This window comes from Streptomyces sp. NPDC045956 (assembly GCF_056430705.1).
Genome location: NZ_JBWKKZ010000002.1, coordinates 661903 through 719573, shown reverse-complemented (window position 1 = coordinate 719573; position 57671 = coordinate 661903). Strand labels below are relative to the sequence as shown.

Below are 57671 nucleotides of genomic sequence, written 5' to 3'. Positions count from 1 at the left end.
TCGAGCACCAGCGGGCGGGTCCTCGACGTGATGAGCAGCCAGGTGTCCCCCGTCTTGTGGCCCGCGACCAGCAGCAGGCCCAGTCCGGCGCCCTTGAGGAGCAGCGCCCGTTCCCGGCCGACCCGGCGGGTGACGGCGACGACCGCGCAGCCCAGGACCACCCAGAGCGCGCCGTTGCCGAAGTTCGTCTCGGCGCCGACGGCCCACCGCACCAGCCAGAACGCGAGGTCGATGCCGATCGCGGCGCCGGCCGCGACGGCCCGTTGCCGCCAGGTGAGCACCACCATCGTCAACGCCAGACCGGCGTACAGCAGCGGCCCCGAGTGCGGGGCGAGGATCACCTCGCGCGCCTGAGCGGTGAGCGGCCCCGGGTGCCCGAGGTGTCGGGCGGCGCATTCCAGCGCCAGGAGGGACGCGAGGACCGCGACCCCTGCCGCCGCCAACAGCCTCGTCCGCGGCTCACGCGGGACGGCGCGGGGGAGGCCGCGGCGCGGCGCGGGGATGCGCGTGGGTGTCTTCTTCACTTGTCTGGGCCATTTGCTCGTTACCGGACACAAGATCACACGTCACGGGGGCGGACATGCGATTTCGAACATGCTAACGGTGCGGTGGGACCGGTCCCGCCCCTGGTCGGAGCCATGGACAGCCGCCGACCCGCTGTGATGTGATCCGTCCGGCGGAACGGCCCCCTCCGTCCTCCCGTCCCCCCACGCCCGAAAGTCCCGTTCACATGCAGAAGACCAAGGCCGCCCTCTGGGAATTCCTCCAGGGGCTCGGCAAGACGTTCATGCTCCCCGTGGCCCTGCTCGCGTTCTGCGGCATCATGCTGGGCATCGGCTCCTCCCTGTCCAGCGAGGCCGTCACTGACAACGTTGCCTTCCTCAGGGGCGAGGGCTGGCACCTCGTCTTCACCTGGATGGCCAACACCGGTCTGGTCGCCTTCACGTTCCTGCCCGTGCTCTTCGCGATGGCGATTCCGCTCGGTCTGGCCCGCGAGGACAAGGGGGTCGCCGCCTTCTCCGGTTTCGTCGGCTTCGCCGCCATGAACCTCGCGGTGAACTTCTACCTCACCGCCGAGGGCGTCGACTTCGAGGACGAGAAGGCGATCGAGCACTACGGCATCGCCGACGTGCTGGGCGTGCAGTCCATCGACACGGGTCTGCTGGGCGCCGTGGCCGTTGGCATCGTTGTCAGCCTGCTGCACCGGCGGTTCCGCACGCAGCGGATGCCGGACGCCCTGGCCTTCTTCGGCGGGCTGCGCTTCGTCCCGATCGTGTCGGCGCTGGTCCTGAGCGTGCTCGGCCTGCTGATCCCGCTGGTCTGGCCGACCTTCAACGGCTGGATCACCGCCGTCGGACGAGGCATCGGCCACACCGGGGTGTTCGGTCCGTTCTTCTTCGGCATGGGCGAGGTGCTGCTGCGGCCGATCGGCCTGCACCACATCCTCGTCGCCATGTTCCGCTTCACGGACGTCGGCGGTTCGGGAGCCGTGTGCGGGGACCATGTCTCCGGCGCGCTGAACATGTTCTACGCCCACCTGGACTGCTCGGCCGCGCCGAACGCCGCCGTCACCGACGCGACGCACTTCCTCTCCCAGGGCAAGATGGCCGCCTATCTGGGCGGCCTACCGGGCGCGGCACTGGCGATGTACCACTGCGCGAACCGGCGGATGCGCCCGGAGATCAAGGCCCTGCTGGTGTCCGGTGTGGTGGCCTGCGTGGTGGGCGGCATCACGGAGCCGCTGGAGTTCCTCTTCCTCTTCGTCGCGCCGTGGCTGTACGCCCTCCACGCGGTCCTCGTGGGCCTCGGCTTCCTCACCGCGGCCGTGCTCGGCGTGTTCATCGGGAACACCGACGGCAACGTCATCGACTGGCTCGTCTTCGGTGTCCTCCAGGGCTCCTCGACCAAGTGGTACCTGATCCCCGTGATCGCGGCGGTGTGGTTCGCCGTGTACTACTTCCTCTTCCGCTGGGCCATCACCCGCTTCGACCTGAAGACCCCGGGCCGCGACGAGGCGCCGGCCGAGGACGGCCGGGAGCAGGACGGGGAGGGCGGCGGGCCCGCCGGCGCGGTCGGTCCCGCGGGTGACCCCGGCGCGGCCGGGGGCGCCGCGGCGGAACCGGAACGCGTCCTGGTCGCGGGGAAGTACGACGCCGTCGCCATCCTCGACGCGATCGGAGGCGCCGACAACATCCGCTCCCTGGACAACTGCATCACGCGTCTGCGGATGACGGTCGGGGACGCCGGTCTGGTGGACGAGGCGCGGCTGAAGCGCCTGGGTGCGGTGGGGGTCGTCAAGCTCGACGACCACAACGTCCAGGTCGTCATCGGCCCCCAGGTCCAGTCGGTGAAGGACGCCATCGCCTCGATGATCCCGGTGGGATGACCATGGCCCCCTCCCCCGTCCCCTCCGCCGGACCTGCCCGCGACGCCTCGCCGGCGTCCTACGACTTCGACACCCCGGTCGACCGGCACGGCACCTGGTGCACCCAGTGGGACTACGTCCAGGACCGCTTCGGCGTGCCGGACCTGCTGCCGTTCACGATCTCCGACATGGACTTCGAGACCGCCCCGGAGATCCTGGCGGCGCTCCGCGGCCGTCTGGACCACGGGGTCCTGGGCTACTCGCGGTGGCGCCAGGACGACTTCCTCTCCGCCGTCGTGCACTGGTACGCGACACGGCACGCCACGGAGGTCGACCCCGAGTCGATCGTCTACGCGCCCTCCGTCGTCTACCAGGTCGCGCGACTCCTGCGGCTGTGGTCGCGGCCCGGTGACGGCGTGGTCGTCCACACCCCCATGTACGACGCGTTCCCCAAGACGGTTGCGGCGGCGGGACGGCGGCTCCGGGAGTGTCCGCTCGACGACTGGGCGGAGTTGGAGCGGCTCCTGGCGCTCCCCGACACGGCCGTGCTGCTGCTGTGCTCACCGCACAACCCGACGGGCAGGGTCTGGTCCGCCGACGAGCTGGACCGGATGGCCCGGTGGTGCGCACGGTACGACGTGGCGGTCATCAGCGACGAGATCCACTCCGACCTGGCGTACGCCCCGCACGTCCACCGTCCCTGGGTACGGCACGGCGGCGAGGGGCGGTGGGCCGTGCTCACCTCGGCCTCGAAGTCGTTCAACGTGCCCGCGCTGACCGGGAGCTACGGCATCATCGGCGATCCCGCGTCGCGCGACGCCTTCCTCCGGCAGCTCAAGGAGGCGGACGGCCTGTCCTCCCCCGCCGTGCTCTCGCTGGTCGGGCACATCGCCGCGTACCGGGAGGGTGCGGCCTGGCTGGACGCCCTGCGCGCGTACCTCGCGGGCAACCTCGCGATGGTCGCCGCCCGGCTGCGCGAGGAGTTCGGGCAGCTCGGCTGGGAGCCGCCGCAGGCCGGTTACCTGGCCTGGATCGACCTGCGGCCCCTCGGCGTCGACGACGACGCGTTGCAGCGTGACCTCGTGGAGGTGGAGAAGGTGGCCGTCATGCCCGGCGCCGCCTACGGCGCTCCGGGACGGGTGCGGCTCAACGTCGGCTGCCCCCGGTCCAAGGCACGGACGGGCGTCGAGGCCCTGGTGCGCGCGCTGCGCCGGCTCACGGCGGCGGGGCCGCACGCCGCCCCCGCCGCGGACCGGCGTCCGGTCATGCCGCCTGGATGAGTTCGGCCCGGCCGAAGAGGATGCCGTAGCCGGACGGGAGCTGGGCGATGACGCGGTCGAGCAGGTCGGGACCGGCGAGGCGGGCGACCACGCCGAGGACGGAGCCGACGTCCCAGCGCGTCGTGGCGAGGGAACCGCCGGTACGGTCGGCGAGGTCCCTGACGAAACCCCAGCCGGTCATCGGTTCGGCCACGGGTGCCTGCGCCGCGAAGATCCGCGCGGCCTCCCGGGGCAGCCGGGCCGCCAGCTCGACGCGCTCCTCGCCGGTGACCCGGCGGCCGAGGGCGGCCAGTACGGCGGACACGACCTCCTCGGCCCGCTCGCGCGTGGCGTAGGCGCCGTGGTAGCGGACCTGCTCCAGCATCCGGACGTACGGCGTGTCCGGTTCGGCCGTGACCGTGGCCGCCGCCGGGACCCGGGCCGTCAGGGACTGCATCGGTGAGGGATCCTTCCTCGTTCGTGGTGGAGGCTTCATGTCGTGGGAGCCGGGGCGCCGGACGGCCCGCGGCGGTGGGCGACGGAGCCGGGGCGGCGCCGGGGCGCAGGCTGCCGCGGGCGCGGCGGAGGACGGGGGAACGCGGGGCGTGCGGTCCTCCGCCGCTGCCGGTGCGGCTGCCGCTCAGCCGGAGATCTCCTTGCGGTCCGACGCGCCGGTGATGGAGATCTTGCGGGGCTTGGCCCGCTCGGCGATCGGAACACGCAGGGTGAGCACGCCCGCCTCGTAGTCGGCGGTGATGTGCTCGGTGTCGAGGGTGTCCGCCAGCATCACCTGTCGGGAGAAGACGCCCAGCGGTCGTTCCGACAGCTCCATCTGCACGCCTTCGGCCGCGGGGGCGGGGCGGCGTTCGGCCCGGACGGTCAGCATGTTGCGTTCGACGTCGATGTCGATCGCTTCGGGGTCGACGCCGGGCAGATCGAGGGCGATCACGTACGAGTCGCCCTCCCGGTAGGCGTCCATGGGCATCGCCGAGGGACGGGACCAGGTGCCGGACGGACCGCCGAGCAACTGCTGGGCGACGCGGTCGAACTCACGGAAGGGGTCGGTGCGCATCAGCATCGGAACACCTCCTACGTCGAGCGGATTCGCTCATGCGCTGTTTCTGCATCCGTTGTAACATGTCATCGAAACGATGACAACTCGCTACGTCATCCAACGGGTGACATCAACGGAGGTGGCCATGACCGCTGACCCACGGGAGGCCGGTGCACGGCCCGCGTCCTTCCTCGCCGCCCAGGCGGCACTGGCTGCGATCGAGGAAGCCGTACAGACCGCGCAGCGACCGCGTCGTCCCGACAGCGGCACCGAGGTCGGGTCCGACCAGGCACTCGCCGCGCTGCTGCTGCTGCGCGAGGTGCGCGACCAGCTCGCGGGCTGGGAGACGGGACTGATCGAGACCGCCCGGGACGCGGGCGCGAGCTGGGCCGACCTCGCCCGTCCCCTCGGTGTCGCCAGCCGGCAGGCCGCCGAACGCCGGTACCTCCGGCTGCGGCCCGGAGCCCCCGGCACTACCGGCGAGGAGCGCGTGCGGGCCACCCGGGACAGCCGGGCCGCCGACCGCGCCGTCACCGCCTGGGCGCGGGGCAACGCGGCCGGCCTCCGCCAGCTCGCCGGCCAGGTCGCCGCCCTCGCCGAGCTGCCCGCCGAGGCCCGCACACCCCTCGTACGGGCTCTCGGGCACGACGACGCCGCCGGTCTCCTCGGCCCGCTGACCGGCGCCCGTGAGCGCCTTCCGGACGGTCACGCGGAGCTGGCGGCACGCCTGGACACCGTGGCCCGCAGCGCGGACCGGCTCCGCGGCGCGGGGACGGACGAGCGGGGCGCTCCGGAAGGAGGCGCGGCCCTCTGAGCGGCGCGGCCGTGGCCGCATTGCGGGCCCGGGGGGCGCGGCGGAAACTGGCCGGGAGACGACCGCGGGCGGAGAGGGCCTGGAGCGATGGGCGACTACGCCGACCTTCCTGGTGTCAGGACCTGGTACGAGACCGAGGGGACCGGTGATCCCCTGGTCCTGCTGCACGGCGGCTTCTGCACCAACGACACGTGGGGTGCGCTGCGCCCGGACCTGGCCGCCGCCCACCGCCTCTTCCTGCCCGAGCGGCGGGCGCACGGACACACCCCCGACGTCGAGGGGCCGCTGTCGTACGGGGCGATGGCCGACGACACGGTGGACTTCGTGGAGACGGTCGTCGGGGAGCCGGCGCACCTGGTCGGCTGGAGCGACGGCGGTGTCGTCGCGCTGCTCGTGGCGCTCGCGCGTCCCGACCTCGTGCGGAAGGCCGTGGTGATCGGGGCCAACTTCCGCCCCGCCACCGAGTGCTTCGCCGAGCCCGCGATGCTCGACGCGATGACGCCGGACGGCGAGGACCTCGCCTTCTTCCGGGAGCTGTACGAGGCCGTGACGCCGGACGGCACGGACCACTGGCCGGTGGTGGCGGCCAAGGTCGTCGACATGTGGCGCACCCAGCCGACGCTCTCCCCCGAGGACCTGGCCCGGATCGAGGCGCCGACCCTCGTCGTGGTCGGGGACGACGACCTGGTCACGCTGGAGCACACGGTCGCGCTCTACCGGGCGGTTCCGGGCTCCCAGCTGGCCGTGGTCCCCGGAGCGTCCCACGTGGTGCCGCTGGAGAAGCCGGACGCGGTGAAGCGGCTGGTCCTCGACCACCTGGCGCAGGACGCGGTCGAGACCCTGATGCCGGTCCGCCGCGCCTCGGCGCCCACCCGGACGGCCTGACCGGGCGGCCTGACCGGACGGCCTGAGCGGGCGGTGCCAGGAGCCCCGGGCGGGACGCGTCACGGCATGGCCGTCACCGCGGGGCGCGCCCGGATCACCGGGCGGCGGCGACCGGGTCGAGGGCCAGCGCGGCGAACGTGGCCAGCCAGTGGTCGGTGGTGAAATCGCCGCGCTCCACCGCCGGCAGGCCCGCCGCGAGGTGCTCCTCGGCCGCTGTGTCCAGGCGGCCGCGCACCGCACCGTCCGGCAGGGCGTCCGCGAGGGCGCGGAGAGCGGCGGCCCTGCTGAGCGTCAGCCCGAGCAGATGGCCGATCTGCGGGTCCGCGTGGTCGGAGACGACCGGCACGTCCAGCGGTGGGCAGGGGGCGCCGGCGCCCAGCGCGGGCAGGAAGCGGTCGAGCCAGGCCGGGAAGTCCCCCTCGGGGAGCACCCTGCGCATCGTGTCGGCCTCGGTCAGCGCCGGGGAGAGGAAGTCCTGTCCCGACGGCTCCCAGTGCGCGGGTGCGTCGTGGTCGTCGGCGAACCACGCCAGCAGGCGTTCCCGTACGGCCCGGTCGGTCGTGGCCGACAGCTCGCCCGAGTCGAGCGCGAGGCCGAGCGCGAAGGCGCTGTTGGGGTGGTTGCCGTGGCGCACCGGATAGGTGGCCTTGGGCAGCCACTCGGCCAGCAGGTCGTCCACGGCGGCGACGGCCGGCCGGAGCGCCCCGGCCCAGCCGGTGCCCGCCTCGCCGGGGAGGGCGCGGCACTCGGCGGCGAGGGCGAGCAGCCAGGCCCAGCCGTAGGGCCGCTCGAAGGAGGGGCGGGCCCGGAGGTACGCGGCCTCGACGGCGAGGTTCTCGGAGGTGAGGTGCCGGTCGAGTACGTCGGCGGCCGGCCCGGTGTCGGGCAGGGCGGGGGTACCGCCGTGCCGGCGCAGCAGCCGGACCAGCAGCCAGTGCATGTGCACCGAGGAGTGCCAGTCGTAGGCCCCGTAGAAGGCGGGGTGCAGGGACCGGGGCTCCAGGCGTTCGTCGGGTGCGGTGATCAGATGGGCGGGGAAGTGGGGGTACTCGCGGGTGATGTTGGCGAGGGCGATCCCGGCGAACCGGGAGGCGTGGGCGCTGAGCGGCATCAGTGGGTGGCTCCTTCGGTGACCTTCAGGTCCTGTCCCGCCGGCGTACGGGCGGCGGCGGCCAGCAGGGCGCGCAGGCCGTGGGCGACGGTGGCGGGCGGCAGGGACGGAGCGGTCCCGTCGGGGACCTGTTCCGGCGCCCAGGGCACGTGCGCGAAACCGCCTCGTATCCGGGGGAACTCGGTGGCGATGAGGTGGCCGAGGCCGTAGGCGACGTGGTTGCAGACGAAGGTGCCGGCCGTGTGGGAGACGGCGGCCGGGACCCCGGCCTCGCGCAGCGCGGCGACGCAGGCCTTGACGGGCAGTGTGGAGAAGTAGGCGGCGGGGCCGCCCGGCACCACCGGTTCGTCGACGGGCTGCCGGCCGGCGTTGTCCGGGATGCGTGCGTCGTCGACGTTGATGCCGACGCGTTCGACGGTGACGCCGGGCCGCCCGCCCGCCTGGCCCAGGCAGAGCACCAGGTCGGGGTTCTCGGTGCGGACGGCGTCGCGCAGGGCGTCGAGGGACGTGCCGAACGCGCAGGGCAGTTCGACGGCGCGCACGGTGAGGCCGGCGGGGGGCTCGGCGGCCAGCAGGGACGCCGCCTGCCAGGACGGGTTCACGCTCTCGCCGCCGAAAGGGGCGAAGCCGGTGACGAGGACACGGGGCATGGGCGATCCTTGCGGGGTCGGGCGGGCGGCGGTGGGGGGCGGCCGTGCGGGGTCGCGGGGGCCGGTCGGGGTCGTCCCTCAGAAGGCGAAGAGCGCCATGATGACGGTGCAGCACCCCAGGAGCGCGACGCCCGTGGGCAGCTGCGCCTTGATCGGCCCGTACTGGTCCTTCAGTTCGAGCAGGGTGGCCGGGACGATGTTGAAGTTGGCGGCCATCGGCGTGCAGAGAGTGCCGGCGAAACCGGCGAGCATGCCGATCGAGAGGACGGCGGGCTCGTTGCCGTGCATCTGCTGGATGAGGACGGGCCAGCCGATCGCCGCGGTCATGACGGGGAACGCGGCGAAGGCGTTGCCCATGATGACGGTGAACAGGAACATGCCCACGCAGTAGGCGATGACGGCCAGGTACCGGGAGTCGTCGGGCAGGACCCTGTTCATGATGTCCCCCACCTGGGTGCCGACCCCGGCGGCGGCGAAGATCGACCCGAGGACGGCCAGCAGCTGGGGCAGCAGCAGGGCGGAGCCCATCGCCTCCAGCATGGAGCGGCCGGACCGGATCGGTACGGACACCTTCCTCTCGCCGGTGACCAGCATGCCGACGACCAGCGCGGCGATGCAGCCCAGGCCGAGGCCGAGCAGGGTGGCCTTGCCCGTCTCGAACAGTCCGGACTCGTCCAGGACGGAGGCGCAGACGATCGCGACGAGGGGGATGGTCAGCGCGGGGATGAAGATCTTGCTGCCGAGCCGGGCGGCGGACGCCTCGCGCTGCTCGTCGGTGGTGGTCACCGGGACGCCCTTGCCGAGGAAGTTGAACCCGGCGAGCACGATCAGGGCGAGGACCGCGACGCCGAGCGGTTCGGCGGGCAGGGTCCAGCCCCCGTTGCCGGCGGTGGCGTTGGCCACGCCGGTCCCGTAGGGGAAGGTGAGGCCGAGCAGTCCCCAGAACGCGGCGGAGGTCCAGCGCTTGGGGTTGCTGCGGTCGGCGGCCATCTGGACGGCCATGACGACGAAGACCAGGCCTATCAGCCAGTACAGCCATTCGACTTTGATCACTTGTCGGCCCCCTCGGGAAGCGGCAGGTCGTGCTCGGCGGCGGCGAGGGCCATCTCGCGCTCCAGCTGCCGGTCCATGACCAGCAGCCGGGCGCCGTGGATGACGAAGGCGCAGACCGCGAGCGGGATCGCCCACAGGGCCAGCTGGGTCGGTTCGATCTCCTGGTGGTAGGTGGAGTTCACGAAGCCGGTGATCAGCAGGATGGAGCCGATGGCGATGAAGCAGTCCTCGCCGAAGAAGACGCCCACGGTGTCGGCGGACGCGGAGTAGGACCGCACCTTCTCGCGCAGCCGGTCGGGCAGCTTCGCCCCCGTGGAGCGTTCCGCGGCGGCCTCCGCCATGGGGGCGACCAGGGGCCGGACCGTCTGTGCGGGGCCGCCGATGCTGTTGAGGCCGAAGGCCGCGGTGACCTGGCGGACCAGCAGGTAGACCGTGAGGAACCGGCCCGCGCTGAGCTTGCCCAGGCGGCCGATGAGGGTGCGCGCCTGCTCGCGCAGGCCGTAGCGCTCCAGCAGGCCGATCACCGGGAGCACGATGGCGTAGACGGTGACCGAGCGGCTGTCGGCGAAGGACCGGCCGAAGGCCGCGAGGACCTCCAGCGGGTCCATCCTGCCGAGCAGTCCGGTGACGACACCGGCGACGCCCACCACGAGGACGGGATTGCGGCGCGTGACGAATCCGAGGATCACCACGACCACACCGAGAAGAACGATCATTCGGTGGCCTTCTTCAGGCATGAGGGGGCAGAGCACGGCTCCGGGAGTCGCGGAGCCGGAGCTTGATGGCCCCGGGACCCTAACCCCGGATACGTGGCAGATGCACGGACACTAGCGATCGTTCAACGATCTAACAAGAGGTGAATCCTTCGATGCCCCCGAGGACCCGTTTCAGCGAAGTGCCCGTCGATACTCCTGGGCGGTCGATCACCTCTTGTCGGATCGTTCAACAATCGTCTACGTTCAGAGGGTGATCGACCTCAACGCAGATCTCGGTGAGGGCTTCGGCCGCTGGACCCTCACCGACGACGACGCCCTGCTCTCCGTCGTCACCAGCGCCAACGTCGCCTGCGGATTCCACGCGGGCGACCCGTCGGTGATGCGCCGCGTCTGCGGGCTCGCCGCCGAGCGCGGGGTGCGGATCGGGGCACAGGTGTCCTACCGCGACCTGGCGGGCTTCGGGCGGCGCGCGATGGACGTGCCCGCCGACGAGCTGGCGGCCGAGGTGGCGTACCAGATCGGGGCGCTCAGGGTGTTCGCCGAGGCCGCCGGCGCCGAGGTGGCCTACGTGAAGCCGCACGGCGCGCTCTACAACCGCACCGTCCACGACGCCGAGCAGGCCGGGGCCGTGGTGGCCGGTGTGCGGCTCGCCGGCGGTGCGCTGCCGGTGCTCGGGCTGCCCGGGTCCCGTCTGCTCGCCGCCGCCCGGGACGCCGGTCTCACCGGGGTGCCCGAGGCTTTCGCGGACCGCGCCTACACGGCTCGGGGCACCCTCGTCCCCCGGCGCGAGGCCGGCTCCGTGGTGACCGACGAGGACGCGGTGGTGCGGCGCGCGCTCACGATCGCGGTGGACGGCACGGTCGAGGCCGTCGACGGCACGACGGTCGCGGTCGCCGCCCGCTCCCTGTGCGTGCACGGCGACACCCCGAACGCGGCCGGGATCGCGGCCCGGGTGCGTCGGGAGCTGGAAGCGTCCGGAGCCGGGATCGGGGCCTTCGCATGACGGGGAGCCGGACGGTCACGACGCGTCCCGCCGGCCGCCGCGCGCTCCTGGTCGAACTGCCCGACGCCGAGCACACCGCGGCCTTCCACACCGAGTTGCTCCGCCGGCGCGCCGCCGGGTCCCTGCCGCCCGTGGCGGAGATCGTGCCGGGGGCGCGGACGGTGCTGCTGGACGGGGTGGCGGACCCGGAGGCGCTGGCCCGCGAGGTCGCCGGCTGGCGGGTGCGGCCGGGGGGCGACGACGACGGCGACGTCGTGGAGATCGCCGTCCGCTACGACGGTCCGGACCTGGCGGACGTGGCGGACCGGTGGGGAGTCTCCCCCGACGAGGTCGCGGCGCTGCACACGGCACCCACGTACCGCGTCGCGTTCTGCGGTTTCGCACCCGGCTTCGGCTACCTCACCGGTCTGCCCGAGGAGCTGCACGTGCCCCGGCGCGCGACTCCCCGGACCCGGGTGCCGGCCGGCGCGGTCGCACTCGCCGGGCCCTACAGCGCGGTCTACCCGCGCTCCACGCCGGGCGGCTGGCAGCTGATCGGCGCGATGCCCGACCCGGGGCGGCTGTGGGACACCGCGCGGGACCGGGCGGCGCTGCTCACCCCGGGGACGCGGGTGCGCTTCGTCGCGGTATCCGACGTGCCCGCCGGGGCCATCGGATGACCGCGCTCACGGCCGTGCGCCCGGGCGCGCTGACCACGGTGCAGGACGCCGGCCGACGCGGCCACGCCCACCTGGGCGTGCCCCGCTCCGGCGCCCTCGACGCACCGGCGATGCGGCTCGCCAACCGGCTGCTCGGCAATCGTCCCGGCGCCGCCGTCCTGGAGACCACCCTCACCGGCTGCGCCCTGCGTCCCGACCGTGCCGTCACCGTCGTGGTCGGCGGTGCGCCCTGCCCGGTCACCGTGGACGGGCGGCCCGCGGCCTGGGGTGCTCCGGTGCGGGTACCGGCCGGCGCGGTCCTGGACGTGGGAGCCGTGAGCGCGGGCGTGCGCTCCTACGTGGCGGTGGCCGGGGGCGTCGCCGTCGAGCCGGTGCTCGGCAGCCGGTCCACGGACCTGCTCTCGGGGCTGGGCCCGCTCCCCCTGCGGGACGGGGACGTCGTCCCGGTGGGCACCCCCGCCCGCCCGGTGGCGCTGCCCCCGGCCGCCCCCTGGCCGGCACCGCCCACCGAACTCGTCCTTCCGGTGGGCCCGGGCCCGCGCGCCGACTGGTTCGCCCCCGCCGCCCTGCGCACCCTCACCTCGGCCACCTACCGCGTCTCCCCGCACAGCAACCGCATCGGGCTGCGCACCGAGGGGCCGGCCCTGGACCGGGTGTCCACGGGGGAACTGCCCAGTGAGGGCATGGTCCTGGGCGCCGTGCAGGTCCCGCCCGACGGACGTCCGGTGATCTTCCTGAACGACCATCCGACGACCGGTGGCTACCCGGTGGTCGCGGTCGTCGCGGAGTCCGCCCTGGCGGCGGCGGCCCAGGCGGCGGCCGGGACGCCGGTGCGCTTCGTGCCGGGCTGACCTGCCGGGAAAGTCGCCGGTCGGCCCACCGATGAGGCGGCCGAAGACGGGTAGAGGGGAGGCACTCAGGACATGAGCTTCTCCCGGGAGGGACCGAGGATGACCGACGACGCCTACCTCGTTCTGCTGGACGGCACCGCCACGACGCTCGGGGTGCCTCCCGCGGCGGTCGGCGACCTGGCCTGCATGGAGACCCCCGCCGTGCGGGCGTGGCTGGACGCGCAGGGCGTCGGTGCCTCTTCCGCCGGGCTCCGCCTGGTGCCGCCGGAGGACACGGCGGCCGTTCCCGAGGACGCGGAGCGACTGCCCGTCCCGCTGAGCGAGGAGGAGCTGAGCCGGGTGCGCCACCAGGCCGCTCCGGAGAGCGTCGCCCGGCTGGAGGAGGAGCTGCTCGCCTACCGCACCTGCGCGGACGGCCGCGAGGCGCTGCTCGCCCGCGCGTTGGCCGCCGGTGTCCCGGCGCACCGGGTCGCGCAGCTCACCGGGGAGGACCTGTCGGCCGTCCGGGCGACGGCCGTGTGACCCGGCCGTGTGACGCGGTGGGGGTCGCCCGGTGGACGGTCCGGGACCGGCTCACCCCAACTCGGCGACCAGGTCCCCGGCGGTCACCCGGGTCAGGGTCCGCGAGGCGTCCCCCGGCCCGGGGAAGACGCGGTACGACGTGCCCGTGGCCCGTTCCGCGTCGATGTCTGCGTGGACCGTCGCGAGGAACACCCGCTTGCCGGCGGCCAGTCGGGCCGCCGCCCCGTCGGGGTCGGAGTGCGGGACGCACGCGTCACCGTCCTCCGTGGACGCCACTCTGGTGGCGAACGCACGCGTCGTCTCCCCCGGCCCCCGCCGGTACCTCAGCAGCGCGGGTTCCGGCCCCCGGAGCGTCACGGCCACCTCGGGGGAGCACGCCGCCGCCCGCCACACCGCGAGGTCCCACAGGGTGACCCGGCTGCCGGAGGCGAACTGCTCCCACACGTTCCGGGCCACCGTCGCCAGTCCGTCGCCGCCGTGCGAGCCGATGGACTGGAAACCGCTCGCGGACGGCAGATGGGTGTCGGTCCACAGCGTCCGGCGGCGGCCCAGGTCCACGATCATCGGCATGCACACCCGCGAGTCGCCCGCCAGGTCGAACCGCTGACGCACCGTCCGCGGATCGTACGACGCGTCCCGCGGAGCGTGTGCGGGCAGGGCCATGAAGCCCGCGAAGGCGTCCGGCAGCTCCTCGAACGGCACGTTGTTGAAGCTGAAGACCAGCGGGACGGCGTAGACGTCCCCTCGCCTGGTCAGTCGTTCCAGATCGAGGTCCACGTACTCGGTGGCGCCCCGCGGCGCCGGAGCCGAGGTGAGGTCGCCGGAGTGCACCGCGGCGTCCACCCCGTGGACCAGGTGCGTGTAGTCGCACAGCCCGGTGAACTGCCAGGCCGCGTCGAAGAACGCGACGGAGAGGTCCAGGTCCGTCCGGTTGCCCCGTGGTTCGGTCCAGTGCAGGAACAGCCGGAGCAGCGCGCCGTCGGGAAGCATCTGCGCGCTGCCCCGGCCCAGGGCGACCAGCGCCTTCGCGGCGGTCCGCTCGGTGAACGGCACGGTGAGGTCGGCCAGGCCCGCGTCCAGGACCGACAGTTCGTACGACGGCCCGGCGGCGAACCGGCGCAGCACCTCCTCCTCCAGCGACGCGACCGCCGCCGACACCAGCCCGGCGGGCAGTGGGGCCCGCCGCTCCGCGACGCTCAGGGTCCGGGTCACGTCCCCGCGGGGGAAGAACACGCGGCGGCGGCCGACGCGGTCCTCGGCGCGCGCCCGCAGCGCCCCGAGGGCCGACAGCAGCGGCCCGGGGCCCACCTTCGGCAGCCCGCGCAGGAGGGCCTTCTCCAGGTCCGCTTCGAGGACGTCGCCGGTGTGCAGGCGCAGCAACCGGTCCAGGCGGCGCACGAGTTCGCCGGGGCGCTCGCCCGCGAGGGTCGCGGCGCGGCCGGCGTCGCCCTCGGCCACCGCCTGCTCCAGACGTCCGGCCCAGGTCGCCGGGCGGATCCGGCTCCCGTCCACCCGGACGGCGTCGGGGTGCGCGGCGGCCGTGTCGAGCAGGGCGGCACCGAAGGCGGTGCCGGGGTCCACGGGGGTCGCGCGGAGCACCGCGAAGGCGAGGGCGGCCCGCGGATGCCGGGTGTGCCGCTCGAAGGGGTGCAGGGCCTCCGCGGCCCGCTTCCACGCCGTGGGGTGCCGCAGCACGTCCTCCACGAGGAACGGTGCCGGCAGGCCGTCGAGGAGCGTGAGCAGCAGTCGGCGCAGCGGGCGCGGCAGGTTCGTGAACCGCGTCGGGGTCACCAGCCCGGGGTCGCCGTCGCAGACCACGGCGAGCAGCCGCAGCACGTCGGTGGCAGTGGTGAGCCGCTCGGCGAGCAACTCCCGTACCGGCACGCCGTCCGCGGCGTCGCGTACGAGCGTCCCCAGGACGAGTGCCTTCGTCTCCCGGACCGGGATGTCCCGGGGCAGCTCACCGCGGCCCGCCGGTGTGAGGGGCAGCAGGGTCAGCAGGTCGTCCCGGTCCTGCGGGGACAGGGGCGTACGGCGGGCCAGCAGGGAGTCCACCACGTCGGTGGCGTCGGCGGCCCGGTCGGTGCCCAGCCGCAGCAGGCGCAGCGGACCGGGCACCGGCGCCTTCGCGGCCCCGACGGCCCGGACCGGCCGCAGGAAGGGGTCGTCCGCGTCGATCCGGCGGTGGCACACGGGGCACCCCGCGTAGTCGGCTCCGTCCCAGCACAGCCGGCACACGAGGTGCGCACACGGCGAGACGGGGTGCACCGTGCGCGCCTCGCCGCACAGCACGCAGGGGTGCTGCGGCTGTTGCAGCAGGAAGGCGAAGACCCGGTCCACGTACAGCGCCTCGGTGTCGCGCGGCACGGTGCGCGGGAAGCCGCGGAAGAGCGGGGCGTGGGTGCGGCCGGAGCCGAGCAGGTCGTCGGCCAGCCCGACCAGGCGGACGTGCGCGGCCGCCAGTTCGTCGGTGGCCAGGGCGCCGAGCGCCGCGTGCAGGGGAGCGGAGAGCAGGTGACCGCGGCCGAGCAGTTCGGCCTCGAGTCGGCGCATCGCCGGTCCGGTTCCGCCGCCGGCCGGGGACGCCCCGTCGACGTACGCGGTCTGGACACGGCGCAGCAGTACGGACTCGGCAGCGAGCAACGGGGAGATCCTCCACGACGTCCGGGGGAAGGGGAAACGGGGACGGAGAGTGGGCGCGCGGGTCTTTTCGAGAGGATGAGAAGGATGCACGCCGGGGAGCCGCCCCCGTTGATCTCATCCCACCACACGCGTCCGCGAGCGCCAAAGGATTTTCGGAGCCGTCCGCCCCGGTGACGCAGCCGCGCGGCGCGGGCGTGTCGGACCCCTCTGCGAGGGTGTGGGAAGGAGGGGCCCGCGCGCGGCCCTTCGCATCGGTGCGGGAGGGGCATGATGGCGACCGGGGCTGACGGTTGGGCCGGGGTGGGCTGGGACTGGCGGGACGTGGACGACGTCCGCCGGCGCCTGGAGCAGGGTGCCGACCCGGAGAGGTGGAGCGGCGGCCACCCTCTCCACCGGGCGGCGGCGTTCGGCTCCGCGGAAGTGGTGGCGGAGCTGGCCCGTCGGGTCGCGGACGTGGACGCGCTCGAGAACGGGGTGACGGCGCTGTGGGAGGCCGTCATGTTCCGGAGGGCGGAGAACGCGCTCGCCCTGGCCGCTGCCGGCGCCGACCCGTGGCGGCGGTCGATCGGTGGCTGGTCACCCGGGCGGCTGAGCCTGGCCGGGCCGACACCCGGCCTCTTCACCGCCCCGGCCGGTGCGGAGCTGACCGAGGCGGAACGTGCCGTGGCCGAGGAGGCCGCACGGCTCATCGACGTGCTGGGCGGCGTCTACTACGACGGCACCGGCCTGGCCTGCGTGGCGGGGATCGACGCGGCCGAAGCGGTGCGGCGGCTGGGCGCGTCGCCCGTGCGGGGCGAGGAGATCGACGAGTTTCTGGAGGATCCGTACGCGTACGACATGGACGACGGCTTGGAGATCGTCGGAGTGACGTCCGTGCCGGGCGGCTGCCTCGTGACCCAGCCGTGGGGGTACGCGCCGCAGATGCCGGGGGTGCTGACCCGGCTGTCCGCCGGGACCGTCTGCTACGGCCTGTACGCGAACCCCAAGAGCGGCAACCAGGGCAGCATCGCTCGCGACGGCACCGTGGAAGGCTGGGATCTGCACCCCGGCGGTGGACCGAACCCGGAGGACACCGCCGAGCAGGTGCTGGCCTCCTACGTGTACGGCGGCAACGCGGTGGCCTACTCATGCGCCTACGCGGGACTGCGCCTGACCGACGCGCGCGCGGTGACGGGGCCCGCGGACCTGTGGGTCCGCCTGCCGCGAGGCGGCTACTGGAAGGACTGACCCGCCGCCGGTCCCGCGCACGGGAGAGCGGCCCGGCCGTCCCTGGCCCCTCCCTCTTCGCTCAGCCGATGAGGGCCTGGGTGATCTGCCGTGTCGTCTGTGCGGCGACCCGGGGTTCGGTCGCGGCGTAGGCGACGTAGGCGTTCAGGCCGGTGGCCAGGGCCCAGCCACGACCTCGCGTCCAGGTGGCGTCGTCCACGCCCAGCTCGGCGCGGAAGACGGACCGGGACGTGGGCGAGAGCAGCGTGAAGGCGATCATCAGGTCGCGGGCCGGGTCGCCGAGTCCCAGCTCGCCGAAGTCGATGACCGCGCTGAGTCTCCCGTCCACGGTCAGCAGGTTGCCGGTGTGGAAGTCGCCGTGGAACCACACCGGCGGGCCGCCCCAGGGCTCCGCCGTGAGCGCCGCTCGCCACAGGTCGGTCATGGCCTCCGGGTCGAACACGTCGCCCACGTCCGCGATGGCGGCGCGCGTGGCCCGGTCCCGATCGGCGAGGGGCCGCCCGCGGAGGTCCGCGAGAGCCGCCGGTGCCACGGCGTCCTCGGTCTCGTACCGTTGCAGTGCGCGCAGGAAGCGGGCGAGTTCGGTGGCGGCCCCGGCCGATTCCGCCAGCGCCTCGACGGTGGCCACCTCGCCGTCGAGCCAGCGGGAGACCGCCCAGGGCCACGGGTAGCCGAGATCGGGCTCCCCCACCGCCACGGGCACCGGGACCTCCAGGGGCAGGTGCGGGGCCAGCCGGGGCAGCCAGGCGAGATCCTTCCGGGCCTGTCCGACGGCGCCGGCGTGCCGGGGGACCCGGACGGCCAGCTCCTCACCCAGCCGGTGGATCACGTGGTCCGACCCGGCCGGCTCGAACGGCCGCAGCGGCAGACCCGCCCACTGGGGGAACTGCGCGTCGACCAGCCGCCTCACCAGTGCGGTGTCGATCCGGGGCCGACGCGGTGTGCTGTGGCTCCGCAACGGGGCGTCTCCTGAGTCGGGCCCACCGCGGACGGCGGGCGGCGGCAGGCGGTCCGGGCCATCCCAGTGCCTCGCGGGCCCTTCTGTCGACCGGATTTCCCGGTGGCACGCGTCGGCGGGCCGCCGCTCGCGACACCGGCCCACCGCACCGGCCCACCGCACCGGCCCACGGCGGCGGGTCCTACCGCGTCGGGTCCCCGGCGACGCGTCCGTCGCCGTAGGTCGCCACCACCTCGATGGCGCCGATGCGCGACGGGTCGACGCGCGTCGGGTCGTCGCCGAGGACGACCAGGTCGGCCCGTTTGCCCGGGGTGAGGCTGCCCAGGTCGTCCTCCCAGTGGCAGGCGAAGGCGCCGGCGACCGTGTAGGCGCGCAGCGCCTCGTCGACGGTGATGCCCTCGTCGGGGCCGATGGTGCGGCCCGAGGCGGAGGCGCGCTCGACCATGAACTGGACGGCGTGCAACGGCGACCCGTCGGCGACGGGGCGGTCCGAGCTGCCCACCAGCGGGATTCCGTGGTCCAGGAACGCCCTGCCGCGGTAGAGCCAGGGAGCCCGCTCCTCGCCCATGATCGCCGCGTAGTCGTCGCCGAAGTGACGCAGGAAGGAGGGCTGGACGACCGCGCTGACGCCCAGTCGCGCGAGGCGCGGGAGCTGGTCGGGGCGGATCAGGCCGGCGTGCTCGACGCGGTGCCGGGCACCGGGCCGCGGTCGCAGGCGCTGGGCCCGTTCCAGGGCGTCCAGGGCCACGTCGGCCGCGCGGTCGCCGATGGCGTGGACGGCGAGCTGCCACCCGGCGAGGTGACCGTCCACGATGGTGCCGGCGAGCACGTCGGGGTCGTCCTGCAACTGGCCCGCGTGGCCGAGTCCTTCGTACGGGCGGGTGAGCGCGGCGGTCCTGGCCATCATGCCGCCGTCGGTGAAGACCTTCAGCGCCCCCACGGACAGCCGCCCGTCACCGAAACCGGTGCGCAGGCCGAGGTCGAGGGCGCGCGGGATGCCGTCGTCCCGGTGGGCGGCGACCGGGCGGAGGCGGTCCGCGGACACCATGAGCTGCACCCTGATCGGCAACAGGCCTTGATCTCGGGCGAGTTGGTAGGCGCCCAGTTCCAGGGGCCCGTGGCCGAGGAGGGTGCCGCCGATACCGGCCTCCGCGCAGGCGGTGATCCCCTCGGTCAGGCAGCCGCGGGCGGCCCGCCCGATCGCCTCGGCCAGCTCCTCCTGGGAGTACGGCAGGCGCAGCGCGCGGGCGGCGCCCATGGCGCCCTCGGCGAGGAAGCCGTCCTCGTGCGGGACGTCGGCCGGGAGCAGGTCGAGAACGGCGGAGTTGACCAGGCACCCGTGCCCGGAGTCGTGCGTCACGTACAGCTTGCGGCCGTGGCTGACCCGGTCCAGTTCGGCGGCGGTCAGGTGCCGGCCGAGGGTCCGCTGGTCGTAGCCGGCGATGCTCACCCAGGCGCCCGGAGCGCCCTCGCGCGTGACGGCCTCGTCGATGGCGGCGAGCGCGTCGTCGATGCGGGTGTGTCCCGCGATGCTCGGCGTGCGCTGCTTGAACCCCGTCCACGCCAGGTGGACGTGGGCGTCGATGAAGCCGGGCAGGACGGTCGCGCCCTGGAGGTCGATCACCTCGCGCGCGGGGAGCGAGGTGACGGCTGCGTCGAGCCCCACGATCCGGCCCCGCCAGACACCCAGATCGTGGGCGACGGGATGGTCCGGGTCCATGGTGAGGAAGCGGGCGTTGGTGAGCCTGGTGCAGAGCATCGGGCCTCAGGCGTCCATGGCCTCGGCGAGGGAACGGGGGCGCAAATCGGTCCAGTTGGCCTCGACGAACTCCAGGCAGGCGTCCCGGGTGTTCTCCTCGAAGGCGACCGTCCATCCGCCGGGCACCTCCGCGAAGGAGGGCCAGAGAGAGTGCTGGCCCTCGGCGTTCACCAGGACGAGGAAACGGCCCTCGGTGTCATCGAAGGGGTTGGTGCTCATTCCGCGGTACCTCCCGACACGTTAAGTTAGGCTCGCCTAAGCGGAGTTGAGCTTAGCCTTCCCGCTTTCCGCTCCACAAGGAGACGTTCATGAGCCCGGTGGGGGACGACTTCGCGGTGTTCGGACTGTCCGGCGTGCCCGGCACCGACGCGTTCTGGGCGACGGCGCGGGCACCGGTCTCCCGGCCCGACGGCGACGGCTGGGTCACCCTCTTCCTGCGGCGCGGGCACGAAGCGGCGACCGTCGGCTTCGAGAGCTGGTCGGCGCCGGTCCCCCTGCGGCGGTGGGGCGACACGGACTGCTGGTACGCGCACGTGGCGATGCCCGCACGGCTGCGGGTGACGTACCAGTTCCTCGTCGGCGACTCGGCGTACGCCGACCCGCTGAACCCGGCCGGTGCGGGGGGCGAACGGTCCATCGCCGCCACCCCGGACGCACCGGCCCAGCCGCACTGGCCCCTCGTGGACGCCGCCGGGGTGCTCCCCCTCCCCCGCACCCGGATCCGCTGGGCCGGTCGACGGCTCGGTGGGCGCCGTACCGTGCGCGTCCATCCGGTGGGCGGTGGCGGCCCGCTCGTCCTGTTGCTGGACGGGGACGACTGGCTGTACCTGCACCCGGCGATGACGGCGTTCGAGTCGGCCGTGGCGGCGGGCGACCTGCCTCCGGTCACGCTCGTCTTCCTGCCGGCCGGGGACCGGGCGGCAGAGTTCGGGTGCCGGCCTCAGCTGTGGGAGGCGGTCGGGGAGGAACTGCTGCCCCTGGTGGCGGAGAGCGGCGTGCGCGCCGACATGGACCGGATGGTGGTCGCGGGACAGAGCCTCGGCGGACTGAGCGCGTTGTACGCGGCCCTGGCGTTCCCCGGCCTGGTGTCCCGCGTCGCCTGCCAGTCGGCCTCGTTCTGGTGGACGCCCGACGCCGCGCACCGGGCCGACCCCCTGGCCGGCCCGGTCGGCGGCGTCCTCGCCGCACGTCTGCGGGAGCGGCCCGACCTGTCCGCGCTGCGTATCGCGTTCGACGTGGGAGAGCACGAGCGCCGGATGCTCCCCCACTGCGCCCTGGTGGAGTCCCTCACCGAGCGGGCCGGCGCGACCGTGCGGGTCTCGCGGTCGGCGTCGGACCACGACCGGGCGGGCTGGCGCCACGCCCTGCTCCGGGACGTCGGCTGGGCACTCGCCTAGCCCCGTCGGCCTCGGTGCCGGCCGGCGTCGCCCAGGACGCCGGCCCGGAATCCCTCGTGAGGTCGACGGCCCGCGGGCACCCGCTCCGACCTGCCCGCTTCCTGTGCATGCCGCCGCCGCGAACGGGCAGATGAACGGTCCGACACAGGAGGGTGAACATGACCACTACCGCCGAACCGACCGACGGGGCACGGACCGGTCGATGCGACGCATGTGACGGCCGTGCCTCCGCCGACGAACTCGAACCGCCGGAGACGCCGCGCGAGCGCGTCAACCGAAGATGGAACGAGATCATGCAGGAGACGCGCGTCGCGCAGACGGGCGTGCAGATCCTCTTCGGTTTCCTGCTGAGCGTCGCCTTCACGCCCCTCTTCCGGTCCCTCGACACCTTCGACCACGTGGTCTACGTCATCACGGTCGTCCTCGGGGCGTCGGCCACGGCCTCGCTGATAGCACCGGTCTCCATCCACCGCTTCCTGTCCGGGCAGCGCATGAAGGACGAGATGGTGGAGATCGCGCACCGCCTCATGATGTGCGGCATGGTGCTGATGGCGCTGACGATCGGCTGCACGCTCCTGCTCATCCTGCACGTCGTCGTGCCCGGCGTGCTGGCCGAAGTCCTCACGGGGCTGGTGATGTTGTGGTTCGTCCTGTCCTGGTACGCCCTGCCCCTCTGGCTGCGCCGGCGCTCGGCCCGGAAGTGAACCGAGCCGGAGGAAGGTGCACCATGGGACGTATGCGGACCCGGCCTGTGCTCGTCTTCGACGGAGACTGCGGCTTCTGCACCACCGCGGTGCGTGTCATCGAGCGGAGGGTGCGGCCGCGCTGCGAGAGCGTCCCCTGGCAGCGGTCCGACCTGGCGGAGTACGGCGTGAGCGAGGAGCGTGCGCGGCGGGAGGTGCTGTGGGTGACACCGACCGGGTCCGTCCACGGCGGCGCGCGGGCCGTGTCGAAGCTGCTGCTGAGCGCCGGCGGCGGCTGGAGCGTGGTCGGAGGGGTGCTCGCCCTGGCGCCGGCCCGCTGGGCGGCCGCCGGTGTGTACCGGCTCGTGGCGGCCAACCGCCGACGGCTGCCGGGCGGGACTCCGGCCTGCGCGCTGCCCGACGCGGACGCACGTCGGGCGGGGGCCTCCCGGGAGGCGTAGGAGCCGTCGGGCGCGTCCACGTCCGCGAACGCGCTCGGGTGGGCGGCGTCGGCCGCCCACCCGAGTCAGGACCGTCTCAGCTCTGCGGACGGCGGCCGTGGTTCGCGCCGTTCTTGCGGCGGGCCTTCTTCTTGCGACGTCGCTTCGAGGACATCGAAACCTCCTTGTTTCTCGTGTTTCCCTACGCTGTGCACCGGTATGTCGCCACCGGTGGTCAGAGAGCCCCTTTCCCAGGGGCGTCGGCGCAAACACCCCGAAAGACTGCAATCGGGTGGCGCACGTCATGGGCCCGGGGCAGGTGAGCGAGCACTCACCGCGCCACCGCCTGGCAGTAGTCCTCGTCGGTGGCGAGCAGGTTGCGGTGCGTGTCCTCGGCGGTGATGACGCCGTCGTCCAGCACGAGGACCCGGTCGGCGGCGTCCAGGAGGGCCGGACTGCTGGTGAGCACGAGGGTGGTGCGGCCCCGGCGCAGCTTCGCGACCCTGCGCGCGACGAGCTGCTCGGTCACCGCGTCGACGGCCGTGGTCGGGTCGCGCAGGACCAGGACGTCGGTATCGGCGGCGAGGGCGCGGGCCAGGGACAGCCGTTGGCGCTGTCCGCCGGAGAGGTTGGCGCCGCGGTCGCGGACGGCGTAGTCCAGGCCTTCCGGATGCAGGGCGACGACGTCGGTCAGCATGGACGCCTCGACGGCCTCCGGGACCGTCCGGCTGCTGTTCGACGGGTCGATGTTCGAGCGCAGGGTGCCCGCGAAGATCTCCCCGTCGTACGGGTTCACCAGCATGAGCGCGCGGGCCGCCTCGACCGACAGGTCCGCCAGGTCCCGGCCGCCGACCCGTACCGCACCCTCGTACGCCTCGGGCGGGACGTTCAGGGCGAGGACCGCGGCGAGGTCGGCCGCCGCCCGCGGCTGGTAGGCGGCGATCGCGACGAACTCGCCGGCGGACACCGTGAACTTCACCTTCCGCAGGGCCCCGTGGCGTACGCAGTCGACCTCCAGGTCGCCACCGGCGGCCGGCTGCCCCGACCCCGGGGTGGTCGCCGGGGGCGCGGCCAGGACGAGCGCCATCCGCTCGGCGGAGGCGCGGGCGATCATCACGTACTTCGGCATCTCGGAGAAGAGCCGCAGCGGTTCCATGATGAACTGCGCGAGCCCGACGGCCATGACGAGTTCCCCGATGGTGATGCGCCCCTCGAAGGCCAGCACCCCGGCCGTCAGGGTCACCGCGGCGGCGAGCACCGCGTTGAGGGCCAGTGCGGTGCCCGCGTACGCTCCGTTCACCCTGGCGACGGTGACCGCCTGCCGCTTCGCCTCCGTGCTGACCTTCCGGTAGGTCCGGAACGCCGCGTGGTTGCCGCCGAACCCGTGCAGGGGCCGCAGCCCGATGATGAGGTCGGCGACCTTGGCACCCGCCCGTGCCACCCGCGCCTGCTGTTCGCGGGTGCTGGAGCCGATCCGCCTGGACATGACGCTCAGGACGGACAGGATCGCCACGGTCCCCACGATCACCAGCACCCCGAGCCGGAGGTCGGCCAGGCCGAGTGCCAGCGCCGCGATCAGCACCGCGACCAGCGAACTGATCAGCAGCGGCACCACCTCGATGATGTCGGCCGTCTGGTCGGCGTCCTCGGTGGCGATGGTCAGCACCTCGCCGGACTTGAGGTCCACGTCCCTGGCCACCGGCTGGAGCCCGCACTCCGCGACGCGGACCCGCCAGCGGTGCGCCTCGGTGGTGTTGGCCTTCTGCAGGATGCGCATCCCGAACCGCCACGACAGCGAGACGGTCGTGATGATCACCGCCAGGGCGGCGATCGACAGGCCGAGCGAGCCGGGGCTCCGGTCCCGCATGGTGTGTTCGACGATGAGGCCGAGCGCGATGGGGAAGGCGGTCTCACCGGCCTGGTAGAGCCCCATCAGGACGGTGCCCGAGGTCATGGCGCCGATGTTGCGGCGCAGCGCGGTCCGCAGGATGTCGGACCCGGGGCGGGTCCGCTGCGTGTCAGGAGTTCTCATCGAGGTGACGGGCAATCGCTTCCGGGGTTCGCAGGGTGAACAGATCACGGATCGTGATCACTGGACCGTACTCGCGGCGGAGCAGCCCGGCCAGCCGCACCGCCAGCATGGAATGACCCCCCAGGGACACGAAGTCGCTCACCGCGCTCACCTCGTCGTCGTCCAGGTCCAGGGCCTCGGCGAAGAACGCGCACACCGCGGTCTCCGTCCCGGTCGCCGGGCCGCGCTCCCCCGCCGTGGTCAGGGCTCCGAGCGGCTTGGCCTCGGGCAGCGCCCTGACGTCGGCCTTGCCGTTCACCGTCAACGGGACGGCGTCGACCCGGGCGTAGTGCGTCGGGCGCAGGAAGTCCGGCAGCGCGGCGCCCACTTCGGCGGCCACCTCGGCCAGGTCCGCGCCGTCCAGCACCAGGTAGGCGGCCAGCCGGTGGGCGCCGTCGACCTGCGGGTCGGGCTGGGCGACCGCGGCGGCGAACCGCACCGCGGGGTGCGCCGCGAACACGGCCTCCACCTCCCCGAGTTCGACCCGGTGCCCGCGGATCTTGACCTGCTGGTCGGTGCGGCCGAGGTACGTCAGGTTGCCGTCACGGCGGCGGACCACGAGGTCTCCGGTGCGGTACATGCGGTCGCCGGGCGCGCCGAAGGGGCAGGCGACGAAGCGGTGCGCGGTCTGGGCCGGCTGTCCGAGATAGCCCCGCGCGATGCCGATGCCCGACACGTACAGCTCACCGGGGACGCCGTCCGGCAGCGGGCGCAGCCAGGGATCCAGTACGTATACGTCCGTGTTGTCGATCGCGACCCCCACCACCGGGTCCTGGCACTCGAAGGTGCCGACGCCGAGGGTGTTGATGGTGTACTCGGTGGGTCCGTACAGGTTGTAGCCGACCGTTCCCTCGGTCTCGGCGAGCCGCCGCCACAGCGTCGGGGTGACGGCCTCGCCGCCCAGCAGCACGAGCGCGGGCCGCCTGTCCGGGTCGTCGAGCAGGCCCTCGCCCAGGAGTTGCTGCGCGTAGGTCGGGGTCACGTTGACGACGTCGATGCCGTGCGCGAGGCAGTACGCGACCAGCGCGGGCGCGTCCCGGCGGAGTTCCTCGTCGCAGATGTGCACCTCGTGGCCGTCGGCGAGCCACAGCAGTTCCTCCCACGACATGTCGAAGGCGAACGACACGGTGTGCGCGACCCGGAAGACCCGGTGGCCGTGTTCGGCCAGGACCGGTTCGAAGATGCGGCGCCGGTGGTTGACCAGCATGTTGGTGAGTCCGGCGTACTCGGTCACCACGCCCTTGGGCTTCCCGGTCGATCCGGAGGTGTAGATCGTGTACGCGGGGTGCCGGAGCCGGAGCGGGTCGTCGGGCGCGAACGTCACGAGCGGCTCGGCCGGCGGCAGCGGACGGTCCAGCTCGATCAGGTCGCCGGTCAGCCGGGGCGCCACCGCGCTCACGGTGAGGGTCACGGCGGGGCGGGCGTCGGCGACGATGGCGGCGATCCGCTCGTCCGGGTGGTCCAGCTCCAGCGGCACGTACGCGGCACCGGTGCGCAGCACGGCGAACAGCGCCACGATCGAGTCGAGGGAGCGTGGGATCGCCAGGCCCACGGTCGTCTCCGGGCCGATGCCGCGCCCGGCGAGCACGCCCGCCACCGTCCGGCTGCGGTCCCGCAGCTCGGCGAAGGTCATGGTCGCACCGTGTGCGACGAGTGCCACCCGCTCCGGGTCGCGGTCCGCCGCCCGGTCGAACCGGTCGACGACGGTGTCCGTGCCGACGTCGGTGCGCTCGGCGGGTCCGGGCACCGGTCCGAGGCCGCGCAGTGCGCCGAGCGGTCCGGTCGCGCCGGCCAGGTCGTCGAGTACGCGCAGGTAGTCGTCGAGGAGGCGGCGGGCCTGCCGGGTGTCGTCGTCGCGGTACTCCAGCTTCACGGTGAGCCGTTCGCCGGGCGTGACGACCCAGGTGAACGGATAGTGGGTCGAGTCGTCGGCCCGCACGGAGGTGATGCCGTGCCTGGCGTTCATCGCGGCGAAGGCGTCCAGGTCCAGGAAGTTCTGCAGGACGAACAGGTTGTCGAACAAGGTGTCGTGCCCGGCGGCCCGCTGGATCTCGCCGAGTCCCAGGTGCTCGTGCTCCATCGCCTCGACCCGGGCCGCCTGGACGGCCGTGAGGTACTCCCGGACGGTGTCCCGGGGCCGTGCCCGCGTCCACTGGGGCACGGTGTTGAGCAGTACGCCGACGATGTCGGCGAGTCCCGCGCCCTCCCGGCCGGAGACGGTCACGCCGAACACGGCGTCCTCGCGGCCGGTGCGGGCGCCCAGGAGGAGGCCGAACGCGCCGGTGAGCACCGAGTTCAGGGTGACCCCGTGCGTCCTGGCCGCTTCCCGCAGCCGCGCGGAGGCTTCGGCGGAGAGGGTGTGCACCAGCGCGCGCGGCAGGTCGTCGGAGAGGGCCGGCGCCGGTCCGGCGAGCAGCGTAGGGCCGGACAGGCCGGTCAGGTGTTCCGCCCAGAACCGTTCCGATGCCGCGGTGTCCTTGGCGTCGAGCGCCCGGGCGTGCTCCTCGAAGCCCGGCGCGGTCGGGAGGGGGGCCGGTGGCTCCCCGGCGAGGACGGCCTCGTAGGCGTCGAACAGGTCCCGCAGGACGATCTCCCGGGACCAGCCGTCCCACAGCAGCAGGTGGTAGCTGAGCAGGAGTGCGTCGCGGTCGCCGGGCAGGCGCACCACGGTCAGCCGGATCAGTGGTGGCTCGCCCGGGTCGAACCCGGTGGCCCGGTCCCGGGTTCGCAGGGCTTCGGCCTCCTCGTCCGTCGCCACCGCGACCGTGCGGACGCCGACCCGCCGGCCCGCCGCGAGGACCTGCACGGGGTTTCCGTCCGCGCCCGTGGTGAAACCGGCGCCCACGGCCGGGTGTCGTGCGATCACGCGGGCCATCGCCTCGGAGAGCGCGCCGGTGTCCAGGCGCCGGTCGAAGGTGAACCAGCTCTGCGCGACGTAGTGTCCGGCCGGCCCCGCCAGCTGCGCCTGGAAGAACAGGCCCCGCTGGAGCGCGGTGACCGGCGCCGTGCGCTCGGCCGTCGCGGAGGCGTCCGCGACGCGTTCGAGTGCATGGCGCCAGTGCGCGGCGATCTCGTCGGGTACGCCGTCGGCGAGGGTGAAGACCGCGTGCAGGCCGCCGGTGGCGTCGTCGGTCCAGGCGTTGACCTCGACGGCGTACGGGCTGCCCTGGTCACCGCCGGTGAGGCGCGGCGTCTGGGACTCGCCGCCTCGCCCGAGGTAGTTGAACAGCACCTGCGGGCGGGTGGTGAGGAGCGGCGCGGTCTGCGGGTTGAGGTATCTGAGCAGGCCGTAGGCGACGTGCGCGGGTTCGTCCGGTTGGCGCTCGGCCAGCTCGCGCGCGGCCGCGACGGGGTCGGTGTGCGCGGTGAGCCGCACCGGTGCGACGGCGGTGAACCAGCCGACCGTGCGGGTGTAGTCGTGGTGGTCGAGGGCCGGTACCCGGCCGTGCCGTTCCAGGTCGATCGCGAGGTCGGTGGGCGTCGCCTGGACGTGTGTCAGCGCGGTGCGCAGGGCGCCGCACAGCAGCTCGGTGAGGCCGACGCCGAGCGCGGCGGGCGCGGTGCGCGTCACCCGGTCGCTCGTGTCGGCGGCGAGCACGACCGTGGTCTCGCGTCGCGCCCCACCGGGGGCGGGGAGCAGCGCGGGGGCCCGGAGGGTGGTGAGCCAGTGGTCCAGATCGTCGGTGGCGTGAGCGGCCCGGTGGGTGAGGGCCCGCGCGTACGCGGTGTAGGACGTCGTCGGCGGTGGCAGGGGCTCCCCGCGCAGGGCCGTGGCCAGGTCGTCCAGCAGGATGAGCCAGGAGACGGCGTCGACGGCGAGGTGGTGTGCGGTGACGACCAGGGTCCGGGTCGCGTCCAGCCAGGAGAACGCGACGACGTGCCCCGCCTCGGCGTCGAGCCGGCCGGCGGCGTCGTCGGCCACCGCGGTCGCGTCGGTGGCGTCGCTGCGGGCGACGGTGACCTCGCGGGCGGGCTCCGTGCACAGCGACCACACCCCGTGGTCGACGCGCAGCCGCAGCCGCAGGGCCGGGTGCGCGGCCACGACGGCGCGTGCGGCACGCTCGGCGTCGCCGAAGCCGGTGCCCTCGGGGGCCCGCACCGTCCTGGCCTGGGCGAAACGGGCGAGTGAGCCGCCCAGGTCCCGCTGGCGCAGGATGATCGGGGTGGGGGGCAGCGGGCCGTCCTCGTGGCCGGTGGACGAGGCGGGGGCGGCGGGCGGCGTGACGGCCGACACGTGGGCGGCGAGGGCGCGCGGCGTCCTGAGCAGGAACACGTCCCGCGGCGTGATCGGCAGGCCGAGCGCCCTGGCCCGGTTGATGACGGTGATGGCGACGATGCTGTCGCCGCCGGCGCGGAAGAAGTCGGTGTCGGCGTCCACGGCGGCGCCGGGCAGCGTCTCCGCGTAGAGGTCCACCAGGCCGGCGAGGGCCGCCTCGGCGGGACGGGGCGCCGCTCCCGGTCCGGGTGTCGACGCGTCCCCGGCCTCCCGGGCGGCGCGCTCGGCGAGGGCCTTGCGGTCCAGTTTTCCGTTGACCGTGAGCGGCAGCGCGTCGAGGGGCAGCGTCCGGCTCGGGACCATGTGCGCGGGGAGCTTCTCGGACAGCAGGGCGGCGAGGTCGGCGGGCGCCCCGCCCACGAGGTGCGCGATCAGGTGGTCGCCGCCGTCCGCGACGGTCACGGCCACGTCGACGACGCCGTCGAGTTCCCTGATCGCGGCCTCGACCTCGCCGAGTTCGATGCGGAAGCCCTTGAGCTGGACCTGGTCGTCGGCCCGGCCCGTGAAGAGCAGCTCGCCGTCGAGGGTGCGGCGCGCCAGGTCGCCCGTGTGGTACATGCGGGTGCCGTCGCCCGTGAAGGGGTTCGCCACGAACCGGCCCGCCGTGAGCGCCGGCCGGCCGAGGTAGCCGAGTGACACCTGGTCGCCGGCGACGTAGAGGGCGCCCTCGCGCCCGGGCGGTACCGGCCGGAGCCGGTCGTCGAGCAGGTAGGTGACCAGTCCCGGCAGCGGACCGCCGATCGGGCTGGCATCGGCGCCGGGGGCGAAGTCCTCGTCGGTGAGCACCCGGTGGGTGACGTGGACGGTGGTCTCGGTGATGCCGTACATGTTGACCAGTTCGGGAGCGCGGACGCCGTGCCGCCGGACCCAGTCCCGCAGCCGTGCGGTCTCCAGTGCCTCGCCGCCGAAGACGACCAGGCGCAGTGCGGGCAGCGGCTCGCCGGAGTGCCGGTCGGCCTCGACGAACCGGTGGAACGCGGACGGCGTCTGGTTGAGCACGGTCACGCCGCGTTCCCGGACCAGCCGGTGGAAGTCGACCGGGGAGCGCGTGAGCCCGTACTCCGGGACCAGCAGCTCACCGCCGTGCGCCAGGGCACCCCACAGCTCCCAGACCGCGAAGTCGAAGGAGAAGGAGTGGAACTGGACCCACACGTCGTGCGGGCCGAACCCCATGTCCGCGCGGGTGTTCGCCAGCAGCGCCACCACGCTGGAGTGGGGGACGACGACACCCTTGGGCCTGCCGGTCGATCCGGAGGTGTAGATCACGTAGGCGGGGTCGTGGCCGGCGGGCCCCGTCCGCGGTCCCGCGTCGGCCGGTGGCGCCTCCTCGCCCTGCACCAGGAGGCGGGCCGTCGGCAGGCCGGCCGCGGACAGCAGCCGGGTGAAGCGGTCGCGGTGTTCCGGGGCCACGAGCACGACCTGCGGAGCGGCGTCGGTGAGGACGTACCGCAGCCGTTCGTCGGGGTACGCGAGGTCCAGCGGTACGTAGGCGCCGCCCGCACTGACGACGGCGACCAGGGCGACGACCTGCTCGACGGAGCGCGGGACGGCCACGGCGACCCGCGTGCCCGGCCCGACCCCCGCCGCGCGCAGGACCGAGGCGAGTGCGTTCTTCTCCCGGGCCAGGTCTCCGTAGGTGAGGGACCGTGTGCCGCCGTCGAGGGCGCAGTGGGTGACGGCGGTGGCGGCGGGGTCGCGCCGGGCGGCGGTGTCGAAGAGGGCGCCCAGGGTCGTGGGGGCGATCCGCTCGGGCGTGCGGGACGGCCGGGGCGCCAGTTCGCCGACCGGGGCGTCGGGCCGGGTGAGCAGGCCGGTGAGGGCGCGGGTGAAGGTGTGCAGGATCGTCTCGGCGCCCTTGCGGGGCAGCAGGGCGCCGTCGTGGATCAGGTTGAAGCGGGGGCGGCCGTCCGGGGTGCGTTCCGCCACCAGGGTCAACGGGTAGTGCGGGGCGCCCTCGTTGGTGATGCCGGTGACGACCAGGGTGTCGCCCGGCCGTCGCAGCTCGCCCACGTCGGCCGCGACGTCGAAGACCACCAGCGTGTCGAAGAGGGGGCCGGCGCCGGTCAGGCGGGTGAGGCCGGCCAGCGAGACGTGCTGGTGCGGCAGGACCGCGCTCTGGTGCTCCCGCACCGAGGCGAGCAGCTCGCGCGCCGTGGTGTCGCCGGTCCACCGGGCGCGCAGGGGGATCGTGTTGATGAACAGACCCACCATGTCCTCGATGCCGGGCACGTCCGCGTCGCGTCCGGACACCGTGGACCCGAACACGACGTCCGTGCCGTGCAGGAGGGTGCCCAGGGTCAGTGCCCACGCGCTGTGCACGGCCACGCTCAGCGGCACGCCGGCCGACCGGACGGCGGCGTCGAGGTCGTCCGCCGGCTCCACGGCGACGTCGGCGAACCGGTCGGACGGCGTGTGCCCCTCGGCGACCAGCGAGGGGCCCGGGAGGCCGGCCAGCTGGGTGCGCCACACGCGCTCGCTCGCGGCGTCGTCGCGTCCGGCGAGCAGGCGGACGTAGGCGGGGAAGCCGCCGAGCGGGTGCACGGACCCCGGTGCGTGGTACTCGGCGAGCAGCGTGCGGAGCATCGGCGGCACCGACCAGCCGTCGGCGATGATGTGGTGCACGGTCTGCACCAGGACGTTCCTGCCGGGCCCTCCGCGGACGAGGGTGTAGCGCATCAGCGGACCGGTGGCCAGGTCGAAGCCGGCGCGGCGGTCCCGTTCGGCGAGCGCGCGGATCTCGTCGTCGGTGATGCCGGGGCGGTCCAGGGTGGTGAAGGGCGCTTCGGCACCGCCGTCCAGTACGGAGACCACCCGGCCGTCGGCCAGGGGGACGAAGCGTGCGGCCAGGTTCGGGTGGAGGGTGAGCAGCCGGCCGGCCGCGGCGGCGAGCCGGCCGGCGTCGATCTCCCCGTCCAGGGTCAGCAGTTGCTGCTCGACGTAGCTGCCGGCCGAGTCGTCGTCGTAGACGGAGTGGAAGTAGAGGCCCTCCTGCAACGGGGTGAGCGGGAGGATGTCCCGCAGCGCCGGCCCGTCCAGGGCGTCGACGTCGGCCTGGGTGAGGGACAGCGGGCGGAAGTCGCTGGGTGAGTGACCGCCCTGTTCGAGCGCGGCCAGTCCGGTGAGGGCCTGCGCGTAGTACGCGGTGAGCACCGCGATGTCCTCGTCGGTGAACACGCCCTCGGGCCAGGAGACGGTGGTCATCAGCTCGTAGGCGCCGTCGGCGGTGCGTTCGGCGATCGCGTTGAACTCCAGGGCACGCGGCAGGCGCATCCGCGGGTCGCGCTTCTCGCCCAACTGGTGTGTGCTTCCGGCGAGTTCCCAGTCTCCGGAGCCGCCCGCCTCGAAGCGGCCCAGGTAGTTGAAGAGGATCTGGGGCGCGGGCGCCTGGAACTCGGCGTGGGCGAGGTACCGCAGGGCGCCGTAGGAGACGCCGTTGTGCGGCACCCGGGCGAGGTCCTCCTTGACCGCCTTGAGCGCGGTGGCCAGGTAGGCGGGTGCCGTGGGGTCGGGGGCCGCGCCGGGGTCCACGGTGACCGGGAAGAGGGTGGTGAACCAGCCGACCGTCCGCGACAGTTCCGGCTCGAACCCCGCGGAGGGTGCCACGAACCGCCCTTCGCGGCCGTGTCCTTCGAGTTCGACGTGGGCGAACGTCTGGTCCTGGCCGAGGTCCCGGCGCCGGCGGGCGAGGGCGACGGCCAGCGCGGTCAGCAGCACGTCGTTGACCCCGGCGTGGAACTTCGCGGGGGTCTCGCCCAGCAGGGCGGCCGTGGCTTCGGGGCCGACCGACACGGTCCGGGTCCGCTCCCGTGCCACGGTGTCCGCCTCGCCGAGGGGCCGTCTGCCCAGGGGCAGGTCCGCGCCGGGCAGAGGGCGCCGGTAGCAGGCGCTGTCCGCGTCGAAGGCCGCACGCTCCAGCAGCCGTGTCCAGCGCCGGAACGACGTGCCGACGGGGGGCAGTTCGATCGGCGTGCCCGAGGCGAGCTGCCGCCAGGCCGTGGCCAGGTCCTCCCTCAGGACCCGCCAGGAGACGCCGTCGATCACCACGTGGTGGACGACCACGACCAGTTGCCGTGCCGCCCGCCGCCAGACGGCCCGGAGCATCTCGCCGCGCTCCGGGTCCAGTCGGCCGGTGGCGAGCGCGACGCACGCGTCGAGGGACAGGTCGCTCTCCTGCCACCGTACGACCGGCCGGGCCGCCTCCGGGACCACGAAGCTCCAGCGCTCCCCGCGCACCAGTTCGGCGCGGAGCATGGCGTGGTGGTCGACCAGCGCGGCGAGGATCTCGTCGAGAGCGGCGGGGGTCAGCGTCGTGGGGGTGTTCAGCACCACCGACTGCACGAAGCCGTCGATCGCGTCCGTGGTCTCGCCGAGCCACTGCACGACGGGTGATCCGGTGACGGAGCCGGTGGCGACGTCGTGGTGGTCCACGAAGGCCGTGTCCTCGCGGGTCGCCACCGCCGCCAGCGCGCCCACGGTGCTGTGGGTGAAGATCTGCCCTGCCGTGACGTGCAGCCCCGCGTCGCGCAGGGCGCTCAGCAGCGAGATCGCGAGGATGCTGTCGCCGCCGAGCTGGAAGAAGTCCTGGTCGACCCCGACCGCCTCCAGCCGGAGCAGGGTGGCGACCGCCGTGCACACCGCGCGTTCCTCGTCGGTGGCGGGCGGGACGACGGCAGCCGTCGCGAGCGTGGGCTTGGGCAGCGCGTGGCGGTCCAGCTTGCCGTTCGCGGTGAGCGGGAACTCCGTCATCACGACGATGTGGGCGGGCACCATGTACTCCACCAGGTGCGCGCCGGCCCAGGCCCTGACGTCGGCCGCCCGCAGGTCCTCGTGCCCCGCGGCCGGGATGACGTACCCCACCAGATAGGTGCCGCCCGCGCTGTTCTTCTTCGCGACGACGCAGGTGTGCCGCACCCCGGGGTGCTCGGCGAGGCCCACCTCGACGTCCTCGATCTCCAGCCGCATGCCGCGGATCTTGACCTGGTTGTCGGCCCGGCCGAGGAAGTCCAGCGAGCCGTCGGGGGCGAAGCGGGCGAGGTCGCCGGTCCGGTACAGCCGGGACCCGTCGTCGGCGAAGGGGTTCGCCACGAACCGGGACGCCGTCAGGCCGGGTTCGTTCACGTACCCGCGTCCCAGGAGGAAGCCGCCGACGTAGAGTTCGCCGCCGACGCCGACCGGGACCGGGCGCAGTTCGTCGTCCAGGACGTACAGCTGGGTGTTGGGGTTGGCCTTGCCGATGGACGTGGACAGGCGTTCGGCGGCGCCCCGGTAGATCACGTGCGAGACGCCGATGGTCGTCTCGGCGGGGCCGTAGCCGTGGTACATGGGGATGTCGAGCCGGCTTCGGAAGCGTTCGTACAGCTCGGGTGTCAGCACCTCGCCGCCGCACCAGACGTGCCGCAGGCTGTCGAGGCGCCCGGAGTCGCCGGCGATCTCCAGCAGCACGTCCAGCATGGACGACACCAGGTACGTGAAGGTGACGCGCTGCCCGGCGATCACGCTCAGCAGGTGGTGCGGGTCGCGTTCGCCCCCGGGGCGCAGGACCACCAGCCGGGCGCCGGACACCAGCGGCAGGAAGACCTCGTTGACGGAGATGTCGAAGGACAGCGGCGCCTTGAACAGCGATGCGTCGTCGTGGCCGAACCCCAGGATCTCGTTCACCTGCCACAGCAGCCGCTCGCTGATCGCCTCGTGCCGGATCATCGCGCCCTTGGGGCGTCCGGTCGAGCCCGAGGTGAAGATCACGTAGGCCAGGGCGTCGCCGGGGACGGCGACTTCCACCGCGTCGGCCGGCCGGGAACCGAACCGCCAGGCACCGAGGTCGACGGCCACGGCCTCCGGTTCCCCCGCCGGGTGCTCGCCGGAGCCGTTGAGCTGGAGCACGACCCGGGCGTCCTCGACGACGACGGCGCGGCGGGCGGCCGGCCAGTGCGGGTCGAGGGGCACGAAGGCGCAGCCGGCCCGGAGCACGCCGAGGAGCCCGATCACCATGTCGGCGGAGCGTTCCAGGGAGATGCCGACGACCTGTTCGGCGGTGAGCCCGCGTTCGAGCAGGTGGTGGGCCAACTGGCCGGACCGTTCGGCGACCTCGCGGTAGGTCAGGGTCCGGCGCTCGTCGACCACGGCGACGGCGTCGGGCCTGGCCCGTGCCTGCTCCAGGAACATCTCCACGAGGGTCGGGCGGTCCCGGTCGGCCCGGGTGTCGTTCCACTCGGCCAGTCGCCGGCGCCGCTCCGCCGGGGTGGACGGGCCGATGGTCCCCAGGGGCCGGTCCGGGAAGTCGGCGAGGTCGTCCAGTGCGAGACGCGCGTCGTCCGCCGCGACGCCGGGCGGCAGCGGCACGCTCCGTTCGTCCTCCCCGGCGTGCGGACCGCCCTGTCCGCCGCCGCCGTTGTCGGCCCAGCCGAGCACGTCGGCGAAGAGGGTGGCGGGGGTGAGGTCGAGGCCGTCGGGGCTGCGGCCCGTCGCCCAGTACGAGAGCCCGATGGCGCACGCCCGCGCGATCGTCCGGTCGGGGAAGTCGCCGGTGCGCCGGCGTATGTCGTGCAGGTGCGTGGGAGAAAGCCGTACGAGACGAGCGCTCGGTTCCATCATCGAAGACTCAACGCCCCTTCAAAGGAATGACGGCGGACCAGCAGACCGACGGAGTTCAGGCTTCGCTTGCTGACTTCCTTCTCGCCAGGCTCGCCACAGCCGTGCGTAGCGGCCGCCCAGCGCGACCAGTTCCTGGTGCGTTCCCTGCTCCACGACGCGCCCCGCGTCGAGCACGGCGATCCGGTCCGCCGCCATCGCCTGGGTCAGCCGGTGCGCCACGAACAGCGTGGTCCGGCCGGCACAGGCCGCCAGCACGGCCCGTTCCAGCTCGGCGGCGCCCTCGCTGCCCGCCTCCGCGGTCGACTCGTCCAGCACCACCACCGGGGACCGGCTCAGCACCAGCCGGGCCAGGGCGACCTGGGCGACCTGGGTGACGTCGAGGCGCTCGCCGCCCTCACCGACCGGGGTGTCCACTCCCCCGGGCAGCGCGCCGACCCATCCGTCCGCGCCGACCGTGCGCAGGGCGTCCATGAGTTCGGCGTCGGTCGCCTCGGGCGCGGCCAGCCGCAGGTCGTCGGCGAGCGGACCGGAGAACACGTGCGTCTCCTGGGTCAGGATGCTCACCAGGGCCCGCGCCCCGGCCCCGTCCAGGCCCGCGAGGTCGGTCGGCCCGATGCGCACCGACCCGGACCGGGGGGTCCCGACGCCCGCGATCAGCGCCGCCAGGGTCGACTTGCCGGCGCCCGTCGCCCCCACGAGGGCGAGCGAGCCTCCCGCCGGGATGGTGAGGTCGACGTCCCTGAGCACCGGCTCCTCGCTGCCGGGGTAGCAGAAGGTCAGTCCCGTGACCGTCACGGGACGGGGGGCGACGCCGGCCCGTGCGACGGACGCGTCGCCCACCAGCCGGTCCTCGCCGTCCTCCCCGAGCACGCCCACCAGCCGGGTCAGGCTCGCGCCGGACTTCTGCGCCTCGTCGAAGGTGAACATGATGGCGCCCAGCGGGGTGAAGAGCCGGTGGAAGAGCAGCGGGGCGGCCGACACCTCGCCCAGGGTCGCGGCACCGGCCTCCAGGAGGGCGTACCCCACCACGAGGATCAGGGTCAGGCCGATGAACTCGGCGCGGTTCTCCCGGCCAACGAAGCGGCCGAAGAACCGGAACACCTCGATGCCCAGGTTGCGCACCCGCCACGACTCGGCGGTGACCTTCTCCCGGAAGGCGCCTTCGAGCCGGTACGCCCGTACCGTCTCGATGCCGTTAAGTCCGCTGATCAGGGCCTGCGCCCGGTCGGCCTGGGCCACCCGCTGCCTGCGGTAGAGCGGGGCGGACCGGGGCAGGTACCAGCGCAGGGCCAGCGCGTACGCGGGCAGCGCGCCGGCACCCGCCAGGCCCAGGCGCCAGTCCAGGCCGAACATGCCGGCCGTGGCGATGACCACCAGGACCCCCGCCGAGAAGACGGTGGGGACCGCCGTCCTGATGCCCTTGGAGATCACGGCGACGTCGTCACCGACCCGGGACAGCACGTCCCCGCGGCCGACCTGCTCGATGCGGGTACTGGGCATCCCGAGCACCGCCCGGACGGCGCCCTCCCTCAGCCGGGCGAGCAGGTCGGCGCCCAGCCGTCCGATCAGGTAGGTCGACGCCGCGGTGGCCGCCGCGCCGAGCAGCGCCGCGGCCACCATCAGGGCCCCGATCGTGACCAGGACCGACTGGGACCCGCCCTCGACCACCGCGTCGACCACCCGGCCGAGCAGCAGCACCGGGAGTACCTGGAGCGCCGCTCCGGCCACCGTCGTGAGGACGGTGGTGAGCGTCAGCCAGGGCACCTCCCGGCAGTGGGCCGCGACCCATCGGCCGGCCTCGCGTCCGGTCGCCGTACGCAGGGCCGCCGGGGCGACGCGCGTGTCCGTGCCGGTCACACCTACCCGGCCGACTTGACGAGTTCGTCGATGGCGTACGGCATCGACAGCAGCGTCCCCTGGGAGATGGCCGCGCCGACGGCCGGGCCCTCGCTGTCGAGCAGGTACGACACCTTGCCGTTCTTGACGGCGTCCAGGTTGGTGAAGAGCTCGAACCTCTTCAGCGCGTCCTGGTCGGCCTTGTCGTTGATGACGAAGACGCGGTCGACGTCGACCAGGTCGACGCGTTCGGGGGAGAGCTTCGTGTAGAAGTTGCCGTCCGCGACCTTGTCGATCTCCGTCTGGTACCCGTAGCCGATGCCCGAGACGAGCCGTCCGCGGACGTCGGTGGAGGTGAAGGGGGCCACCGAGTCCTCGTACCAGGAGAGCACCACGGCGGTCTGGCCGGCGAAGTCGGGGTGGTCCTTCTTGGCCGTGTCGAGCTTGCCCTGGATGTCGGCCACCCGCTTCTCGCCCTCCTCGGCCTTGCCGAGCGCCTTGGCGATGTGCAGCGCGTTGTCCTGCCACGGAGCGCTGAAGGGCTCCTTCTCGGCCTTGGTGCGGCCCACCGTCGGGGCGATCTTCGAGAGCTTGTCGTAGGCGGCCTGGTCGATCTCGGAGTAGACCGCGATGATCAGGTCGGGGCGCAGGGCGGCGATCTTCTCGAAGTTGGGACCGGAGTCGCCGTTCTTCATGATGACCTCGGGCGTGGTGTCGCCCCACTGCTCCTTCACCCAGGGCCACTGGGTGTTGATGTCGGGGCTCCGGCCCGCCGGGTTCGGGTACTGGTCGACCATGCCGACCGGCTTGATGCCGAAGGCCAGGACGGTCTGGTCGTCCGTGTAGCCCACGGTGACGACCCGCTCGGGAGCCTCGGTGACCTTCGTCGTGCCGAACGCGTGCTCCACGGAGACCGGGAAGGCGCCGGCGGCGGCCGAGGTGTCGCCGCCCGCGTTGTCGGCCTGGCCGTTCGAGTCGTCGGAGTCGGAGCCGCAGCCCGCGAGGAGCCCGACGCCGAGGGCGGTGGCGGACAGTGCGGCCGCCCATCGCCGCCGGGGCTTCGTACGCGTCGTTCTAAGGAGGAGCATCCGCAGATCCCTTGCTGTCGCGCTGTCCACTGCGCCCCCGTCTAAGGGCAGCAAACCTTATCGCGCCGGAGTGAGGTTAGCCTACCCTCACTTTCTACAACTCCGTTGTCTCTCAGCCGAGTTCACTGTGCGTGCGTCCGATCGGCACGATCAGCGGCCGGTCGCCCACGGGATCGTCGATCACCCGGGCCCGCAGCCCGAAGGCCTCGCCCAGCAGCTCGGCGGTGACGACGTCCCGCGGGTGTCCCTGCGCCAGGATCGCGCCCTCGCGCATCACGACGAGGTGGTCGCTGTAGCGGGTGGCGAGGTTGAGGTCGTGCAGCACCATGACGACGGTGCGCCCCGACTCGTGCAGGTCGTCCACCAGGTCGAGCACGTCGATGGCGTGCGCCAGGTCCAGGTAGGTGGTCGGCTCGTCCAGGAGCAGCAGGTCGGTGCCCTGCGCCAGGGTCATCGAGATCCACACGCGCTGGCGCTGGCCGCCCGACAGCGAGTCCACGGGGCGGTCGGCGAGGTCGGAGACCCCCGTCATCGCCAACGCGCTCTCGACCACGGCGGCGTCGTCCGACGACCACTGCCGCAGCCAGCTCTGGTGGGGGTGCCGGCCCCGGGCGACGAGGTCGGACACCGTCAGTCCGTCCGGCGCGACGGGCGCCTGCGGCAGCAGACCGAGCTTCTTGGCCACGTCCCTGGTGCGGAGGGTGGCGATGTCCTCGCCGTCCAGCACGACCGCCCCCCTCGTCGGCTTCAGCAGCCGCGACAGGGTGCGCAGGAGCGTCGACTTCCCGCAGCCGTTGGGGCCGATGATCGTGGTGATCACCCCGGACGGGATCTCGACGTCGAGCCCGTCGATGACGGTCCGGCTGCCGTACCCGACCGTGACGCCCCTGGCTGTCAGCCGTGAGACGTCGTCGACCCCGGACTTCACGCCGGCGATGGACTGTACGACCACAAGGCCCCCTCTTTAGGCTTGCCTTACTTTGTACCAGCTATCTGCGGTTCGCCCGTACCAGCAGATGGACGAGGAAGGGGCCACCGATCGCGGCGGTCACCACGCCGACCGGGAGCGAGACCGGCAGCGCCGTGCGCGCGACCAGGTCGGAGCCGATCAGCAGCAGCGCCCCGACCATCCCGGAGGCCGCCATCGGCGGTGTCGGGCACCGCGCCAGACGCATCGCCACCTGCGGCGCCACCAGCGCGACGAACGGGACCGGGCCCGCCGCGCTCACCGCCACACCGGCGAGCAGCACGGCGCACAGCAGCAGCACCGCCCGCACCGCCGAGTACCGCACACCGAGGCCCGCGGCGATCTCGTCGCCGAAGTGCAGGGGCTTGAACTGGAAGGAGACGCACGTGACGACGACGAGCAGGGCCAGCGTGCCCCAGACGGCCACCCGGACCTCGTCCCACGACCGGTTGTCGAGGGAGCCGACCAGCCATGCCTGAGCCCGGGCCACGTCCCTGATGTCGGCCGTGACCAGCAGCCAGGTGGTGATCGCCTGCATCGCGGCGCTCACCGAGATGCCGATCAGGATCAGCCGGAGGCCGTCGATCCCCCGGCGCCAGGCCAGGAGGTACACGAGCAGACCGGTGCCGAGGCCTCCCGCGAGGGCCGCCGCGGACAGGCCCACGGCGTCGGCGATCACCGCGGCGGTGCCGCCGGAGACGGTCACCAGGAACACCGCGACCGCGCTCGCGCCGTTGGTGATGCCCAGGATGTCCGGACTGGCCAGCGGATTGCGGGCGATGGCCTGGGTGAGCGCCCCGGACACCCCGAGCGCGATCCCCACGACGAGCCCGGCCAGCGCCCGGGGCATCCGCAGGTCCATGATCACGAACTCGTCCACCTGCTCGCCCCGGCCGAAGAGGGTCGCGACCACCCGGGACAGGCTGATCGGGAAGTCCCCGACGCCGATGGACAGGCAGAACAGCAGGAAGGCCGCCGCCGCCAGCAGCAGGGTGACGCAGGCCGTCCAGGGCCGCCACACGAAGGACACCCGGCCGAACCGCAGACCCGGTGTCAGCGCCGGCCCGGTGTGCGCCGCGTCCCGCCGCGCGTCCGCCCCGCTCGTCTTCACTTCGGCCCCGTTCACGTGTTCTTGAACTTCCCGAGCCACACCAGGGCCGCGAAGAACGGCGCGCCGAGGAGCGCGACGAGGACCCCCGCGTCCAGCTCCGACGGCCGTACCACCAGTCGCCCCACGATGTCGCAGACCAGCAGGATCACCGCACCGAGCAGACCCGCGTACGGCACCAGCCAGCGGTAGTCCGGTCCGGTCAGGTACCGGGCCACGTGGGCCACCATGAGGCCGACGAACGCGATGGGGCCGCACGCCGCGGTGGCCGCGCCGGCGAGCAGGGTGATGGCGAGGACGCCGACGGTCCGGGTCAGGGCGACGTTCACCCCGAGGCCCCGCGCCACGTCGTCGCCCAGGTTGAGCAGGTTGACCGCGGGCAGGGTGGTGAGGGCGAGGACCAGTCCGGCCGCGATGAACGCGGTCACCGGCCAGATGACGTCGAAGCCGACGCCGGCCACCGAGCCCGCGTTCCAGAACCGCAGCGCGTTCAGCGAGGCCTTGTCCGTCAGCGCGACGGCCGTGGTCATCGCCGCGAGGAACACCGTGACGCCCTGCCCGGCCAGGGCGAGCGTCAGCGGGTTGCCGGCCCCGCGGCCGATGCTGGCCAGACCGAACACGACGGCACCGGCGGCCGCCGCACCGACGAAGCCCAGCCAGACGTACTGCAACGGGTCGGTGAACCCGAACAGGGCGATCCCCGACACCACGGCGAAGGAGGCACCGGAGTTCACCCCCAGCAGGCCCGTGTCGGCGATGGGGTTGCGCGTGTAGCCCTGGATCAGCGCCCCGCCGATCCCGAGGGCGACGCCCGCCACCACCGCGAGCACCGTGCGGGGTACCCGCACGGTGCGCACGATGAGCCTGATCTCGGTGAGTCGCTGATCGGCGTCGGGCGCGGAGAACAAGCCGTGCCACACCTCGGCGGGGCTCAGGGCGCGTGCGCCGACGGCCAGCGACGCGGCGCCCGCGACCACGAGGAGGAACGCGAGCACGCCCAGCCCCGCCACCCGCTTCCGGCGGGCCTTCGCCGTCCCCCCGGGCGCGGGGCGGGAAACCGCAGTCGTGGTCATGGCGACGTACACTAACGCGCCGTGCCGCCGGTTCCGTCGGCGACCGTACGGACCTCGTCGGAGGCGGCCTTGACGCCCCGGGCGAGGAGCGACTCCAGGATCTCGCCGACCCTGATGGCGGTGTTGGACAGCAGCGACGACGTGATGCCGTGGGTGTGCTCCGTGCCGCCCTGCAGGTAGATGCCGCAGCGCAGGTCCGGGTCGGTCGCGATGCGGTAGTCGCGCTCGACGCGGACCAGTCCGTCGGCGTCGCGCAGGCAGCGCTCCGCGACCTCGCCGAGGAGGCCGAGGGGGTCGGCCGGGCTGTAGCCGGTGGCGAAGACCACGACGTCCGCGTCCAGGAGGGTCTCCTCGCCGGTGACGAGGGACTTCACGGTGGTACGGACCCGGTCCGGTGTCTCCTCGACCTCGGTGAGCCGGGACACGTTGAGGAACCGCAGCCGTTCGGTCCCGAGCACCTTCTCCCGGTACATCTGCCGGTACAGGTCGTCGATCAGGTCGATGTCCACCACGGAGTAGTTGGTGTTGCCGTGGTAGTCCATCAGCCGGCGTTTGACGCTCCCGGGTGCCGCGAAGTACTCGTCGACCGCGGCGGGGTCGAAGATCCGGTTGGCGAATCCGCTGTCGTCGGCGGGGCTGTAGCCGTAGCGGGTGAAGACCGCGCAGACCTCCGCGTCGGGGAAGCGGCGGTGCAGGTAGGCGACGTTCTCGGCGGCACTCTGTCCGGCTCCGACGACGACGAACCGCGAGGGGGAGGTGCCCTCCAACCCGTCGACCCGCGCGAGCAGTTCGGAGTTGTGCCAGACGCGGTCGCCGCGCTCGACGCCCTCCGGCAGGAGGGGGCGCAGCCCGGTGCCGAGGACGAGGTTGCGGGCCCGGTGGACCTCCAGCCCCTCCCCCGAGCGGACCGTGACCTCCAGGTGGTCCACGGCTCCGTCGCGCACGACGGGTGCGACGCCGACCACCTCGTGACCGTAGGAGACCAGGTCGTCGACCTTGGCCGCGGCCCACTCGAGGTAGTCGTGGAACTCCACCCGGAGCGGGAAGAGGTTCTTGTGGTTGATGAAGTCGATCAGCCGCCCCTTGCTCTGGAGGTAGCAGAGGAAGCTGAACTCGCTGGCCGGGTTCCGGAGCGTCACCAGGTCCTTGAGGAAGGACACCTGCATGGTCGCGTCGTCGATGAGCATGCCGCGGTGCCAGCCGAAGCGCGGCTGCTGCTCGAAGAAGCGGGCGGTGACCGCCTCCTGCCCGCCGACGCCCGCGTTGTGCTCGCTGAGCGCGATGGCCATGGCCACGTTGGAGGGGCCGAAGCCGATGCCAATGAGGTCGTGGACCGGTGGTGCGTCATCAGGAAGAACCTGTGACATGTCACTCCCATCGTGCGGGACAGTCGCCTGTCGGGCGTGGGGGACGGAACGGGACGTGCCGACGGAGCACTCCCGCCGGAAACTTAGGTGAGCCTAAGCTAATGCGGTGCGACTGTCGATAGGGCGAGAGGCGGTCGGCATCCCCAACTGATTTCACACGGTGCGGTGTTGTGGGCTAAGGCAAGCCTTGCTTTACTTGCGGGGCCGTTTCCTGCCCTGAGGAGGAACCCCATGCGGGTCGTCATGTTCGGTTACCAGACCTGGGGCCACCGCACCCTCCAAGCCCTCCTGGACTCCGAGCACGACGTGGTGCTGGTCGTGACGCACTCCAAGAGCGAGCACGCCTACGAGAAGATCTGGAGCGACTCCGTCGCCGACCTCGCCGAGGAGCACGGCGTCCCGGTGCTGATCCGCAACCGCCCGGACGACGAGGAGCTGTTCGAACGCCTCCAGGCGGCCGAGCCGGACATCATCGTGGCCAACAACTGGCGGACGTGGATTCCCCCGCGCATCTTCGGCCTCCCCCGGCACGGCACGCTCAACGTGCACGACTCGTTGCTGCCGAAGTACGCCGGCTTCTCCCCGCTGATCTGGGCCCTGATCAACGGCGAGTCCGAGGTGGGCGTCACCGCGCACATGATGAACGACGAGCTGGACGCCGGCGACATCGTCCGGCAGGAGGCCGTGCCGGTCGGACCGACGGACACCGCCACCGACCTCTTCCACAAGACCGTCGACCTCATCGCCCCGGTCACCGTCGGCGCCCTCGGCCTCATCGCCGCCGGGCAGACCGAGTTCACCAAGCAGGACCGGTCACAGGCGAGCTTCTTCCACAAGCGCTCCGCCGAGGACATCCGCATCGACTGGAGCTGGCCGGCCGAGGACCTGGAGCGGCTGGTCCGCGCCCAGTCCGAGCCGTACCCGAGCGCCTTCACGTTCCACCGGGGCAGGCGACTGGAGGTGCTCGCCGCCGTCGTCTCCCAGGGCCGCTACGGCGGGACACCCGGTCGCGTCTTCTACCGCGAGGGCGACGGCGTGGTGATCGTGGCCGGAGCCGAGGCCCGTACCGGTCGCCACCACGGCCTGGCCATCACGCGCGTACGGACCGAGGACGGACGGGAGTTGTCCGCGGCGGAGTACTTCACCTCCATGGGCGGCTATCTGACCAGCCGCCCCTGAGCGGACCGGACGGCCGGGCTCCCGCACCGGCCGTGGTCGCGTCGACGTCGTCCCACCGTGGGCCGACACGGCGCGCGGCGGGTGGGGTCCGGCGGATCGGACGCGTCACGCCGACCGCCGGACAGCCCGTGTCGGACTCAGCCGCCGCTCTTGCGCCGGAAGGAGCGCTGGCTGGAAGCCGGACCGTGCGCGCCGCGGATCTTCGAGGAGTCCACGTTCGCGGCACGCCCCGCTTCGTCCGCCTGCTTGCGCTTGCGTTCCAGGGCTTCGCGGAACTTGCCCTTCAGGTCGTACTGACCCTCCTCGTCGGGCGCCAGGGCGGGGTTCTCGGCCTCGGCCGACTCCGAACCTGCTTGCGATGAGTCGTCTGCAGCCATGGTGACCTCCTGGGTTAGGACAACAGGATCACAGCTTGTCATGCCGACGACCGCCCCAGGAACGAATATCGGACACCCTGCCGCCTTCCCGATCCGGCCGCAGGCCGCGGCACTCCCGCCGTCGGCGGCCCTCGGCACCCGAACACGGTCGTCGCGCGCAAAGGCCGCCGCCACCGCTGCCCCCGCTGGATCGCCCGCCCTCCGATGCCTGCCTAAGGTGGGACGGGCCGACGGGAACCGTGGTTCTGGCGGACCGCAGGAAGGTGGCCTCATGGGGCGCAGCGTCGACTCGATCCGGCGGGCCGCCCTGGGCTCCCTGGGTGCCGTGCTGGTGTTGGTCGGCATCGCCCTGCTGGTACTGCCCGGACCGGGCCTGCTGCTGGTGTTCGCCGGGGTGGTGCTGCTGTCGCGCGCCGTCCCCGCCCTGGACCGGTTCGTCGCCCCCGTGCGCCGGCAGGCGATGCGCGCGGCCGAGGAGAGCGTCTCCTCGCGCCGGCGGGTGGCCGGTTCCGTGCTGGCGGGACTGTGCCTCGTGGGCGCGGGCCTGGCGTGGGGCCTCCTGTCCTGGTTGCCGTTCTCCGGATGGGGCACCGGCGCGAGTCTGATCATTTCCGGTTTCGTCCTCTTCGCGCTGCTCTTCTGGAGCCACCGTCGCGTGCGGGCGGCCCGCCGCGACGACCCGCCGACGGCCGGGTGACGACGACGCGGGGCCCGGCGAGGGGGCGGTCCGCGCCGAGCACCGTTGACCAAACGGAACAGCGTTCCGTATATTAAACGGGACGACGTTCCGGTTCCTTTCCTGCGGCCGGCGCGATCCCTCACGAACCCCTCCAGCGAGTCGTCGGCCGGCCCGGACCGGTCGCGGCGCCCACCGAACGGACGTATGTCATGAGCACACCGATCACCGCGGCCGCCCACCGCGTCCCGCCCGCCCCCGTCCTCTCGGTCAGCCCGGTCGTGCTGCCGTCCCCCGGCCGGGCGGTGGACCTCGAGCTACGGGTCTCCGCGCCCCTGACCGGCGGCGAGCTGCCGATCATCCTGCTCTCGCACGGCCAGGGCCCCTCGAACCACCTGTCCTCCCTGAACGGCTACGCGCCCCTCGCCCACTACTGGGCGGCCCACGGCTTCGTCGTGGTCCAGCCCACCCACCTCAGCTCCCGGACCCTGCGCCTGGCCCCCGACACCCCCGGCGCGCCGCTGCACTGGCGGTCGCGGGCCGAGGACATGAGCCGCGTCCTCGACCGGCTGGACGAGCTGGAGGCCGCCGTACCGCAGCTCCGCGGGCGACTGGACGGCAGCCGGGTCGCCGTGGCCGGCCACTCGATGGGCGGGCACACCGCGAGCCTGCTGCTGGGCGCCCGCCTCACCGACCCGGACGACGGGAGGGAGGTCGACCTGAGCGACCCCCGCATCACGGCGGGGGTCCTGCTCGCCGCTCCCGGCCGGGGCGGCGACTCCCTGAGCGAGTACGCCGCGCGGAACCTCCCGTTCCTGCGCACCACCGACTTCTCCCGGATGACCGCCCCCGCCCTCGTGGTCGCCGGCGAGAAGGACGCGTCCGCGCACCTGACGGTCCGCGGACCGGAGTGGCACACCGATCCGTACGTCCTCTCCCCCGGCCCCAAGACCCTGCTCACCCTGCCCGAGGCGGAGCACGGCCTGGGCGGGATCGCCGGTTACGACGCCGCCGAGACCACCGACGAGAGCCCTGGGCGGGTGGCCGCGGTACAGCGCCTCACCTGGGCCTACCTGCGCAGCGTGTTCCACCCCGCGGACCCGGCCTGGAAGGAGGCGTGCGACGAGCTGACGGCGGGGGCCGACCCGTTCGGGCGGATCGAGTCCAAGTAGGCCGCCGACGGCCGGCGGCCCGCGGAGGCCGCCGGCCCCGGGAAGCCCGCTGGTAAACTCGGGTCCACGCTTCGAGGCGCCCGGGTCCGTACCGAGGGGTACGGACCCGGGCGCGTTCCGGGCGCCTGATCAGGAAGGTCGTCCCCCATGCACGCGAAGCCGTCCGCCCGAGAAGCCTCCTCCCAGGGCGGCACGCCCTCGCGGGCGACCGCACCCCAGGACCGGAGCCGGCCGCCCCGGCCCGCCCCGGCGGACGGACCGCCGGCCGCGTCGTTCGACTCCCTGGGACTGCCCTCGGCGCTGCTGGAGACGATGACCGGCCTCGGCGTGGCGCACCCGTTCCCGATCCAGGCGGCCACCCTGCCCGAGGCGCTCGCGGGCCGCGACGTCCTCGGCCGCGCGCGGACCGGTTCCGGCAAGACCCTGGCCTTCGGGCTGGCCCTGCTCACCAGGACCGCGGGGCGGCGGGCCGACTCCAAGCGGCCCCTGGCCCTGGTCCTGGTGTCGACGCGGGAACTCGCCCAGCAGGTGAGCGAAGCCCTGGCGCCGTACGCGCGGACGCTGGGCGTGCGGCTCGCCACGGTGGTCGGCGGCCTGTCGATCAACCGCCAGGCGGAGCTGCTGCGCGACGGCGCGGAGGTGGTCGTCGCGACACCGGGGCGCCTCGCCGACCTGGTGTCCCGCCGGGACTGCCACCTGGACCGCGTGCGGATCACCGTGCTGGACGAGGCGGACCAGATGTGCGACATGGGGTTCCTGCCCCAGGTCACGGGCATCCTCGACCAGGTGCCGGACGACGGGCAGCGGCTGCTCTTCTCGGCCACCCTCGACGGCGACGTCGACGTGTTGGTGCGCAGTCACCTGCACGATCCGGTCCTGGTGTCGGTCGACCCGGTGTCGGGCTCCGTCGCCGGCTCGGAGCACCACGTGCTGACCGTCCATCCGGCGGACAAGTACGCCCTCGCGACCGAGATCGCCGCCCGTGACGGCCGGGTGCTGATGTTCCTGGACACCAAGGCCGGGGCCGACCGGTTCGTCCGTCAGCTCCGGGCCGCCGGCGTGCGGGCCGCCGCCCTGCACAGCGGCAAGTCGCAGCCGCAGCGCACCCACACGCTCGGCCAGTTCGTGGACGGCGACGTCACCGTGCTGGTCGCGACCAACGTCGCGGCACGGGGCATCCACGTCGACGCGCTCGACCTCGTCGTCAACGTGGACCCGCCGGCCGACGCCAAGGACTACCTGCACCGCGGCGGGCGCACCGCGCGCGCCGGACAGTCCGGACGCGTGGTCACCCTGGTCACCCCCGACCAGCGGCGCGACGTGAGCCGGATGATGTCGGAGGCGGGAATCCGCCCGACGGTCACCCCGGTGCGCTCCGGCGAACAGAAACTGACCGACATCACCGGCGCGAAGCGTCCTCCGGCCGCACCGCGTTCCAGCGGTGGCAACGCCCCCTTCCGCGGCCTCGGCGCCCGGCCGGGACGCCCCGCCAAGGAGTCGCGCAAGACCTCCGAGGCCCGCAAGGCCGCCGAAGCCCGGGCCGCGGCCCGGGTGCGCAAGGGCCGCTGACCCGCCCGATCGGCACCGCCCGCCGCCCGCGCACCACGCGGGGGCGGGCTTCGTCGTGCCCGGCGGCCTGCCGGCACTCCCGGGGCGCCGGGAACTTTGAACACATCGATGACAAAGTATGGACATGCCAAGCGGAAGTCTCCTACCTTTGCGGCGGAACTGAAGCCACTCCGCTCACGACCGGAGCGAATTCCGGCACGGTCCGGTCCCCACGCCACGGAGGACCAATGCCCCAACGCCTGTTCTCGCGGGCTCGAAGAGACCTCATCCTCCTCTTGACGTCGGCCGTCGCGACCGGCGGCGTCCTGGCCGCCCCGTCGGCCGCCGCCCCGGCCGACATCCCGCCGCAGGAACCCGGGGTCACGCTGCGCGTGTTCGACGTCCAGACACCCCTGAACGAGCTGTGCACCCTCAAGACGGGCCAGACCCCCAACCACGACAAGCTGATGCCGACGGTCGACTGGTCCACCACCGACGACTTCGGCGGCATCGCGGACAACTTCGTCTCGCAGGCCTCCGGTTACCTGGTCGCGCCCCGCGACGGCACCTACGTGTTCCGTCTCACCAGCGACGACGGCTCACGGCTGACCCTCGACCAGGCCACGGTGATCGACCACGACGGACTGCACGGCGCGGAACCCAAGGACGGCGCGGTCGACCTCACCGCCGGAGCGCACCCGCTGCGCGTCGACCACTTCGACCGCGGCGGCGGGCAGCAGCTCCAGCTGTCCTGGAAGCCGCCGGGCGAGAGCGAGTTCACCGTCGTACCCCGCGAGGCACTGAGCACCGACGCCGGGGTCGTCCGGGTGACGGCGCCCGGCCGCAAGGAGTGCGAGGCCGGACGGGACACCCCGGGCGACGGCCTGCCGCTGACCTCCGTCCGCCCCGACCTCACCCTCACCGACCTGCGCCCCGACGGATTCGAACCGCAGGTCAGCGGCATGGACTGGCTGCCCGACGGACGCCTCGCGATCAGCACCTGGGGCGGCACCGACAACGTTGCCGGTGAGGTGTACCTGCTCGACAACGTCACCGGTGCCACCAGCCGGGACAAGGTCACCGTCAAGAAGATCGCGAGCGGGCTGCGCGAGCCCATGGGCATCAAGTACGTCGACGGTTCGCTGTACGTCTCGCAGAAGCACGAACTGACCCGGCTGGTGGACGGGGACGGCGACGACGTGGCCGACGAGCTGCGCACGGTCGCCACCTGGCCGTACGGCGGCAACTTCCACGAGTTCGCGTTCGGCCTGCTCTACCGCGACGGCTACTTCTACGTGAACCTCTCCGTCGCCATCGACCTCGGCGGCGCCACCACCACCCCGCAGCCCGCGCCCGGCCGCGGGACGACGTACAAGATCAGCAAGAGGACCGGGAAGATCAGCCCGGTCGCCGGCGGACTGCGGACCCCCAACGGCATCGGCTGGGGCCCGGACGGCGGTCTCTTCGCCACCGACAACCAGGGCGGCTGGCTGCCCTCGTCCAAGCTCGTCCAGGTCAAGCAGGACCGCTTCTTCAACCACTACACCGAGCCCGCCGGACCCTTCGAGGACTCCCCCGTCACGAAGCCGGTGCTGTGGCTGCCGCAGAACGAGATCGGCAACTCGCCCTCCACCCCGCTGCTCGTGAAGAAGGGGACCTTCAAGGGCCAGATGCTGATCGGTGACGTCACCTACGGCGGCCTGCAACGCGCCTACCTGGAGAAGGTCAAGGGCCAGTACCAGGGCGCCGTCTTCCGCTACACCCAGGGCCTGGAGGCCGGCGTCAACCGGATCAGCGTCGGCCCCGACGGGGCGGTCTACGCCGGCGGCCTCGGCGCCGACGGCAACTGGGGACAGGAGGGCAAGCTGAAGTTCGGCCTGCAGAAGCTCACGCCCAACGGCGGCAACACCTTCGACATCCAGAAGATGCGTGCCGTCCCCGGCGGCTTCGACCTGACGTACACCCAGCCGGTGTCCGCCGAGACCGCAGCCGAGCTGGCCGCCCGCTACGAGGCCCAGCAGTGGCACTACACCCCCACCGCCGACTACGGCGGCCCGAAGATCGCCGAGGAGCGGCTGTCCGTGCGCTCCGCGACGCTCTCCCGGGACGCCCGGACCGTCCGGCTGCGGCTGGACGGCCTCAAGCCGGACCGCGTGGTGCACGTGCGCTCCCCGCGCCCCTTCACCTCCGCGTCCGGTGAAGCGCTCTGGAGCACCGAGGCCTGGTACACGCTGAACGCGATGCCCGGCAAGCAGCCGCCCGCCGCCACCCTCTACGAGGCCGAGGAGGCGAACCTGACGGGCACGGCCGGGATCGGCACCGACCACGTCGGCCACTCCGGCAGCGGCTTCGTCGACCAGTACGCCACCGAGGGCAGGGCCGCCACCACGTTCGACGTGACGGTCCCGAAGTCGGGCACCTACGACGTCAACCTGCGCTACTCCAACGGACCGAACCCCTTCGAGGGAACCAAGTCGCTGTCCCTGTACGCCAACGGGAAGAAGGTGCGGCAGACCTCCCTCGCCTCCACCGGGGACTGGGACACCTGGTCCACGCGGACCGAGCGCCTGCGCCTGCGCGCCGGCCACAACACGGTCTCCTACCGGTACGAGGCGGGCGACACCGGCCACGTCAACCTCGACCTGATCACCGTCCACCCGCAGGGTGCCCGGGTCGCCCTCTTCGACGGCACGGCCGCCTCGCAGGACCAGTGGCAGCACACGGACGGACGGCGCACGGCGTGGCCCCTGTCCGAGGAACGGTCGATGGAGGTGTGCTGCGGCGACCTCCGCACCAAGGACGCCTACCAGGACTTCGCCCTCCACGTGGAGTTCCGCGTCCCCCTGCTGCCCCCGGACGTGACCGGGCAGGACCGCGGCAACAGCGGCATCTACCTCCAGGACCGCTACGAGTTGCAGATCCTCGACTCCTACGGTGACACCTCACCGGCCACCGATGAAGCCGGCGCCTTCTACCAGAAGAAGGCGCCCGACATCAACGCGGCCACGGCCCCGGAGACGTGGCAGACGTACGACATCGTCTTTCGCGCCGCCCGCTTCGACGACACCGGTCGCAAGACCGCCGACGCCCGGGTGACGGTGGTCTGGAACGGCAGGAAGGTCCACGACGACGTCGCCCTCGACGGCCCCACCGCGGCGGGCCGGGCCGAGACGCCGGCCGCCGGGGCGATCCGGCTCCAGGACCACGGCAACAAGGTCCGGTTCCGCAACCTCCGGATCGAGCCGCTGGGCTGACCGCGGCCGTGCGGGGTGGCTCCGGACGGCCACCCCGCACGCACCGCTCCTGGTCACCGGCCGGCCCGTGTCCTGCGAGCGCCTCTGGGTAGGGTGAGTGGGAAGTCCTGCCGTGAGTCGAACAAGGAGCGGAATTGAGCGAGCCGGCGTCCGTCGCCCTGCAACTGGAGATCGCCCGGGAACTGGAGGTCGCCGAGACCTTCGACGCCGAACGGGAGATCGAGCGCCGGGTGGCCTTCCTGACCGAGCGCCTGACCTCCACCGGTCTGCGCGCCCTCGTGCTGGGCATCAGCGGCGGGGTCGACTCGACCGTCGCGGGCCGGCTGTGCCAGCTGGCCGTCGAGCGGGCGCGGGCCGCGGGCCACGAGGCGCGCTTCTACGCGATGCGGCTGCCCAACGGCGTCCAGGCCGACGAGCACGACGCCCAGCTCGCGCTCTCCTTCATCAAGGCCGACCAGGTGCTGACGGTGGACATCAAGCCCGCGAGCGACGCCACCCTGGAGGCCCTGCTCGCCGCCGACGTCGCCTTCCGCGACGCCCACCACCAGGACTTCGTGCACGGCAACGTCAAGGCCAGGCAGCGCATGATCGCCCAGTACGCCGTGGCCGGCGCGCACAACGGCCTCGTCGTCGGCACCGACCACGCCGCCGAGGCGGTCTCCGGCTTCTTCACCAAGTTCGGCGACGGGGCCGCCGACGTCGTCCCGCTGACCGGCCTCACCAAGCGCCGGGTGCGCGCCGTCGGCGACGCGCTGGGCGCGCCCGCCGAACTGGTGCGCAAGGTGCCGACGGCCGACCTGGAGACCCTCGACCCCGGCAAGGCCGACGAGGACGCGCTCGGCGTGACCTACGACGAGATCGACGACTTCCTCGAGGGCAAGCCGGTCGGCGAGGAGGCCTTCGAGAAGATCGTCAGCCGCTACCGGCTGACCGACCACAAGCGCAGGCTGCCCATCGGGCCGTGAGGCCCGGGCCCGGCGCGGGCCGAGGACCTGACCTGCGGGGAGAACGGCGGACGATGCTCCGCCGTTCTCCCCGTACGTGTGTCCGGACCACCCGGGCAGGGGTGAGCACCGTACGGGCAGGTGGTCGCACAATTGGTGCGATGTGTCACTTACCGCCCTAATCTTTCGACTGGAAGGCTCGAACAGTCGACGGCCGGTTCAGCCGGCGGAAGGTGCGCTTCCATGGCTGAACGGCTCAAGCGGTCCGGCTTGCTCGGCGAACTGTCGGCCGAGTTCGCCGGCACGCTCATCCTCATCCTCTTCGGCTGCGGCGTGGTCGCCCAGGTGGCCGCGGGCGGTGCCCTCACCGACCCCGAGGGCGGCCTCGGCGACCACGACAGCATCGCCTGGGCCTGGGGACTCGGTGTGACGCTCGGCGTCTACGTGGCCGCACGGCTCAGCGGCGCCCACCTCAATCCCGCGGTGACCGTCGCCCTCGCCACGTTCAAGGGGTTCCCCTGGCGCAAGGTGGCCCCGTACGCCCTGGCCCAGACGGCCGGGGCCTTCGTGGCCGCGCTGCTCGTCCGCTGGAACTACTCGGAGGCGCTGGCGACGGCCGACCCCGGCCACACGATCAAGACGCAGACCGTGTTCTCCACGCTCCCCGCCAACGGGAACACCGCGCTCCCGGTCCACGAGTGGGGCGCCTTCCGCGACCAGATCATCGGCACCGCCATCCTGCTGCTGCTGATCCTGGCCATCACCGACCTGCTCAACACACCCCCGGGCGCGAACCTGGCCCCCTTCGTCATCGGCCTGGTGGTGGTCGCCATCGGCATGGCCTGGGGCACCAACGCGGGCTACGCCATCAACCCGGCGCGCGACTTCGGCCCCCGGCTGGCCAGCTTCCTGACCGGATACGGCGGGGCCTGGCGGGACCAGTACGGGAACCTCTACTTCTGGGTGCCGATCGTCGCGCCGCTGATCGGCGGCGTTCTGGGGGCGGGGCTGTACAAGGTCTTCGTCGGCCGGTTCCTGCCGGCCGCGGAGCCGGAACCGACGGGGCGCGTACCGGCGCCCGAGGACTGACACCGGCCGGAGAGGCGACACATCATGGCGGACTTCATCGGCGCGGTGGACCAGGGCACCACCAGCACCCGATTCATGATCTTCGACCACGGCGGCAACGAGGTGGCGAAGCACCAGCTGGAGCATGCCCAGATCCTCCCCCGCTCCGGCTGGGTGGAGCACGACCCCGTGGAGATCTGGGAGCGCACCAACTCGGTCATGCAGAACGCGCTGCGCCACGGCGGGCTGTCGGGCACCGACCTGGAGGCCATCGGCATCACCAACCAGCGGGAGACCACGGTGGTCTGGGACCCGCGCACCGGGCGTCCCTACTACAACGCCATCGTGTGGCAGGACACCCGCACCGACGCCATCGCGGCCCACCTGGAGCGCTCCGGGCGGGGAGACGTCATCCGCCGGAAGGCCGGACTGCCGCCGGCGACCTACTTCTCGGCCGGCAAGATCCAGTGGATCCTCGAGAACGTCGACGGCGTGCGCGAGGCGGCGGAGCGTGGCCACGCCGTCTTCGGCAACACGGACTCCTGGGTCCTGTGGAACCTGACCGGCGGTCCCGAGGGCGGCATCCACGCCACCGACGTGACCAACGCCAGTCGCACCATGCTGATGAACCTGGAGACGCTCGACTGGGACGACGAACTGCTCGGCTTCTTCGACATCCCCCGGGCCATGCTGCCCGCCATCCACCCGTCCTCGCACCGGGAGGCGTACGGCGTCGCCCGGACCTCCCGGCCGCTGCGCGCCGCCGTCCCCGTCTGCGGCGTGCTCGGCGACCAGCACGCCGCCACCGTCGGCCAGGTCTGCTTCGCGCCCGGCGAGGCCAAGAACACCTACGGCACCGGCAACTTCCTGCTGCTCAACACCGGCACGGAACCGGTCCGCTCGCAGCACGGCCTCCTCACCACCGTCGCCTACCAGTTCGGTGACGGCCCGGCGGTCTACGCCCTGGAGGGTTCCATCGCGGTGACCGGGTCGGCCGTGCAGTGGCTGCGCGACCAGATGAAGATCATCAAGACCGCGGCCGAGAGCGAGGAACTCGCCCGTACCGTCGAGGACAACGGCGGCATGTACTTCGTCCCGGCCTTCTCGGGCCTGTTCGCCCCCTACTGGCGCTCCGACGCCCGGGGAGCGATCGTCGGTCTCGCCCGCTACAACGACAACGCGCACCTGGCCCGGGCGACCCTGGAGTCGATCTGCTACCAGAGCCGCGACGTCGTCGAGGCCATGGAACAGGACTCGGGGGTCCACCTCGACGTGCTCCGGGTCGACGGGGGCGTGACAGCCAACGACCTCTGCATGCAGATCCAGGCCGACGTCCTCGGTGTCCCCGTCAGCCGGCCCGTCGTCGCGGAGACCACCGCCCTGGGGGCGGCGTACGCCGCGGGGCTGGCCACGGGCTTCTGGCGGGACACCGACGAGTTGCGCGGCCACTGGCAGGAGTCCAGGCGCTGGGAGCCCCGGTGGGCCGAGGACCGGCGGGCGGCAGGCTACGACGGGTGGAAGCGGGCGGTACAGCGCACCCTCGACTGGGTCCAGGTGCCGTGACGCCCGGCCCGGGCTGCGACCGGCGCCGGACGTCTCGTTCCCGCTCCTCTCGTGCCGCTGGAGGTGCGATGATCTGAGCGTCGGCGCTCGCCCTCGGGAGCGCGGGACGAAGGCGGGTTGCGGAGGACCCTCAGTGGTGCGTTCCTCGGTGGACCGTCCTTCCGGCAGACGGTGAGGAGACGCGGTGTTCGGTCCGGACGAGAACGGCTGCGCCGGAGATCAGGCAGCGGAGGTGCCCCGGGAACTGGACAGGATGCTGGGTGCCCTGGGGGGTGCCGCCTACGTCGTGGACGAGCAGGGGCGCATCGTCGCGGTGAACGCCGCCGCCGAGCGGTCCCTGGCCCGTGCCGCCGGTGAACTCGTCGGCTGCGACGCGCACGACCTGCTGCACCGCAACGCTCACGGCGAACCGCTGCCCAGGGCCCGGTGCGGCATGCGGCAGGCGTTCCTCTCCGGGCACACGGCCCAGGGCGAGCTGGACTGGTTCCTGCGGGGGGACGAGACCCTGATGCCCGTCGCGTGGCTGATCACTCCCTGCCGGATCGCCGACGACGAGAACGGGACGCTCGTCGTCTTCCACTCGCCGACTCTCCACGACGTCCCGGGCCTCACCCACGTCAAGGGCTCGGGACAACTCACGGAACTGGACCGGCTGGCCCTGCTGGCCGAGACGACCACCCAGCTGACCTCCACCCTCTCCGTCGACGAGGCCATGCGCCGGCTCGTGGCCCTGGTGCTGCCCCGGCTGGCCGACTGGGCGGTGATCGACCAGATCACCGAGCGCGACGAGGTGTGGCGCACCGCCGTGGTGCACGCGGAGGGCGCGGCCCTGGTGCACCGGCCGGACCTCGAGGGCCCCATGGCCCCGGTGCCCGAGTCGTCCACCATGCCGCTGTCCCGGGCTCTGCGGGGTGTCGCCTCGACGGTGACCGACCCGCGGACGTACGAGCGGTCGCCGGACTCCGGTATCGCGGTGGAGCAGCGCCGCCTGTTCGAGTCCACGGGCATCCAGTCCGCCGCCATCGCACCGATCCGGGGCCTGCGCCAGGTGCTGGGCGCGCTGACCCTGGGGCGCGAGGCGGGTTCGCGGGAGTTCACGGCGGCCGACCTCACGCTGCTGGAGGACATCACGCGGCGTGCGGGCCTGGCGCTGGACAACGCCCGCCTCTACGAGCGGCAGCGCAAGGTTGCCGAGACCATGCAGCGCTACCTGCTGCCCCAACTGCCGCGCGTACCGGGGTTGCAGATGACGGCCAGGTACCTGCCCGCGCCCGACGCCTCCCATGTCGGCGGTGACTGGTACGACGTCTTCCCGCTGAGTGACGGCGGCACGGCGCTGGCCGTCGGGGACGTCGTGGGACACGACCTGGAGGCAGCGGCCGGCATGGCGCAGATCCGCAACATCCTCCGTGCCTACGCCTGGGCCCACCAGGGGCCGCCCAGCCAGATCGTCCAACGCGTCGACCAGGCGATCCTCCGCATCACCGATGTGCCCATGGCGACGATGACGTTCGCGCGGATGACCGTGTGCGAGGCCGGCCAGTGGGCACTGACCTGGTCGAACGCCGGGCATCCGCCGCCGCTGCTGATCACCGGGGAGGGAGTGGCCCGCTATCTGACGGGCGGTCACGGCCTGCTGCTCGGCACCGGGACCGACCAGGCCCGCCCGGACGCGTCGGCGCTTCTGCCGCCCGGGGCGACGCTCGTGCTGTACACGGACGGACTCATCGAGTCCCCGGGGCACTCCCTCGACGAGGGGTTGGAGCAACTGCGGCGCCATGCGGCGGTGCTGGCCCGCCGCCCGATGGAGTCGTTCACCGACGAGTTGCTCAGGAGGGTGCGGCCCGCCGAGAACGACGACGACGTCGCCCTGCTGGCCGTGCGGCTGGGCGCCCCGGACTGACGGCCGCGGGAGCCCGGGCGCTCGTGCCGGTTCACCCGCGGGTGAGGGCGAGCGTCGTCCCTCTAAGGTGATCCCCATGTCTGCCAGATTGAGTTCCGCGAGGACCCGTGCCGCCCTGCGCACGTCCGCGCGTGTCTCCACCGAGTTGCTGCTGATATTCGTCCTGCTCGCGGTGGCCCTGTGGCTCCTCGGCCGTATGTGGTCCGTCGTGTGGCCGGTGGCGATCGCCCTGCTGCTGACCACGCTGACCTGGCCGTCGGCCCGTTTTCTGAGGCGGCACGGATGGGCGCCCGCGTTGGCCGCGTCGGTGGTGACCGTGGCGTTCCTGCTGGTCGCCGTCGGTGTCGTGGCGTTGATCGCGGTGCCGATGTCCTCCCAGACCGAAGAGTTGACCGACGGCGTGGTGGAGGGCATCGAGCGGCTGCGCGAGTGGGCCGCGGGACCGCCGCTGAACATCGGCGACGCAGAGATCACCAGTGCGGTCGACACGGCCATGGCCCGTGTGCAGGACAGCGTCGGCAGCATGGTCACCACGGTGGCCACGGGGGTGAGCGCCGTGGTCAACGGTCTGATCACCGCGGTCCTGGCGGTCTTCCTGATGTTCTTCTTCCTCAAGGACGGGCCGCGGTTCCTGCCGTGGCTCACCCGCCAGTTGCCCGGCCGGCTCTCCACCGACGTACCGGCCGTGGCCGCGCGCGGCTGGGAGACCCTGGGCTCCTTCGTCCGGTCGCAGGCGCTGGTGGGCCTGCTCGACGCGGTCTTCATCGGCCTCGGGCTGTGGATACTGGGCGTGCCGCTGGTTCTGCCCCTGGCCGTGCTGACCTTCGTGTCCGCGTTCGTGCCCATCGTGGGTGCCCTGTTCGCGGGCTTCGTCGCGGTCCTCATCGCCCTGGTGTCCAACGGTCTGACGGACGCCCTGATCGTGCTGGCGATCATCGTGGTGGTCCAGCAGTTGGAGGGCAACGTGTTCCAGCCCATGATCCAGAGCCGCGGGCTGGGTCTGCACGCGGCGGTGATCCTGCTGGCGGTGACGCTGGGCGGCAGCCTGGCCGGAGTGGTGGGCACCCTGCTCGCCGTACCGGTCGCCGCGTTGATCGCGGTCGTCTGGAACTACGTGCGCGACCAACTCACCGACGCCCCGGAGGAACCCGCGACGGCCGACGCCTGAGGTACCGGCGGTCTCGTCGGGTGACGCGTCGATCGGTCGCCCGCCAGGGTACCGACGACGGCGCACGCGAAGCACGGTGAGAGCACCGGCACCCTGCCGGCGGAGGAACCGCCGGCAGGGTGCCGCGTCGAGTGCCCGGTCCGACAGGGCCGGGACGCGAGTCCTACTGAAGGGTGGCCATCACCTTGCCGCCGTCGAAGTAGGTGCCCTTGTTGGTGCGCACCGATACTTCGCCGTTGTGGAAGACGTGGACGTACAGGTCGGCCTTGCCGTCGCCGGTGACATCACCGAAGCGGAGGCGACCGAGGTCGGCGCCGGTCAGGAAACGGCCCCAGCCCGCGCTCCAGTGGGTACCCCCGTCGAAGTAGGTACCCATGTTCTTACGGACCGCGA

At 73.1% G+C, this 57671-nt stretch carries 43 protein-coding genes and 1 pseudogene (1 of these 44 running past the window's edge); 22 read left to right on the top strand and 22 right to left on the bottom strand.

All coding sequences use genetic code 11. The features are described 5' to 3' along the window. A protein-coding gene (locus tag AC07FV_RS08925) for a DUF5933 domain-containing protein (RefSeq protein WP_479085715.1) crosses the window boundary here: on the bottom strand, positions 1–524 show its 5' end (the start). Its footprint begins 838 nt before the window's first position; 524 of the gene's 1362 nt are visible here — the first part of the coding sequence; its start codon is at positions 522–524; the stop codon falls past the left edge of the window. Positions 525–730: 206 nt separating this feature from the next. On the opposite strand from AC07FV_RS08925, the gene malX reads away from it, so the two are divergent. Continuing rightward, positions 731–2386: a maltose/glucose-specific PTS transporter subunit IIBC gene (gene malX, locus AC07FV_RS08920; RefSeq protein ID WP_479085713.1), complete on the top strand. Its 1656-nt coding sequence runs from the start codon at positions 731–733 to the stop codon at positions 2384–2386. Continuing rightward, positions 2383–3645: a MalY/PatB family protein gene (locus tag AC07FV_RS08915; protein WP_479085712.1), complete on the top strand. Its 1263-nt coding sequence runs from the start codon at positions 2383–2385 to the stop codon at positions 3643–3645. The genes malX and AC07FV_RS08915 overlap by 4 nt, the downstream gene beginning before the upstream one ends. Here the strand turns inward: AC07FV_RS08915 and AC07FV_RS08910 are convergent. After that, a complete protein-coding gene (locus tag AC07FV_RS08910; RefSeq protein WP_479085711.1) occupies positions 3629–4081 on the bottom strand; it encodes a DUF2267 domain-containing protein in 453 nt (150 codons plus the stop codon). The two genes, AC07FV_RS08915 and AC07FV_RS08910, sit on opposite strands and share 17 nt — an antisense overlap. A 183-nt stretch (positions 4082–4264) precedes the next feature. Further along, positions 4265–4702: an Hsp20/alpha crystallin family protein gene (locus tag AC07FV_RS08905; protein ID WP_479085710.1), complete on the bottom strand. Its 438-nt coding sequence runs from the start codon at positions 4700–4702 to the stop codon at positions 4265–4267. Positions 4703–4823: 121 nt separating this feature from the next. On the opposite strand from AC07FV_RS08905, the gene AC07FV_RS08900 reads away from it, so the two are divergent. Together AC07FV_RS08900 and AC07FV_RS08895 are read left to right on the top strand one after the other, a co-directional pair. Then, positions 4824–5492 carry a type III effector protein gene (locus AC07FV_RS08900; RefSeq protein WP_479085709.1) on the top strand — a complete coding sequence of 223 codons (669 nt, stop codon included), beginning with the start codon at positions 4824–4826 and terminating at the stop codon, positions 5490–5492. Between the two features lie 87 nt (positions 5493–5579). Then, the gene (locus tag AC07FV_RS08895; protein ID WP_479085707.1) at positions 5580–6377 is read left to right on the top strand and encodes an alpha/beta fold hydrolase; all 798 of its coding nucleotides are present in this window, start codon (positions 5580–5582) and stop codon (positions 6375–6377) included. A gap of 94 nt (positions 6378–6471) precedes the next feature. On the opposite strand, the gene AC07FV_RS08890 is transcribed toward AC07FV_RS08895, so the two are convergent. From AC07FV_RS08890 to AC07FV_RS08875, 4 genes are all read right to left on the bottom strand, one after another. Next, positions 6472–7488, bottom strand: coding sequence for a DUF2891 domain-containing protein (locus AC07FV_RS08890; RefSeq protein ID WP_479085706.1), 1017 nt, complete (start codon positions 7486–7488; stop codon positions 6472–6474). Further along, positions 7488–8138, bottom strand: a complete 651-nt coding sequence (gene pcp, locus AC07FV_RS08885) for a pyroglutamyl-peptidase I (RefSeq protein WP_479085704.1) — start codon at positions 8136–8138, stop codon at positions 7488–7490. Before pcp ends, AC07FV_RS08890 begins: the two co-directional genes overlap by 1 nt. Before the next feature lie 78 nt (positions 8139–8216). Continuing rightward, positions 8217–9191: a DUF979 domain-containing protein gene (locus AC07FV_RS08880; protein WP_479085703.1), complete on the bottom strand. Its 975-nt coding sequence runs from the start codon at positions 9189–9191 to the stop codon at positions 8217–8219. Next, a complete protein-coding gene (locus AC07FV_RS08875) occupies positions 9188–9907 on the bottom strand; it encodes a DUF969 domain-containing protein (protein WP_356610266.1) in 720 nt (239 codons plus the stop codon). The genes AC07FV_RS08880 and AC07FV_RS08875 overlap by 4 nt, the downstream gene beginning before the upstream one ends. A gap of 250 nt (positions 9908–10157) precedes the next feature. On the opposite strand from AC07FV_RS08875, the gene AC07FV_RS08870 reads away from it, so the two are divergent. The 4 genes from AC07FV_RS08870 to AC07FV_RS08855 all read left to right on the top strand — a co-directional run bounded on the left by AC07FV_RS08870 (position 10158) and on the right by AC07FV_RS08855 (position 12942). Continuing rightward, on the top strand, positions 10158–10910 hold the full coding sequence (locus AC07FV_RS08870) for a LamB/YcsF family protein (RefSeq protein ID WP_479085702.1): 753 nt from the start codon (positions 10158–10160) through the stop codon (positions 10908–10910). After that, positions 10907–11569 (top strand): 5-oxoprolinase subunit B family protein, encoded by a 663-nt coding sequence (locus AC07FV_RS08865; protein WP_479085700.1) that lies wholly within the window; start codon positions 10907–10909, stop codon positions 11567–11569. The genes AC07FV_RS08870 and AC07FV_RS08865 overlap by 4 nt, the downstream gene beginning before the upstream one ends. After that, positions 11566–12420, top strand: a complete 855-nt coding sequence (locus tag AC07FV_RS08860; RefSeq protein ID WP_479085698.1) for a 5-oxoprolinase subunit C family protein — start codon at positions 11566–11568, stop codon at positions 12418–12420. The genes AC07FV_RS08865 and AC07FV_RS08860 overlap by 4 nt, the downstream gene beginning before the upstream one ends. Before the next feature lie 99 nt (positions 12421–12519). Further along, positions 12520–12942, top strand: a complete 423-nt coding sequence (locus AC07FV_RS08855) for a DUF6003 family protein (protein WP_384696897.1) — start codon at positions 12520–12522, stop codon at positions 12940–12942. Positions 12943–12993: 51 nt separating this feature from the next. Here AC07FV_RS08855 and AC07FV_RS08850 read toward each other — a convergent pair whose 3' ends face one another. Then, positions 12994–15585: an MXAN_6230/SCO0854 family RING domain-containing protein gene (locus AC07FV_RS08850; RefSeq protein WP_479085697.1), complete on the bottom strand. Its 2592-nt coding sequence runs from the start codon at positions 15583–15585 to the stop codon at positions 12994–12996. Positions 15586–15855: 270 nt separating this feature from the next. Between AC07FV_RS08850 and AC07FV_RS08845 the strand changes: the two genes are divergently transcribed. Beyond that, positions 15856–16812, top strand: coding sequence for an ankyrin repeat domain-containing protein (locus AC07FV_RS08845; RefSeq protein WP_479085696.1), 957 nt, complete (start codon positions 15856–15858; stop codon positions 16810–16812). A 61-nt stretch (positions 16813–16873) separates the two neighbouring features. On the opposite strand, the gene AC07FV_RS08840 is transcribed toward AC07FV_RS08845, so the two are convergent. The 3 genes from AC07FV_RS08840 to AC07FV_RS08830 form a co-directional block, all read right to left on the bottom strand. After that, positions 16874–17770, bottom strand: a complete 897-nt coding sequence (locus AC07FV_RS08840) for an aminoglycoside phosphotransferase family protein (RefSeq protein WP_479085694.1) — start codon at positions 17768–17770, stop codon at positions 16874–16876. A 181-nt stretch (positions 17771–17951) separates the two neighbouring features. Further along, positions 17952–19529: an amidohydrolase gene (locus AC07FV_RS08835; RefSeq protein ID WP_479085692.1), complete on the bottom strand. Its 1578-nt coding sequence runs from the start codon at positions 19527–19529 to the stop codon at positions 17952–17954. 6 nt (positions 19530–19535) lie between these two features. Next, positions 19536–19748, bottom strand: coding sequence for an MbtH family protein (locus AC07FV_RS08830; RefSeq protein ID WP_383635941.1), 213 nt, complete (start codon positions 19746–19748; stop codon positions 19536–19538). An 89-nt stretch (positions 19749–19837) separates the two neighbouring features. Between AC07FV_RS08830 and AC07FV_RS08825 the strand changes: the two genes are divergently transcribed. The 3 genes from AC07FV_RS08825 (at position 19838) to AC07FV_RS08815 (ending at position 22070) form a co-directional block, all read left to right on the top strand. Further along, a complete protein-coding gene (locus AC07FV_RS08825; RefSeq protein ID WP_479085691.1) occupies positions 19838–20926 on the top strand; it encodes an alpha/beta hydrolase-fold protein in 1089 nt (362 codons plus the stop codon). A gap of 158 nt (positions 20927–21084) precedes the next feature. Beyond that, positions 21085–21630, top strand: a complete 546-nt coding sequence (locus tag AC07FV_RS08820) for a DUF6328 family protein (protein ID WP_479085689.1) — start codon at positions 21085–21087, stop codon at positions 21628–21630. A 32-nt stretch (positions 21631–21662) separates the two neighbouring features. After that, the gene (locus AC07FV_RS08815) at positions 21663–22070 is read left to right on the top strand and encodes a thiol-disulfide oxidoreductase DCC family protein (RefSeq protein WP_479085687.1); all 408 of its coding nucleotides are present in this window, start codon (positions 21663–21665) and stop codon (positions 22068–22070) included. Between the two features lie 76 nt (positions 22071–22146). Here the strand turns inward: AC07FV_RS08815 and AC07FV_RS08810 are convergent, their stop codons facing one another. From AC07FV_RS08810 to AC07FV_RS08770, 9 genes are all read right to left on the bottom strand, one after another. Beyond that, a complete protein-coding gene (locus AC07FV_RS08810) occupies positions 22147–22224 on the bottom strand; it encodes a 50S ribosomal protein bL37 (protein WP_372486533.1) in 78 nt (25 codons plus the stop codon). 156 nt (positions 22225–22380) lie between these two features. Further along, positions 22381–24081 (bottom strand): ABC transporter transmembrane domain-containing protein, encoded by a 1701-nt coding sequence (locus AC07FV_RS08805; RefSeq protein ID WP_479085685.1) that lies wholly within the window; start codon positions 24079–24081, stop codon positions 22381–22383. After that, positions 24068–34987 carry a non-ribosomal peptide synthetase gene (locus tag AC07FV_RS08800; protein WP_479085684.1) on the bottom strand — a complete coding sequence of 3640 codons (10920 nt, stop codon included), beginning with the start codon at positions 34985–34987 and terminating at the stop codon, positions 24068–24070. The genes AC07FV_RS08805 and AC07FV_RS08800 overlap by 14 nt, the downstream gene beginning before the upstream one ends. 18 nt (positions 34988–35005) lie before the next feature. After that, a complete protein-coding gene (locus tag AC07FV_RS08795; RefSeq protein ID WP_479085683.1) occupies positions 35006–36844 on the bottom strand; it encodes an ABC transporter ATP-binding protein in 1839 nt (612 codons plus the stop codon). Between the two features lie 2 nt (positions 36845–36846). Beyond that, complete coding sequence (locus AC07FV_RS08790; RefSeq protein ID WP_479085681.1) at positions 36847–37911, bottom strand: iron-siderophore ABC transporter substrate-binding protein; 1065 nt, start codon at positions 37909–37911, stop codon at positions 36847–36849. A 112-nt stretch (positions 37912–38023) separates the two neighbouring features. Continuing rightward, positions 38024–38863, bottom strand: coding sequence for an ABC transporter ATP-binding protein (locus tag AC07FV_RS08785; RefSeq protein WP_479085680.1), 840 nt, complete (start codon positions 38861–38863; stop codon positions 38024–38026). Between the two features lie 37 nt (positions 38864–38900). Continuing rightward, on the bottom strand, positions 38901–39989 hold the full coding sequence (locus AC07FV_RS08780; RefSeq protein WP_479085793.1) for a FecCD family ABC transporter permease: 1089 nt from the start codon (positions 39987–39989) through the stop codon (positions 38901–38903). An 11-nt stretch (positions 39990–40000) separates the two neighbouring features. Continuing rightward, positions 40001–41059 carry a FecCD family ABC transporter permease gene (locus AC07FV_RS08775; protein ID WP_479085679.1) on the bottom strand — a complete coding sequence of 353 codons (1059 nt, stop codon included), beginning with the start codon at positions 41057–41059 and terminating at the stop codon, positions 40001–40003. Between the two features lie 11 nt (positions 41060–41070). Next, positions 41071–42426, bottom strand: coding sequence for a lysine N(6)-hydroxylase/L-ornithine N(5)-oxygenase family protein (locus tag AC07FV_RS08770; protein WP_479085677.1), 1356 nt, complete (start codon positions 42424–42426; stop codon positions 41071–41073). 231 nt (positions 42427–42657) lie between these two features. Here AC07FV_RS08770 and AC07FV_RS08765 point away from each other — a divergent pair, with 231 nt between their 5' ends. Further along, entirely contained in the window at positions 42658–43605 is a 948-nt protein-coding gene (locus AC07FV_RS08765) for a methionyl-tRNA formyltransferase (RefSeq protein ID WP_479085675.1), read from the top strand. 137 nt (positions 43606–43742) lie between these two features. Here the strand turns inward: AC07FV_RS08765 and AC07FV_RS08760 are convergent, their stop codons facing one another. Beyond that, on the bottom strand, positions 43743–43982 hold the full coding sequence (locus AC07FV_RS08760) for a DUF5302 domain-containing protein (RefSeq protein ID WP_356610248.1): 240 nt from the start codon (positions 43980–43982) through the stop codon (positions 43743–43745). 271 nt (positions 43983–44253) lie between these two features. Here AC07FV_RS08760 and AC07FV_RS08755 point away from each other — a divergent pair, with 271 nt between their 5' ends. The 9 genes from AC07FV_RS08755 to AC07FV_RS08715 all read left to right on the top strand — a co-directional run bounded on the left by AC07FV_RS08755 (position 44254) and on the right by AC07FV_RS08715 (position 57278). Further along, positions 44254–44679, top strand: coding sequence for a PGPGW domain-containing protein (locus AC07FV_RS08755; RefSeq protein ID WP_479085674.1), 426 nt, complete (start codon positions 44254–44256; stop codon positions 44677–44679). Between the two features lie 191 nt (positions 44680–44870). Then, positions 44871–45830: an alpha/beta hydrolase family protein gene (locus AC07FV_RS08750; RefSeq protein ID WP_479085672.1), complete on the top strand. Its 960-nt coding sequence runs from the start codon at positions 44871–44873 to the stop codon at positions 45828–45830. A gap of 147 nt (positions 45831–45977) precedes the next feature. Beyond that, complete coding sequence (locus AC07FV_RS08745) at positions 45978–47399, top strand: DEAD/DEAH box helicase (protein ID WP_479085671.1); 1422 nt, start codon at positions 45978–45980, stop codon at positions 47397–47399. Positions 47400–47626: 227 nt separating this feature from the next. Further along, positions 47627–50632, top strand: a complete 3006-nt coding sequence (locus AC07FV_RS08740) for a 3-keto-alpha-glucoside-1,2-lyase-like domain-containing protein (RefSeq protein WP_479085669.1) — start codon at positions 47627–47629, stop codon at positions 50630–50632. 134 nt (positions 50633–50766) lie between these two features. Beyond that, on the top strand, positions 50767–51597 hold the full coding sequence (nadE, locus tag AC07FV_RS08735; RefSeq protein WP_479085668.1) for an ammonia-dependent NAD(+) synthetase: 831 nt from the start codon (positions 50767–50769) through the stop codon (positions 51595–51597). 222 nt (positions 51598–51819) lie between these two features. Further along, the gene (locus AC07FV_RS08730; protein ID WP_383635992.1) at positions 51820–52665 is read left to right on the top strand and encodes an MIP/aquaporin family protein; all 846 of its coding nucleotides are present in this window, start codon (positions 51820–51822) and stop codon (positions 52663–52665) included. A gap of 24 nt (positions 52666–52689) precedes the next feature. Continuing rightward, positions 52690–54207: a glycerol kinase GlpK gene (gene glpK, locus AC07FV_RS08725; RefSeq protein ID WP_479085667.1), complete on the top strand. Its 1518-nt coding sequence runs from the start codon at positions 52690–52692 to the stop codon at positions 54205–54207. A gap of 253 nt (positions 54208–54460) precedes the next feature. Further along, positions 54461–56110, top strand: a complete 1650-nt coding sequence (locus AC07FV_RS08720; protein ID WP_479085792.1) for a PP2C family protein-serine/threonine phosphatase — start codon at positions 54461–54463, stop codon at positions 56108–56110. 76 nt (positions 56111–56186) lie between these two features. Beyond that, complete coding sequence (locus AC07FV_RS08715) at positions 56187–57278, top strand: AI-2E family transporter (RefSeq protein ID WP_479085666.1); 1092 nt, start codon at positions 56187–56189, stop codon at positions 57276–57278. A 163-nt stretch (positions 57279–57441) separates the two neighbouring features. On the opposite strand, the pseudogene AC07FV_RS08710 reads toward AC07FV_RS08715, so the two are convergent. Beyond that, positions 57442–57671 (bottom strand): annotated as a pseudogene (locus AC07FV_RS08710) (fusidic acid esterase FusH); the annotation flags it as partial.

Excerpts from the sequence above, each read along its gene's own strand:
- AC07FV_RS08860 (WP_479085698.1), top strand. The coding sequence starts at position 11,566 with ATGACCGCGCTCACGGCCGTGCGCCCGGGCGCGCTGACCACGGTGCAG.
- AC07FV_RS08720 (WP_479085792.1), top strand. The coding sequence starts at position 54,461 with ATGCTGGGTGCCCTGGGGGGTGCCGCCTACGTCGTGGACGAGCAGGGG.
- AC07FV_RS08835 (WP_479085692.1), bottom strand. The coding sequence starts at position 19,529 with ATGCTCTGCACCAGGCTCACCAACGCCCGCTTCCTCACCATGGACCCG.
- AC07FV_RS08800 (WP_479085684.1), bottom strand. The coding sequence starts at position 34,987 with ATGATGGAACCGAGCGCTCGTCTCGTACGGCTTTCTCCCACGCACCTG.
- AC07FV_RS08910 (WP_479085711.1), bottom strand. The coding sequence starts at position 4,081 with ATGCAGTCCCTGACGGCCCGGGTCCCGGCGGCGGCCACGGTCACGGCC.
- AC07FV_RS08875 (WP_356610266.1), bottom strand. The coding sequence starts at position 9,907 with ATGATCGTTCTTCTCGGTGTGGTCGTGGTGATCCTCGGATTCGTCACG.
- AC07FV_RS08745 (WP_479085671.1), top strand. The coding sequence starts at position 45,978 with ATGCACGCGAAGCCGTCCGCCCGAGAAGCCTCCTCCCAGGGCGGCACG.
- glpK (WP_479085667.1), top strand. The coding sequence starts at position 52,690 with ATGGCGGACTTCATCGGCGCGGTGGACCAGGGCACCACCAGCACCCGA.
- AC07FV_RS08905 (WP_479085710.1), bottom strand. The coding sequence starts at position 4,702 with ATGCTGATGCGCACCGACCCCTTCCGTGAGTTCGACCGCGTCGCCCAG.
- AC07FV_RS08845 (WP_479085696.1), top strand. The coding sequence starts at position 15,856 with ATGGCGACCGGGGCTGACGGTTGGGCCGGGGTGGGCTGGGACTGGCGG.
- AC07FV_RS08715 (WP_479085666.1), top strand. The coding sequence starts at position 56,187 with ATGTCTGCCAGATTGAGTTCCGCGAGGACCCGTGCCGCCCTGCGCACG.
- pcp (WP_479085704.1), bottom strand. The coding sequence starts at position 8,138 with ATGCCCCGTGTCCTCGTCACCGGCTTCGCCCCTTTCGGCGGCGAGAGC.
- AC07FV_RS08855 (WP_384696897.1), top strand. The coding sequence starts at position 12,520 with ATGACCGACGACGCCTACCTCGTTCTGCTGGACGGCACCGCCACGACG.
- AC07FV_RS08740 (WP_479085669.1), top strand. The coding sequence starts at position 47,627 with ATGCCCCAACGCCTGTTCTCGCGGGCTCGAAGAGACCTCATCCTCCTC.
- AC07FV_RS08815 (WP_479085687.1), top strand. The coding sequence starts at position 21,663 with ATGCGGACCCGGCCTGTGCTCGTCTTCGACGGAGACTGCGGCTTCTGC.
- AC07FV_RS08775 (WP_479085679.1), bottom strand. The coding sequence starts at position 41,059 with ATGACCACGACTGCGGTTTCCCGCCCCGCGCCCGGGGGGACGGCGAAG.
- AC07FV_RS08830 (WP_383635941.1), bottom strand. The coding sequence starts at position 19,748 with ATGAGCACCAACCCCTTCGATGACACCGAGGGCCGTTTCCTCGTCCTG.
- AC07FV_RS08770 (WP_479085677.1), bottom strand. The coding sequence starts at position 42,426 with ATGTCACAGGTTCTTCCTGATGACGCACCACCGGTCCACGACCTCATT.
- AC07FV_RS08820 (WP_479085689.1), top strand. The coding sequence starts at position 21,085 with ATGACCACTACCGCCGAACCGACCGACGGGGCACGGACCGGTCGATGC.
- AC07FV_RS08760 (WP_356610248.1), bottom strand. The coding sequence starts at position 43,982 with ATGGCTGCAGACGACTCATCGCAAGCAGGTTCGGAGTCGGCCGAGGCC.
- AC07FV_RS08765 (WP_479085675.1), top strand. The coding sequence starts at position 42,658 with ATGCGGGTCGTCATGTTCGGTTACCAGACCTGGGGCCACCGCACCCTC.
- AC07FV_RS08750 (WP_479085672.1), top strand. The coding sequence starts at position 44,871 with ATGAGCACACCGATCACCGCGGCCGCCCACCGCGTCCCGCCCGCCCCC.
- AC07FV_RS08900 (WP_479085709.1), top strand. The coding sequence starts at position 4,824 with ATGACCGCTGACCCACGGGAGGCCGGTGCACGGCCCGCGTCCTTCCTC.
- AC07FV_RS08865 (WP_479085700.1), top strand. The coding sequence starts at position 10,907 with ATGACGGGGAGCCGGACGGTCACGACGCGTCCCGCCGGCCGCCGCGCG.
- AC07FV_RS08790 (WP_479085681.1), bottom strand. The coding sequence starts at position 37,911 with ATGCTCCTCCTTAGAACGACGCGTACGAAGCCCCGGCGGCGATGGGCG.
- AC07FV_RS08890 (WP_479085706.1), bottom strand. The coding sequence starts at position 7,488 with ATGCCGCTCAGCGCCCACGCCTCCCGGTTCGCCGGGATCGCCCTCGCC.
- AC07FV_RS08755 (WP_479085674.1), top strand. The coding sequence starts at position 44,254 with ATGGGGCGCAGCGTCGACTCGATCCGGCGGGCCGCCCTGGGCTCCCTG.
- AC07FV_RS08805 (WP_479085685.1), bottom strand. The coding sequence starts at position 24,081 with ATGAGAACTCCTGACACGCAGCGGACCCGCCCCGGGTCCGACATCCTG.
- AC07FV_RS08730 (WP_383635992.1), top strand. The coding sequence starts at position 51,820 with ATGGCTGAACGGCTCAAGCGGTCCGGCTTGCTCGGCGAACTGTCGGCC.
- AC07FV_RS08915 (WP_479085712.1), top strand. The coding sequence starts at position 2,383 with ATGACCATGGCCCCCTCCCCCGTCCCCTCCGCCGGACCTGCCCGCGAC.
- AC07FV_RS08810 (WP_372486533.1), bottom strand. The coding sequence starts at position 22,224 with ATGTCCTCGAAGCGACGTCGCAAGAAGAAGGCCCGCCGCAAGAACGGC.
- malX (WP_479085713.1), top strand. The coding sequence starts at position 731 with ATGCAGAAGACCAAGGCCGCCCTCTGGGAATTCCTCCAGGGGCTCGGC.
- AC07FV_RS08895 (WP_479085707.1), top strand. The coding sequence starts at position 5,580 with ATGGGCGACTACGCCGACCTTCCTGGTGTCAGGACCTGGTACGAGACC.
- AC07FV_RS08825 (WP_479085691.1), top strand. The coding sequence starts at position 19,838 with ATGAGCCCGGTGGGGGACGACTTCGCGGTGTTCGGACTGTCCGGCGTG.